This is a genomic window from Streptomyces sp. NPDC038135 (assembly GCF_055601245.1).
This window is the reverse complement of record NZ_JBVJXS010000008.1, coordinates 219,773-277,443: the sequence shown is the minus strand read 5'-3', so window position 1 is coordinate 277,443 and position 57,671 is coordinate 219,773. Positions and strand designations below refer to the sequence as shown.

Below are 57,671 nucleotides of genomic sequence, written 5' to 3'. Positions count from 1 at the left end.
GATCCAGGAGGGCCCGATGCAGGTACCGGCTGCGTTCCAGTACGAGAGGGCCACCAGCCTCGAGCAGGCGATCGAGCTGCTCGGCCGGTACGGCCCCGAAGCGCGCGTGGTGGCGGGCGGGCACAGCCTGCTGCCGATGATGAAACTGCGGCTGGCCCAGCCCGAAGCCCTGATCGACATCAACGGCCTCGACGAACTGGCGTCGATCCGGGTGGACGGCCACGACCTGGCCGTCGGGGCGATGGTCCGCCACGCCGACCTGCTCGCCTCGCCGGTCGTCGGCGAGCACTTCCCCATCCTGCGGGACGCCGAGCGGGTCATCGCCGATCCGCTCGTACGCAACCGCGGCACCGTGGGCGGCTCGCTGTGCCAGGCCGATCCCTCCGAGGACCTGTCCGCGGCGTTCTCGGCGCTGCGGGCGACCCTGGTCAGCCAGGGCCCCGGCGGCAGACGGACCGTCCCCGTGAGGGAGTTCTTCCTCGGGCCGTACGAGACGGCGCTGAACGAGGCGGAGCTCCTGGTGGAGATCCGCGTGCCCATCCGCTCGCACGCCAGCGCCTACCGCAAGGTCGAGCGCCGGGTCGGCGACTGGGCGGTCGTCGCCGCGGGAGCCGTGCTGGAGATCTCCGGCGGTCTGGTCACCGAGGCGGGGATCGGGCTGACCGCGGTGGGCGCCCCGCGCTTCGTGGCCGAGGAGGCCGAGGACTTCCTGCGCGGCGGACGGCCGGACGAGGAGCGCTTCGTGGAGGCGGGCCGGCTCGCGTCGCGGGAGTGCCGGCCGGCCGCCGACCAGCGCGGCCCGGTCGACTACAAGCGGCATCTGGCCGGAGAACTCACCACGCGGGCACTGCGCGCCGCCGCCGCACGCGCCCAGGGGCAGGAGGCGTGACATGCGGATCACCGTGACCGTGAACGGTGAGCAGCACAGCGGGGACGTGGAGCCCAGGCTGTTGCTCGTGCACTTCCTGCGCGACGAACTCGGGCTCACCGGCACCCACTGGGGCTGCGACACCTCCAACTGCGGCGTGTGCACGGTATGGCTGGACGGCACGCCGGTGAAGTCCTGCACCGTGCTCGCCGTGATGGCCGACGGCCACGAGGTGCGGACCGTCGAGGGACTGGCCCACGGCGCCGAACTCGACCCCGTGCAGCAGGGGTTCATCGCCTGCCACGGGCTGCAGTGCGGCTTCTGCACCCCGGGGATGATGATGACCGCCCGCTGGCTGCTCGACCACGACCCGGATCCCTCCGAGGAGGACATCCGCGAGGCCGTCTCCGGACAGCTGTGCCGCTGCACCGGCTACGAGAACATCGTGCGCTCCATCCGCTGGGCCGCCGAGCACGGCGGCGCACGCGGGACCGCCGACGCGGACGCCGAACCGGCGCCCGGCCGCGAGGAGGTGCGGGCATGACGACCACCGAGGAACGGCCGGTCGGCTTCGGACGGATGCCCCGCAAGGAGGACGCCCGCTTCGTCCGCGGCCACGGGACCTACGTCGACGACGTGAAGCTGCCCGGGATGCTGCACGGCGCGATCCTGCGCAGCCCGCTCGCGCACGCCCGGATCGTCTCCGTCGACGCCAGCGCCGCGGAGGCGCACCCGAAGGTCAGGGCCGTGATCACCGGGGAGACCCTGGCCGGTCTCGGACTGGCCTGGATGCCCACGCTGTCGTACGACACGCAGGCGGTGCTCGCCACCGACAAGGTGCGCTTCCAGGGCCAGGAGGTCGCCTTCGTCGTCGCCGAGGACCGCTACGCCGCCCGGGACGCCCTCGAACTGATCGACGTGGAGTACGAACCGCTCCCGGCCGTCGTCGACGCCCGCCGCGCGCTCGACCCGGACGCGCCGGTGATCCGCGACGACAAGGAGGGCCGGACCGACAACCACATCTTCGACTGGTCGGCGGGCGACAAGGAGCGCACCGACGAGGTGTTCGCGGCCGCCGACGTCGTGGTGGAGCAGGACATGCTCTACCCGCGGGTGCATCCGGCGCCGCTGGAGACCTGCGGCACCGTCGCGGACATGGACGCCATCACCGGGAAGCTGACGGTGTGGTCCACCACCCAGGCGCCGCACGCCCACCGGACGATCTACGCGATGGTGGCCGGCATCCCGGAGCACAAGATCCGGATCATCGCCCCGGACATCGGAGGCGGCTTCGGCAACAAGGTCGGCATCTACCCCGGCTACGTGTGCGCGGTCGTCGGCTCGATCGTCACCGGCAAACCGGTGAAGTGGACGGAGGACCGCTCGGAGAACCTGATGAGCACCTCCTTCGCCCGCGACTACCACATGCACGGCGAGATCGCGGCGACGAAGGACGGAAAGATCCTGGGCCTGCGCGTCCATGTCATCGCCGACCACGGCGCGTTCAACGCCACCGCCCAGCCGACGCAGTTCCCGGCCGGCTTCTTCGGCGTCTTCACCGGCTCGTACGACCTGGCCGCCGCGCACTGCACGGTCACCGGCGTCTACACCGACAAGGCCCCCGGCGGCGTCGCCTACGCCTGCTCGTTCCGCGTCACCGAGGCCGTGTACCTGGTCGAGCGGATGGTCGACCTGCTCGCCGACCGCCTCCGCACCGACCCGGCCGAGCTGCGGATGCGCAACCTGCTGCGGCCCGGCCAGTTCCCGTACCGGACGCGGACGGGCTGGGAGTACGACTCCGGCGACTACCCGAGGGCCCTGCGCCTGGCGATGGACATCGCGCACTACGAGGACCTGCGCCGGGAGCAGGCCGAGAGGCGCGAGCGCGGCGAACTGATGGGCGTCGGGGTCAGCTTCTTCACCGAGGCCGTCGGCGCCGGGCCGCGCAAGCACATGGACATCCTGGGACTGGGCATGGCCGACGGCGCCGAGCTGCGGGTCCACCCGACCGGCAAGGCCGTCCTGCGGATCTCCGTGCAGAGCCAGGGACAGGGACACGAGACGACGTTCGCGCAGATCGTCGCCGAGGAACTGGGCATCCCGCCCGAGGACGTCGAGGTGGTGCACGGCGACACCGACCAGACCCCGTTCGGGCTGGGCACCTACGGATCGCGCTCGACGCCGGTGTCCGGGGCCGCGGCCGCGATGGTCGCCCGCAAGGTGCGCGAACGCGCGAGGATCGTCGCCTCCGCGATGCTCGAGGTGAGCCCGGACGACCTCGAATGGGAGAAGGGCCGCTGGTTCGTCACCGGCGACCCCGACCAGGGACGGACCATGGCGGAGATCGCGCTCGCCGCCCACTCCAGCCTGGAGCTGCCCGAGGGCGTCGAGGGCCACCTGGACGCGAGCTGCGTCTACAACCCGCCGAACCTCACCTTCCCCTTCGGCGCGTACATCTGCGTCGCCGACGTCGACGCCGGCACCGGCCAGGTGAAGGTCCGCCGGTTCATCGCCGTGGACGACTGCGGCAACCGCATCAACCCCACGATCGTCGAGGGCCAGGTGCACGGCGGGCTCGCCGACGGCGTCGGCATGGCGCTCATGCAGGTGATCGCCTTCGACGAGGACGGCAACTGCCTCGGCGGGTCGTTCATGGACTACCTCCTGCCCACCTCGGTCGAATGCCCCTCGTGGGAGCTGGGCGAGACCGTCACCCCCTCCCCGCACCACCCCATCGGCGCCAAGGGCGTCGGCGAGTCCGCCACGGTCGGCTCCCCCGCCGCCGTGGTCAACGCCGTGGTCGACGCGCTGAAACCGCTCGGCGTACGCCACGTCGACATGCCGCTGACCCCCGCCGCGGTGTGGCGGGCCGCCCAGGGCCGGCCGCTGCGCACCGACCTGGCGATCACCTGAGACGCCCGCGATGTCGAACGCCGAGATCCTGACCCGGGCGGACGGACTCCGGCACGGCCGGACGCCGTTCGTCCTGGCCACGGTCGTCCACGTGGAACGGCCCACCAGCGCCAAGCCCGGGGACAGCGCACTGGTGCTGCCCGACGGTACCGTCGAGGGCTTCGTGGGCGGAAGCTGCGCCGAGACGACGGTGCAGCTCCAGGGCCTGCGGGTGCTGCGGACCGGCGAGTCGCTGCTGCTGCGGATCACACCCGCGGGCGACGAGCGGACCGCGGGCGCCGAGGAGCCGGGCGAGGGCCTGGTCACGGTGGCCAACCCGTGCCTGTCGGGCGGGACGCTCGACATCTTCCTGGAGGCCAACCTCCCCCCGGCGCTCGCGTACGTCTACGGACACGCCCCCATCGCCCGCGCCCTGCTCGACGTCGGCCGGGCGCTCGGCCTGGACGCCCGCCCGGCCTCGCCCGGGGAGCCGCTGCCACCCGATCTGCACGTCGCCGTCATCGCCACCCACGGCCGCGACGAGGAGACCGTGCTCACCGAGGCCGCCCGCGCCGGGGTCCCGTACATCGGTCTCGTGGCCAGTCCCAAGCGCGGCGCCGCGGTGCTCGCCGCGCTGGACCTCGGCGAGGAGGAGCGCACCCGCGTCCACACCCCGGCCGGCCTGGACATCGGCGCGCGCACCCCGGCGGAGATCGCGCTGTCGGTGTACGCCGAGATCATCGCCCTGCGGCCGCAGGCGGCGCGAACCGAACGCCCCGGAGCGGACGCCGCCGCGCCCCGGGCCGCGCCCGAGCAGGTGGACCCCGTCTGCGGCATGACCGTGGCGGTCACGGCCGACACCCTCTCACTCGACCGGGCCGGCGACCGGGTGTACTTCTGCGGGCCGGGGTGCCGGCACGCCTTCGCCGACGACCCCTCCCGCTACGCGCATGCCTGACCTCGACGCCCTCGCCCCCGATGTGCCCGCCCTGCGCTCGCGTCTCGACGCGGCCGGATACCTGGCCGACGACGCCCTGGTCACCGCGCTGCTGCTGGCCGTACGGATGCGGCAGCCGATCCTGCTGGAGGGCGAGCCCGGCGTCGGCAAGACCGAGGCGGCCCGCGCGCTCGCCCGCGTCCTCGACACCCCGCTGATCCGGCTGCAGTGCTACGAGGGGCTGTCCTCGGCCGAGGCGCTCTACGAGTGGAACTACCCCCGGCAGCTCCTGGCGATCCGGCTGGCCGAGTCGCGCGGGGAACCCCTGCGAGACGCCGACCTGTTCACCGAGGACTACCTGCTGCCACGGCCGCTGCTCGCCGCGATCCGCCACCCCGGACCGCGGCCCGCGGTACTGCTCATCGACGAAGTGGACCGCGCCGACGACGAGTTCGAGGCGTTCCTGCTCGAACTGCTCGCGGACGCCGCGGTCACCGTCCCCGAACTCGGCACCCGGACGGCCCTGGTGCCGCCGGTGACCGTCCTGACCTCCAACCGCACCCGGGACCTGCATGACGCGCTCAAACGCCGCTGCCTCTACCACTGGATCGAGCACCCGGACACCGCGCGCGTCGCCGCGATCATCCGCAGACGGGTGCCGGAGTCGGCCGAGTGGCTGGCCGCGCGCGTGGCCCACGGGGTGGCGAGCCTGCGGGCCCGGCCGGAGCTCACCAAGCCGCCCGGCGTCGCCGAGGCGATCGACTGGGCGGGCGCGCTGCACGCGCTGGGACTGTCCGTGCTCGACGCCGACGCCGCCGACCGCACCCTGGGGGCGGTGCTCAAGTACGCCGAGGACCTGCGGGCCGTGCGCCGGGCGGGACTGGCGGACCTGGTCGACGCGGAGCCGGGCCCCGATGCCTGAACTGCCGGAACTGGCCGCCGCGTTCACCGCCGCGCTGCGCGAGGCGGGGATCGCGGTGGGCCCCGACCGCACTCGCGGCTTCGCCCGGGCGCTCACCCTGCTGGCGCCGGCGACGACGCGCGAGCTACGGCACTGCGCGCTCGCCACCCTGGTGTCGGGACCCGAGCAGATCGAACCGTTCGACGCGGTCTTCCGGGCGGTCTTCGGCGGCGGCACGGCCGGCCCCGAAGCGCGCCGCGGGCAGGCCGGAGACCCGGCCCGGCCGCTCCCGGGCGCCGATCCCCGCCGCGTGTCCGGCGTCGGCCGCGTGCCGGGCATCCCGAGAGCCTTCGCGGACGGGCGGGGCCGGGACACCGGGGCGCCGGCGCGCGAGGCCGCCGTCCCCGTCGCCGCGAGTCCGCTCGACCGGCTCGCGAGCCGCGACTTCGCGGACCTGTCCGCGGCGGAACTGGCGCTGCTCGCCGAGGTGATGCGCACCCTACGGCTCCACACCCCGGAGCGGCCGTCCCGACGGCACCGCACCGCGCACCACGGCACGCGCGTCGACGTGCGCCGCACCCTCTCCGACAGCCGGCGCACCGGCGGACAACCACTGCGGCTGCGCCGCTTCGTGCCCCGCACCCGCCCGCGCGACCTCGTCGTGCTCTGCGACATCTCCGGCTCGATGGAGCCCTACGCCCGCGCGATGCTCCAGCTCCTCTTCTGCGCCGCCCGCGCCGGCCACGCCGAGGTCTTCACCTTCGCCACCCGGCTCACCCGCCTCACGCCCGTCCTGCGCCGGACCGGGCCGCACGACGCCCTGGCGCGGGCCGGACGGACGGCCCCGGACTGGTCCGGGGGCACCCGGATAGGGGAGTGCCTGGCGGAGTTCAACGAGCGGTTCGGTCGGCGCGGTACGGCGCGCGGCGCCGTGGTCGCCATCGTCTCCGACGGCTGGGACACCGGCAGGCCCGCCGACCTCGCCACCCACATGGCCCGCCTGTCCGGCGTCGCCTACCGCGTGATCTGGGTCAACCCCCGCACCGCGAGCCCGCGTTACCGCCCGCTGGTGGCGGGCATGGCCGCCGCACTGCCCTACTGCGACGCGGTCGTCAGCGCCCACAGCCTCGACGCCCTGGACGACTTCACCGCCGCGCTCTCCGCCCCGCGCCGCCGCCGCTGACCCCGCCGGCCCGGCGACAAGGCCCTTTCCGGCAGGGGGACTTCGTTGTCGAAGTCCGGCGGCGCGTACCCGCTACCGGGTTCCGCGCACCCCGCAACGGTAGGAACCCACAGGTCCGGCCGCCGCGAGGTGGGGCGCGTCTCCATTACGGGCTCCCCCGGGCCGGACGTAACGTCCCCGCAACCCCCAGGCCACGCACCGTACTCGAACCAGGAGCGCGGCCGCCCCCGGCCTCCCCACCCGTCGCGATCACCCAGGTGGCACGATGAACCCCACTTCCCCCCATCCGCTGCCGCGCCGCTCGTGGCCGCGCCCCGCCTCCGCGGCGGCGCTGGTCCTGTCCCTGATCGCCGTGGTCCTCGGGCTCGCCCCGGCCCCGGCGCAGGCCGCGAGCCTGCAGCAGGTCACGGGCTTCGGCTCGAACCCCGGCAATCTGCAGATGTTCCAGTACGCCCCCGACAACCTGCCGTCCGGCGCGCCGCTGGTCGTGGCCCTGCACGGCTGCACCCAGAGCGCGAGCGACTACTACAGCCACTCCGGCTGGCCCAAGTACGCGGACCTGTACGGCTTCGCGGTCGTCTTCCCGCAGACCACCAGTTCCAACAACGCCAACTCCTGCTTCAACTGGTTCCAGTCCTCCGACTACACCCGGGGCCAGGGCGAGGCGCTGTCGATCAGGCAGATGGTGGACAACGCCAGGGCCCACTACGGCAGCGACCCCGGCCGGGTCTACGTCACCGGGCTGTCGGCCGGCGGCGCGATGACCTCGGTGATGCTCGCCGACTATCCCGACGTGTTCGCGGGCGGCTCGATCGACTCGGGCCTCCCGGCGGGCTGCGCGACCGACCTGTCCAGCGCGCTGACCTGCCAGAACAGCTCGGTCAGCAAAACCCCTAAGCAGTGGGGCGACGCCGTCCGCGGCGCGTCGGGCGGCTGGAGCGGGCCCTGGCCGCGCGTCGCGATCTGGCAGGGCACCGCCGACACCACCGTGAACCCGGCCAACGCCACCGAGGAACGCGACCAGTGGACCGACGTCTGGGGCATCAGCCGGACCCCGTCCTCCACCACCACCCTGACCGGCGGCACCACCCAGGCCGTGTACGACGACCCGAGCGGCAAGCCGGCCGTGGAGACCTTCTCCGTGTCCGGAATGGCGCACGGCCTCGCGGTCGACCCGGGCACCGGCGCCGACCAGTGCGGCAGCACCGGGACCTACTACCTCGACTACATCTGCTCGTCGTACTGGACCGCGAAGTTCTGGGGCCTGGACGGCGCGGGCGGAGGAGGAACCGGCGGCCTCCCGGCGCCCGCCGGGCTCACCGTCACCGGCACCACCGACACGACCGCGTCGCTGACCTGGTCCGCGGTGAGCGGCGCGGCGTCGTACACCGTGTACCGCGACGGCGCCAAGGCCGGTTCGGCCACCGGCACGTCGTACACCGACACGGGGCTGGGCTCCGGCACGAAGTACACCTACACCGTCGCCGCCACGGACTCCGGCGGCGCGGCCGGCGCGCGTTCGTCGGCGGTCACGGCCACGACCACCGGGTACCAGCCGCAGTGCTTCCGGGACAACAACTACAACCAGGTCGCGGCGGGCCGCGCCCACCAGAGCCTCGGCTACGTCTACGCCAACGGCTCCAACCAGAACATGGGCCTCTACAACGTCGCCCTCACCCACACCCTGAAGGAGACCTCGGCCGGCTACTACGTGATCGCCGACTCGGGCTGCCCGTCCTGACGCACGGACCGCACGGGCCGGCGTCCCGCGGCGGTGGCTTCCCCTCCGGGTGGAGTCACCGCCGCACGCCTGACCCGGTCGGCACGCAGCGACGCCGTGCGCCGTGTTAGTGTCATGCGTTTGCGTGGTCGTCGCGGTGGGCGATTCTGCCTGTTCGGTTCCGCTCGTGCGGGAGCTGTTCCGTCCTGCCGGGCCTTCCTCGGCACGTTCCCCTGCGGAAGGCTCTTCATGAAGCACCCCGACGACTCCGTCCCGGCTCCCGGCGGCCCCGCCCAGCCCGAGCCCGCGACCGCGCCGCCCCCGGCCGTCTCCTTCGCCGGTCTGCGACTGCCGGTGGAGGTGCTGCGGACGCTGAGCGAATCCGGGGTGCGCGAACCCTTCCCGATCCAGGCCGCCACCCTGCCCGACGCCCTGCAGGGGCGCGACGTCCTGGGACGCGGGCGCACCGGATCGGGCAAGACGCTCGCCTTCGGCCTGCCGCTGCTGACCCGCACGGCCGGGCGGCGCGCCGAACCGAAGCAGCCACTCGCCCTGATCCTCGTGCCGACCCGGGAGCTGGCCCAGCAGGTCACCCAGGCACTGGCGCCCTACGCCGAGGCGCTGCGGCTGCGGATGGCGGCGGTCGTCGGCGGCATGTCGATCGGCCGGCAGATCGCCGAGCTGCGCCAGGGGGCCGAGGTGGTCGTCGCCACCCCCGGACGCCTGCACGACCTGATCGAGCGCAACGCCTGCCGCCTGGGACGGGTGCGGATCACCGTGCTCGACGAGGCCGACCAGATGTGCGACCTCGGATTCCTGCCGCAGGTCGTCGAGCTCCTCGGCCAGGTGCGCCCCGACGGCCAGCGCATGCTGTTCTCCGCCACCCTGGACCGCGACGTCGACCAACTCGTCCGCGGCTACCTCCACGACCCCGTCGTCCACTCGGTCGACCCGTCCGCGGGCACCGTCACGACGATGGCGCACCACCTGCTGGTCGTCCACGGACCCGACCGCTACGCCGTCACCACGGAGATCGCCGCCCGTGACGGCCGCGTACTGCTGTTCCTCGACACCAAGCACGCCGTCGACCAGCTCACCCGGCACCTGCGGGCCAGCGGCGTGCCCGCCGGGGCCCTGCACAGCGGCAAGTCCCAGCCGCAGCGCACCCGGACCCTGGCCCAGTTCAAGAACGGCCAGATCACCGCTCTGGTGGCGACCAACGTCGCGGCGCGCGGCCTGCACGTCGACGACCTCGATCTCGTGGTCAACGTCGACCCGCCCACCGATCCGAAGGACTACGTGCACCGGGCGGGCCGCACCGCCCGCGCCGGTGAGTCCGGCAGCGTGGTCACGCTCGTGCCGGCGGCCCTGCGCCGCGAGACGAGCCGCGTGATGGCCGAGGCCGGCATCGAGGCGGCCGTCACCAAGGTGCGCTCGGGCGAGGCCGAGCTGAGCCGGATCACCGGAGCCAGGGCGCCCTCGGGGGTCCCGCTCGACGGCGGGCCCGCCGCCCCCCGGCCCAAGAACACCAACGCTCCCTTCCGCGGCCTCGGCACCAGCAAGGGCGGCTCCCGAGGCGGCGACGGCGGGTCCAGGAAGGCGGGCGAGGCCCGCAAGCTCGCCGAGGCCCGCAAGGCCGCCCGCGTACGCCGCGGCGGCTGAGGGACGCCCGGCGGTGGGCGGGCCGGTGCCGCCGGCGCCCCGTACCGCGCCCCGGCATGACAAGCTGTGCTCGTCCGTCCCCGAACCCAGGAGGTCACCATGACCGCAGAGCCCGTATCGACGGAAGGTTCGGAGCCGGACGCGCCGGAGCCGTCCCCGCTGGCGCCCGACGGCGACGGGAACTACGACCTCAAGCGCAAGTTCCGCGAAGCCCTGGCACGCAAGCGCGGTGCGCAGGCGGACGCCGCCGACGGCGCCGGCAACCGCAACGCGTCGAAGGTGCGAGCGGCGCACGGCCCGGCCGCGAGCCAGCGGTCGTTCCGGCGCAAGAGCGGCGGCTGAGCCGGACCGTCCACCGGTCCCGCCCGCTCGAAGACACGTGTGACACCCGTACGTACAAGGGGTGTTAGCCTGCCCGCTGCACGATCGCACGCACACGGGGGAGGCACGGTGGGCTCGGACGGCTACCAGGTCAGGGCGGGCATGACCGGGCAGGCCCGGCAACTCGACGACGCCGGAACGGACATGGACGCCGTCAGCGCCGCCGTCAGGTCCCGTACGACGTACTCGTACGGCGAGGCCGGCGGCGGCGACGCCGCGTCGGCGCTCAACGCGTTCGTCAAGGCCTGGGAGGCGGAGGCCAGGACCCTGGCCTCCGCGCTGCACGAACTCGGCGGCAAGGTGGAGTTGGCCCAGAGGACCTACCACGGCACCGACGGCCTGGTGAGGAAGCACGCGGACAGCGTCCCCGCGGGCGGCGCGAGCGGCCTCACCGGCACATCGGCGCGGGGCGGGCGCCGCTCGGCCCTTTCGGGCTACTGAGGGCGGGGCCGGTGTCGTTCTTCTCCTCCCCCCTCGACTCCCCTTCCCTCCGGCTCTCCTGGCTCGCCGGGCTGTCCGAGAAGATGCTCGGCGCCGGCAGCAAGAACGACCTCCTCGATCTGATCGACGACGCCCTCTCGGTGCCCCGGCCGGGCGGCGACCAGGCCGTGCTGGAGGGCCTGGCAGATCTCTACCGCGGCCAGGTCGGCCACGTCGGCGGCGTCTTCGACCAGGTCGACCGGGTGGGCCGCAAGGGCCTTCCGCAGGTGTGGGTCGGCGACACGAGCGTCCTGGCCTCCAAGGCGGTGAACGCCGCCGGGCGGTCCGCTACCCGGATGGGCGAGGCGTTCCAGGGCTGCGCGACGGTGCTGCTGACGCTGGCCGACGCGATCGGCGCCGCCCAGCGCAAGGACGAACAGGGCCGCGGACAGCTGCTGGAGCAGAAGAAGACGCTCGGCGGCCGGGACGGCTTCTTCGACGACCTGCACGAGAACGACGAGGAGGAGTGGGACCGCAAGAACGCCGCCCACTTCGGGTCCTCGGCGGTCGGCCTGATGCACGACGCCGTCTCCGAGGCGCAGGAGGCCACCCGTGTCGCGGCCCGCGACCTGAACAAGTGGGCCTCCGAGGCACGGGCCGGGAAGATGGAGACCAGCGAACTCACCGCCGTCGACAAGCTGATGCTCGCCGACACCGGGGTCGCGGGCGCCGACGCCGAGCTGAACGAGATCCTCACGGCCGGCGACCTGGCGCGCGCGTCGGCGCGCATGGACCTGCTGAGCCTCGACGACGAGACGGCCATGGAGCGGATGCTGGCGAAGTCGGACAGCCCGCAGGAGCGGGCCTACCTGATGAAGGCCCTGGCCGCCGGCCACAGCGTCGCCGAGATCCAGGAGTTCCAGAACAAGATCCACGGCAAGGACCCCGACTGGCTGCGCCGGCACCTCACCCCCGTGGTCACCGCCGCGGACAGCATGGACGACGAGGGCCTGGCGCCGGACGGCTCGAACAACAACAAGGACTACGTCACCTTCGACGGCCAGCGGTGGATCCAGGGCGGCGACGGCTCCGAGGGCACCTGCGTGGCCTCGTCCACCGTCACGTCCCGCGCCATGGTCGACCCCGTCTACGCGCTCGGTCTCACCGGCGGCCCCGACGGGCAGCAGGACGACCCCGACGCCTTCAGGCAGCGCCTGGTGGCCGAACAGCACCGGCTGCACACCGAAGGCGACGGCGGCGAGAACTGGGGCGGCATGGGCCCCGAGGGGCAGGAGCGGATCAACGACACCGCCGTCGGCAGCGCCACCGGCAGCGACTACGAGCGCCAGGACCTGAACAGCCCCGCCGACCGCAGGGCGGTCCTCACCGAGGTCGAGAACTCGGTGGCGCAGGGGCGCCCGGTCCCGGTCGACGTCTCGGGCAAGGAGGGCGCCCACGCCATGACCATCATCGCCCAGGAGGGGGACATGCTCCAGGTGTACAACCCCTGGGGCTCGACCACCTGGGTCAGCGAGGACGACTTCATCAACGGCCACATGGGCAAGGCTTCCAACAGTGATCTCCCCAACACGTACAGCGTCTATCTTCCGCGGTAGCCGGGGCCGCGCCGCGATCGCGGCGGCCGCGCTCCTCGCTCTCGCCACGGGATGCGGCTCGGGCGCCGGCGACCCTGACGACGGGCCCACGGGCACGACGAGCCACCCGGTGAAGGACACCAGCATCACCGCCGAGCCGGGCGAGCGCTTCACGCTGACCGTCGGCCAGAACGCCTCCACCCGCGAGTACTGGTACCTGGTCGGGCCCGAGCCCGACAGCTCGGTGCTGGTCGGCCGCGGCCGCCACTACGCGTCGGACTTCGGCGACGAGCCGGTGGACGGCGCCGGGGGCCGGCTCACCTTCACCTTCGAGGCGAAGGGCAAGGGCACCACCCGATTCACGCTGCTGCACTGCACGTTCTCCACCTGCCAGGGCAACACCGCCACCCAGCCCCCCGCCACCACCGGACCCTCCGCCACCCCGGCCACGGGGACGGCCACCCCGTCCCAGGCCCCCGAGCGCATCACCTACACCGTCACCGTCGGCTGAGCGGCGGGGGACCAGGCAGATGAGACGAGACACCCGAGGCCAAGCCATGAGCGACGACGCCCCGCACCCGCCGGACCGCACGGACGACGAGCTGGCCCGACTCGACATCACCGTCCTGCTGCGTTACGGCCTCACCGCCGGAGCCGGCGCCCGGCGCACCGCCCTGTTCGGGGACGGCGCCGCGGCCGCGGCCGTCGTCCTCGACCGCCTGGGCACCGAGCCGCGCTCGGTCGCCTTCCTCGCCGACACCGTGCGCGCCGGCGGACTCGCCCGCGCGGTGGAGCTGCCCGAGCCCCTGCCCCGCCGGGCGGCGGCCGACCTCGTGCGGGAATGGCTGCGGGCCGGCGCCGAGCTCATGGGCGGGATCGCCGCCGACGACACCGCGGCCACCTGGCTGCGCGCCGTCGCGACCGTCATCGAACTGAGGCAGCTGACCCGGGCGCGCGGCGGGAGCGCGTGAACCGGCCTCAGGGACGGGCGAACCCGGTAGCCGTTCACGCCGGGGAGCATGATGTCGAGGACGATCAGGTCGTACTCCTGCTCGCGGGCCAAGTGGAGCCCGCCGACGTCATTCTCGGCGCCTGCAACCCGCCGCTCGCCCATCGGGCTCTGGAGGCGGACCGCAGCATCGGCCTGCTGCTGCCGTGCAAGGTGGTCGTCCGCGCCGAGGGCGACCGCACGGCCCTACAGGCCCTCGACCCGCAGACGATGGTCGCCATGAGCGGACTCGACGCGCTCCGCCCGGTCGCCGACGAGGCCACCCGCCGCCTCGACGCCGCACTCGCCTCGCTCACGGAAGTGTGACGTCGGCCTGCTCGACGCACCGAAGACGACGGTGCAGAAGGGGCACAAATGCCCGCCGACCGGGCGTGGTGCACGGTGCGTTCCCTCCGCCCGGCGGACCATGGGTCCTGTCCTGTCCTGCCGGCTCGGCCGACTCCAACGGTGAGCGCGGGGTGCTCCGCCCGCGCGACCCTTCCACGAGGAGAGTGCCCCATGGCGTTCGATCCGGTGGAGCGGCACGGGCCCCCGCTGGACCGCCGGCTGCGCGATCGGCGTCTGCCGGCCGTGCACGAGACCGCGGAGGAGAAGGTCGTCGACCCCTCTGCCCGCCGCGCGCTGTCGGGCGGCGAGAGGGCGGCTGAGGACCGGCTCGCCGATGACCGCCCGGCACCGCGACCGGGCAAGGGGCACTGGAACCGCTGTTTGTCCGTCACCGGTGGGGGGACCCTCCGCCCATGAGCAAGAAGCCAGGTGGTCGCCGTATGGGCCAGAACCGGATGCTGCGGCTGCTGGACGCCCTGGAGCGTGACTCCAGGGCGGACGCGGTGATCGACGCGCTGACCAGGGGGGTACGGGCCCTGCCGCTCGGCCGCGCCAGGGACGCACTGCACGGCAGGTGGCTCGGCCATCCCGTGCACCCCTTGATGGTGCAGGTACCGATCGGGAGCTGGATGTCCGCAGCGGTACTCGACCTGCGCCCCGGCCGCTCCCGGGAGGCCGGCCTCCTCGTGGGCGTCGGACTGGCGGCGGCCGGACCCGCCGCGCTGGCGGGCGCCGTCGACTGGGCCGAGCTGCACAGTGAGCAGAGGCGGGTCGGGCTCGCGCACGCCGTGGCCAACGCGGCGGCCGTGGCCCTGTACGGCGCCTCGCTCGTGTGCCGTGTCACCGGGCGGGCCGGAGCGGGCCGGGCGACGGGTTTCCTCGGGCTGACCGCGGTCGGTCTGGGAGGGATGCTGGGAGGTCACATGGCCTACCGGCAGGCTTCCGGCGCCAACCACGCCGAGGAGGTACCGCACGTCGTCGGTGAGGGCTGGCATCGGATCGGTTCCGTCGACGAGTTCCCCACGGGCCGGCCCGCGCGGCGGACCGTGGACGACGTGCCGGTGCTCGTGGTGCGCGAACCGGACGGGAGCTTCCACGCGTTGGCCGAGCGGTGCAGTCATCTGGCGGGGCCGCTGTCCGAAGGCAGCGTCGCCGACGGGTGTGTCCGGTGCCCCTGGCACGGGAGTGTCTTCCGGCTCTCGGACGGCTGGAACGTCCGGGGACCCGCCACCGCCCCCCAGCCCGCCTTCGACACCCGCGTCGTCGACGGGTACGTGGAGGTCAGCCTGCGCCGACAGGGCCCGACGACGCCCGAGCCGGCCGGCCACGAGGCGGCCGAGGCGGCGACGGGGACGGAAAGAGGCGGGGATCATGGGCACAGCGCCTGACGGCCGTTTCGGGGAACGTCTGAGGCGACGGCTGCGACGCACCGAGCGCACGTATGCGGCGGGGCAGGAGCGCCCGCTGCGTGGTTACACAGCGGCCATGGCGGCCTTCGGCGCGTACACCGCCGCCTGGACGACAGTGGTGAGGATTCGCGGGCGCCCGCTGCCGGACCGGCCCGTGCCCTGGGACGTGGCGCTGACCGCCGTGGCGACCTTCCGGCTCAGCCGGCTGCTGAGCAAGGCGTCGGTGACGAGTCCGCTGAGGGCCCCCTTCACCACGTTCCACGGCTCGCAGGGGCCGGCGGAGCTGCATGAGGAGGCACGGAACGAGGATGGCAAGGACACGATCGGCGAGCTGGTCACCTGTCCGTTCTGCATGAGTGTATGGGTTGTCTCGTCCCTCACCGCCGGACAGCTGCTCTGGCCGCGCGCCACCCGCACCGCCATGGGTGCGCTCGCCGCCTTGGCCGGCGCGGACGCGCTGCAGCTGACGTACAGCGCCCTGGTGGACAGGACCACCGGTGAGTGACCTCTCCCTACACGCGCTCCGGGGCGGAGTCGCCGCGCGGCGGCCACCGCCGGATCGGTACGACGGTCAGGGTGTGAGAGCGAGCACGCCCAGGGCGTAGCCGTGTTCGTCGATCACGGGAGACACATCCAGCGTCCGGATCCGCATGGCGGCCTCCGCCTCGCCGACGATCGACGTGGACGAGGTGAACGGGCCGCGGTCGAGCGGGATGTGCCGGAGCGGCTTCGCGGGTCGCGCGGGAGAGCGGTGAGTCTCGGCACGCCGATGTACAGTGAAGGCCGCCCTTGACCTGCACACAGCAGGCAGGGAGCCGTCTTCCGGGAGTCCAACATGCTGCGCACCATGTTCAAGTCCAAGATCCACCGCGCCACCGTCACCCAGGCCGACCTGCACTACGTGGGATCCGTGACCATCGACGCGGATCTGCTCGACGCCGCCGATCTGCTGCCCGGTGAGCTCGTGCACATCGTGGACATCACCAACGGCGCCCGCCTGGAGACCTACGTCATCGAGGGGGAGCGCGGGTCCGGGGTCGTCGGGATCAACGGGGCGGCCGCCCACCTCGTGCACCCCGGGGACCTGGTGATCATCATCAGCTACGCTCAGGTGACCGACGCCGAGGCGCGGGAACTGAAGCCGCGGGTGGTGCACGTGGACGGCGACAACCGGATCGTCGAACTCGGCGCCGACCCGTCCGCGCCGGTGCCCGGCTCGGACCAGCAGCGCAGCCCGCAGGCCGTCCCGGCCTGACCGGGGACGACGACCAGGAGCGTGCGTACCCATGAGTGACATCGAGATCCGCGACGACCGCGCCGAGGGCCGGCTCGAGGCCGTCGGTGACGGCGAAGTCGTCGGTCACATCGAGTACTTCGTCCTCGAGTCGCCGGCGCGCGCCCTGGTCCCCGTGCACACCATCGTCGAACCGGCCCACGAGGGCAAGGGCATCGCGGGCTCGCTGGCCCGCGAGCTGTACGCCGTCGCCGAGCGGGAGGGCGTCCCCGTCGCCCCGCTGTGCCCGTACGTCGTGAAGTGGGCCGAGCGCCACCCCGAGACCGCCCCGCCGGCCGACCCGGAACTGCTCGCGGCCGCGAAGGACTGGCTGCGGGCCCACCCCGGGCGCTTCTGAGCCCGGCGTGCTCGCGCTTCTGCACACCTCACCCGTGCACGTCCCGGTCTTCGACGCCCTGCGGGACGCCCACCACCCGGGCCTGGGGCTGCGGCACTTCGTCGACGAGGGGCTGCTGGAGCGGGCCCGGCGGGACGGACCCGAGGCGGTGGGCGACGACGTGAACCGCGCCCTCGGCCGCGCCGTGGAGGCCGGGGCGCGGGCGGTGCTGTGCACCTGTTCCACCATCGGCGCCGTCGCGGAGGCCCGGTCGGCCGCGGCCGGTGTCCCGGTGCTGCGGGTCGACCGGCCCATGGCGGCCGCCGCCGTGGCCGCGGGACCGCGCGTCACCGTCCTCGCCGCCCTGCGCAGCACCCTCGGCCCCACCGCGGAGCTCGTCGAGGAGGAGGCCCGCCGGGCCGGCGCCCCCGTCTCCGTCCGCACCGTGCTGGTCGACGGCGCCTGGGACAGTTTCACGGCAGGAGCCACCGAGGCGTACCTGCGGCGGATCGCGGCCGCCGCCGACGCGGCCACCGGCACCGACGTGATCGTCCTCGCCCAGGCCTCCATGGCCCCGGCCCAGGATCTGACCTCGACACCGGTCCCGGTGCTGTCCAGCCCCAGGCCGGGCCTGTCCGCCGCCGCGGCGGCGGCACGGGGCGGCTGAGCACGGGGCTCCGCCGGGGCTGTGGTCGTCGCCGGCTGCGCTGCGGGTCCACTGAGGGCGCGGATTCCGCCGGACTGCGGCTGTGGGAGCCGTGGTGCGGGAACGCTGGGCCCGATCCACCGCCTCCACCCGGGCGTAGCCCGTGCCGCCGTCGGGTGAGTGGCCGAGCGGCGCTCGGGTAGGCGGGGGAGTAGTCCAGAGGCGACGACGTACAGCGACCGCCGGAGGCCAGCCATGACGAGCCCGCACCCCGACCCCGTACCGCCCGGCCCGACCCCGGGGCCGGGTCCCACCCCGCCGGATCCCTACCCGAGTCCGGTGCCGCCCCCCGCGCCCGGGCCCGAACCGACACCGCCGGGTCCCGGACCCGAGCCCACGCCGCCGCCGGCGCCCCCGGCCCCCGGCCCGCCGGAGCCCTCGCCGTCCCCGATCCCGCCGGGCCCGGAGCCCACGCCCGACCCGGAGCCCGGCCCGCCCCTCACCAGCTGAACCTGAAGACGCGAGGAGGGGGACGGCGGTGCCGCCGTCCCCCTCCTCGCGACGGGCGTGAACGCTACGCCCCGACCTCCGACCGGTCCCCGCCCCACAGCGTGTGGAACGAGCCGTCCCGGTCGACCCGCCGGTAGGTGTGCGCCCCGAAGAAGTCCCGCTGCCCCTGCGTCAGGGCCGCCGGCAGGCGCTCGGCGCGCAGCGCGTCGTAGTAGGCCAGCGCCGCCGCGAAGCCGGGCGTCGGCACGCCCTGCCGGGTGGCCGCGATGATCACCTCGCGCCAGTCGTCCTGCGCCGCGGCGATCTCCTGCGCGAAGGTCTCGTCCGACAGCAGGCTCGGCAGGTCGGGGCGGGCGTCGTACGCGGCGCGGATGCGGTCCAGGAAGGCCGCGCGGATGATGCAGCCGCCGCGCCAGATCGCCGAGACCGCGCCGAGGTCGATGTCCCAGTCGTACTCCTCGCTGCCCGCCGCGATCTCGTGGAAGCCCTGCGTGTACGACACGATTTTGGACGCGTACAGCGCCTGCTCCACCCGGTCCGCGAAGGCGGCGGCCTCCGCCTCGCCGAGTGGCGAGGGCTTCGGCCCGGCCAGGCCCTGGGACGCCTCGCGCAGCGCCGCGTGACCGGACAGGGACCGGGCGAACACCGCCTCGGCGATGCCCGACACCGGCACGCCGAGATCGAGGGCGATCTGCACGGTCCAGCGGCCGGTGCCCTTCTGCTCGGCCTGGTCCACGACCACGTCCACGAACGGCTTGCCGGTGGCCTCGTCCACGTGGGACAGCACCTCGGCCGTGATCTCGATCAGGTAGGAGTCCAGCCGCCCGGTGTTCCAGGTGCGGAAGATCTCCGCGATCTGCGCGGGGGAGTACCCGGCGACGTCGCGCAGGAGCTGGTAGGCCTCGCCGATGAGCTGCATGTCGGCGTACTCGATGCCGTTGTGCACCATCTTCACGAAGTGGCCGGCGCCGTCGGGGCCGACGTGCGTGACACAGGGCGACCCGTCCTTCGCCTTCGCGGAGATCTTCTCCAGCATCGGGCCGAGGGAGTCGTAGGACTCCCTCGGGCCGCCCGGCATGATGCTCGGCCCGTTCAGCGCGCCCTCCTCGCCGCCCGAGACGCCCATGCCCACGAAGTGGATGCCCTGCTCGCGCAGCGCCTTCTCGCGGCGGCGGGTGTCCGCGAAGTGCGCGTTGCCACCGTCGATGATCATGTCACCGGGTTCCAGCAGCGGCGCGAACTCCTCGATCACCGCGTCCGTCGGCTCGCCGGCCTTGACCATCACGACCAGCCGGCGCGGGCGCTCCAGAGCCGCCACGAACTCCTTCGCGGTCTCGGCCGCGACGAAGTCGCCCTCGTCCCCGAACTGCTCCACCAGCGCGTGCGTCCGCGACGCCGTACGGTTGTGCACGGCGACCGTGTAGCCGTTGCGCGCGAAGTTCCGGGCGAGATTGCGGCCCATGACCGCGAGCCCGGTGACGCCGATCTGCGCTGAAGTGCTCATACCGCCTGCTCCCTAGCTGCCTCGTGACTACGGCTCCGTCGTGCGGACCCTCGCCCATCCTGACGTGCCGCTACGGCGAGCGCACATCCGACCCGCCACGCTTGTTTACGCGCGGAACGCCGCGGTCGGCTCACCATGGCCGGCGATGTCGTCCAAGGAGGGTCCGTTCCCGGCCACTTGAGGCGGACAGGAGGCCGATTTCCCGTCTTGTCATGGCCTGTTCGCGGCGCTTACTTTTGCCGCTCCTGACGCATGCCGAGGGGATTTCGGACATGGCCGTACGCGGCCGGCATCGCCGGTACCAGCCGAACAGGATCAACCGCGCCTCGCTCACCGTCACGGCGGGCGGCGCCGGACTCGCGATCCCGCTGGTCGCCGCGGGTACCGCGGACGCGGCCGACGCGGCCACCTGGAACAAGGTCGCCGCCTGCGAGTCCAGCGGGAACTGGCACGTCAACACCGGCAACGGCTACTACGGCGGGCTGCAGTTCACCCAGTCCACCTGGGAGGCCTACGGCGGGGCCCGGTACGCGCCGCGCGCCGACCTCGCCACCCGGGACCAGCAGATCGCCGTCGCCGAACACGTCCTCGACGGCCAGGGGCCCGGCGCCTGGCCGGCGTGCTCGGTGCGGGCCGGGCTGCGCGAGGGCGGAGCGGCCCCTGGGGTGCACACGGACGGCGCCGCGAGCCGCCCGGCGAAGTCCGGGCCGGCCCGGGACACGCGGGACGTCCGGGACGTGAAGCCGCAGACGACGCCGCAGTCCCGCGCGGGCCGGGCCGAGATGTACACGGTGGTGCGCGGCGACACTCTGTCCGGCATCGCGGACGAGCAGCACGTCCGGGGCGGCTGGCGGCAGCTCTACGAGGGCAACCGCGCCGTCATCGGCTCCGACCCCGACCTGATCCTGCCGGGCCAGCGGCTCGGCCTGCGGGGCGCCGCCTCACCGGCGTCCGGTACACGGCCGCACACCGGCACCGCACCCACGTCGGAGTCCAGGTCGAAGCCGCGGCCGCCGGAGAAGTCCGAGGAGAAGTCCTCGAAGAAGAAGGAGCCTTCGAGGAAGAGACCCGCGGAGAAGAAGCCCGGCGGGCGGCATGAGCATCCGGCCGGCTCCCGGCACACGGAGCACAAGACCTCCCGGCACCACGCTCCGGCCGGCGGGCACGCGCTCGTCGCCCCGGTGCACGCCGGCGTCGGCACCGGCTACCACGTGGCCGGGTCGCACTGGTCCAAGGGCTATCACACCGGCGTCGACTTCCTGGTGCCGACCGGCACCAGCGTCGAGGCGGCGGGGGCCGGGCAGGTGGTCTCCGCGGGCTGGGGCGGCTCCTACGGCTACCAGGTGGTCATCCGGCACGCCGGCGGGCACTACACCCAGTACGCCCATCTGTCGGCGATCTCCGTGCGGGCCGGGCAGAGCGTCGCCACCGGGCAGCGCATCGGCCGGTCGGGGTCCACCGGGAACGTCACGGGCCCGCATCTGCACTTCGAGGTGCGGACCGGGCCCGGCTTCGGCTCCGACATCGACCCGATCGCCTTTCTCCGGGCCGGCGGGGTCAGGATCTGACCCGCGGGCGGTAGGCGTTCAGGACCGGCAGCGGGGCGTAGATGCTCGCGCACAGCGGGACGTACGGCGTGTCGTCGAAGGCGGGGCCCTCGGGCGCCCGTACGTCCGCGAACGCCGCCGGCGTCAAGTCGCCCTGCGCCGGGACCGCGTGAGCGTGGTCCACGAGAGCCGGGTCCTCCGGTGCCGGAGCCGGCTGCCGCGCAGGCTCCTCGTCCGGGCCCGTTCCCGCCGGCCCGGCGCCGGCCGCGGCCGGGGTGTGCTCCAGCCGCTCGGTGGTGAGCAGGATCAGACCGCCCGCGGCCACCACCGCGCAGCCGAGCGCCAGCACGGTGCCGGCGCCGCCGTGGCGGAACGTCTCACCGAACATCAGGATGCCGACCGCGGCGGCCAGTACCGGATTCACCACGGTCGCCGTGGCCAGCGGGGCGGCGAGCCCGCCGCCCCGGTAGGAGGCCTGGGAGAGCACGACGCCGGCGGTCGCGAACGCCCCGATCACTGCCAGGGACGGCAGATCGCCGAGGACGATCCCGTCGCTCCAGTCGACCGCGACGGTCTTGGTGAACACCGACGACATGCCGAACGCCGTCCCGGAGGCGGCCGCGAGCACCACGCTGCGCACGGCGGGGTGCCGGTGCACGGCCAGGCCCGCGCACGCCAGCGCAGCGACCGCCCCGCCGGTGACCAGGGCGACGGCCACCCGCTGGGCGGAGGCGAGGGACTGCGCGTCGGCCGAACCGACCAGGGACAGCAGGCCCGCGAGGCCCACCGTCGCCATGACCGCGCCGCGCCAGGCGGCCGCCCCGGCCCTGCGGCCGACGAACAGCGCCGCCATGGGCAGGGCGAAGACGATGGTCAGGGCGCCCAGCGGCTGCACCAGACTGAGCGGGCCGCAGGCCAGCGCCACGACGTGCAGCAGGCCCCCGAGGCCGTTCAGCGCGAGCGCCGCCCACCAGCCGGCCCGGCGCAGCGGCACGTACGAGCCGTCGGGGCACGAGACCGCGACCTGCTCCTGCACGATGGCCCCGCCCGCGTAGGCGACGGCGGAGACGAACGACAGCAGCACGGACAGCGCGAGGGCGCTCATCTGCGGCTCCTTCGCGCGGGGCGGGCCCCCTGGGCCCGGCGCGGCGTACGGTCGGCGGTCATGGCGAACACTCTGCCCGCCCGGGCCCGTCCCCGTCGTCGTACCTGAGCACGCAATGGGTCCTACTGCCGATGGAGTACACCACCGCTCCGATCATCCCCAGGACGGGTGTGAACGGGGACCGGACCCGGGCTCCGCGACGGCGCGGGGGGCTGGTAGTAGTGCTGTCCGTGGACCTCGACGCCGATCTCGCCGCCCTCCGCCCGCTGGGCGGCTTCTTCGTCCTGCGCACCCACGCGGACTCGACGGAACCGGTGCCGGCAGGCCTCGCGACCCTCGCGGAGACGTACGCGGCGCGGGCTCCCGGGGCTCGGCGCGACGCGCTGACGCTCCGGGTCGAGACCGTCGCCGCCCGGCTGCGCGCCCCTGAGCCGCGGGTCTCCGCCTCCATCGGCCAGCAGGGCCTCGCCGCCCGGCTGTGGTCCGTGGCCCTGGCCTGTACCGCGCTGTACGGCAGGCTGCCCGGCCTGGACCCGCGGCACCTGCGCTGGGACCCCGTCGCCACCGCCCCCGACGACCTGTGGCTGACCGAGGTGCGCCCGCTGCCCGGGGACGCCGCCGCGCTCGCGGACACCGTGCTGCACGGCCATCTGGAACCCCTAGGGGAGGCCCTGAGGGCCCGTTACGGGATCGCGGCCGGGCTGCTGCGCGGCAACGCCGGCTCGGCGCTGGCCGGCGCGGCCCGGGAACTGGACCGCTGGGCCCGCGCCCACGGCCGCGCCGACGTGGCGGAGCGGGCCCGCGCCCTCACCGGCGAGCTCTTCGCCCACCCGCTGCTGCGCGGCACCGGCACCCGGACGGCGACGGCCTTCCGCCGCCGCAGCTGCTGCCTGTACTACCGGGTGCCCGGCGGCGGGGTCTGCGGCGACTGCTGCTTCAGCCTGCCGCCGCGCTCTTCCCCGCACGCCGTATCTGGGTGACCATGAAGGGCAACGTACGGACGAGGCCAGGGGGTTGACGGGTGCGAGTGGGACTGCTGACCCGGGAGTACCCCCCGGACGTGTACGGCGGCGCGGGCGTCCATGTGGAGTTCCTGGCCCGCGAGCTGTCCGCGCTGGTCGACCTCGAGGTGCACTGCTGGGGCGAGGGCCGGGGCGTGGGCGTCGTACGGCACCGCCCCTGGTCCGCGCTCGACGGCGCCAACGACGCGCTGCGCACCTTCTCCGTGGACCTCTCCATCGCCGCCGCCCTGGAGGGCCGCGAACTCGTCCACTCCCACACCTGGTACGCCAATCTCGCCGGGCACCTCGCCAAGCTCCAGTACGGCGTCCCGCACGTGGTCACCGCCCACTCGCTGGAGCCCCTGCGTCCCTGGAAGGCCGAGCAACTGGGCGGCGGTTACGCCCTGTCGAGCTGGACGGAGCGCACCGCGCTGGAGGCCGCCGACGGGGTGATCGCCGTCTCCGGAGCCATGCGCGAGGACATCCTCGCCTCCTACCCGGCGCTCGACCCGGCCCGGGTGCACATCGTGCACAACGGCATCGACACCGCCCTGTACCGCCCGGACCACGGCATCGACGCCCTGCTCCGGCACGGCGTCGACCCCACCCGCCCGTACGTCCTGTTCGTCGGCCGGATCACCCGCCAGAAGGGCGTGCCCCATCTGCTGCGCGCGGTACGGGACATCGACCCCGGCACCCAGGTGGTGCTGTGCGCGGGCGCGCCCGACACCCCGGAGATCGACCGCGAGTTCCGCGACCTGTACGAGGAGCTGAGCCGGGTCCGGGCGGGCGTGCTCTGGATCCCGCAGATGCTGCCGCGCCCCGAGGTCATCCAGCTCCTCACCCGGGCCGCCGTGTTCGTCTGCCCCTCGGTGTACGAACCGCTCGGCATCGTCAACCTGGAGGCCATGGCCTGCGGAACGCCGGTGGTGGCCTCCCGGGTCGGCGGCATCCCGGAGGTCGTGGACGACGGCCGCACCGGCCTGCTGGTCGACGTGGACGACGACTTCGAGGCGAACCTCGCCCGGGCGCTGGACACCGTGCTCGGCGACCCGGAGGCCGCGGGGCGCATGGGCGAGGCCGGACGGCTGCGCGCGGTGGGCGAGTTCGGCTGGGACGCGGTGGCCCGGCGGACCGCCGGACTCTACGAGGAGATCCTCAAGCAGGCTTAGTCCGGCCCGCTCGGGGCATCCATGGTGGAACCAGGGGTGAGGGGAGCCGTCATGCGTCGTGGTGGGCCTTCGGTACTAGGTATCGTGCTGGCGGGCGGGGAGGGCAAACGGCTGATGCCGCTCACCGCCGACCGCGCCAAACCGGCGGTCACCTTCGGCGGGACCTACCGGCTCGTCGACTTCGTCCTGTCCAACCTCGTCAACGCCGACGTGCTGCGCATCTGCGTGCTGACGCAGTACAAGTCGCACTCGCTGGACCGGCACATCACCACCACCTGGCGGATGTCCAGCCTGCTCGGCAACTACGTCACGCCGGTCCCCGCCCAGCAGCGGCTCGGCCCGCGCTGGTACCTGGGCAGCGCCGACGCGATCCTGCAGTCGCTGAACCTCGTGTACGACGAACAGCCCGAGTACGTCGCCGTGTTCGGCGCCGACCACGTCTACCGGATGGACCCGCGGCAGATGCTCCGCCAGCACATCGAGGGCGGCGCGGGCGTGACGGTGGCCGGCATCCGGGTGCCGCGCTCCGAGTCCTCCTCCTTCGGGGTGATCAGACCGGGCTCGGACGGCCGCACGGTGGAGCGCTTCCTGGAGAAGCCGGCCGATCCTCCCGGCCTCGCGGACGACCCCGAGTGCGTGTTCGCCTCCATGGGCAACTACGTCTTCACCACCAAGGCCCTCATCGAGGCGCTGCAACGGGACGCCGAGGACAGCCAGTCCGTGCACGACATGGGCGGCTCGATCCTGCCCCAGCTCACCGCCCGCGGCGAGGCGCAGCTCTACGACTTCAGCGAGAACCACGTACCCGGTGAGACCACCCGGGACCAGGGCTACTGGCGGGACGTCGGAACCCTCGACGCCTACTACGAGGCGCACATGGACCTCATAGCCGAGCGCCCCGCCTTCAACCTGTACAACCGGCAGTGGCCCATCTACACCCACTCGGGCCAGCTCTCCCCGGCGCGCTTCAACGCGGGCGGCATCGCGAGCGAGTCCATCATCAGCGCCGGCTGCCTGATCCGCGGCCAGGTCACCCGCTCCGTGCTGTCGCCGGGGGTGCGCGTCGACCCGGGAGCGGTCGTCCAGGGCTCGGTGCTGCACGACAACGTGCGCATCGGCCGGGGCGCGGTGGTGCGCGGCGCCGTCCTCGACAAGAACGTCGAGGTCCCGCCCGGCGCGACGATCGGGGTCAATCCCGAGCGGGACGCCGAGCTGTACACCGTCTCCAAGGGCGGCGTGATCGCCCTGGGCAAGGGGCAGCGGGTGGACTGACCGACACCCCGTCAGAACAGGTGTTCGCGCGACGCGTTCAGCGTCACCCTCCCGGAATGCCCGGGTTCGCCTCGTTCGCCCGCCACGATGCAGGCAACGATGTCGAACCATCGGAGGTCATCCGACATGAGAGGGACCCGGCGCACACGGCTGTGCCTGGCCGGGGTGATGGCAGCGTCCGCGCTGATCGCCACCCCCGCCGCACGCGCCGCCGAGCGGACCGACGGCCACCTCACCGACCTGGTCAACCCCTTCATCGGGACCCAGGACGAGGGCAACACCTTCCCCGGTGCGGCCGTGCCCTTCGGCATGGTGCAGCTCTCCCCGGACACCGGGCACAACACCGGCTACGACTACACGCAGAACCGCGTCCGCGGCTTCTCGCTGGTCCACCTGTCCGGCGTCGGCTGCCGGATCGGCGGCGACCTGCCCGTGCTGCCCACCACCGGCGCCGTCACGCAGACGGACTACGCCAAGTACGCCGCGGGGTTCCGGCACGCCGACGAGGAGGCGAGCCCCGGCTACTACCGCGTCGGCCTCGACTCCGGCATCCGCGCCGAACTCACCGCGACCGCGCGCACCGGCGTGCAGCGCTACACCTTCCCCGCCACCGGCCGGGCCAACGTCCTGCTGAACGCCGCGCAGGCGCTGCACCGGCCGGGCGGCAGCAAGGTCGAGATCCTCGACGACCGCACTGTGCGCACGGAGATCACCGGCCACGGGTTCTGCCGGGACACCGGCCCCTACACCGTCCACACCATCACCCGCTTCAGCCGTCCGTTCACCGCGCACGGCACCTGGGACGGGCCGAAGGTCACCGACGGCGCGCGCACCGGCGGCGGCGGCGCCTACGTCACCTTCGACACGGCGCGCGACCGCACCGTCGAGGCGACCACCGCCCTGTCCTACGTCGACGCCGCCGGAGCCGCGGCCAACCTGCGGGCCGAGGGCGGCCGGTCCTTCGACACCGTGCGGCGGCTGGCCCGCGAGGAGTGGGAGCGGCGGCTCGGCACCGTCCGCGTGCGGGGCGGCGCCCCCACCCTGCGCCGCACCTTCTACTCCTCGCTGTACCGCTCGTTCCTCGCGCCGAACGTCGGCGGCGACGCCGACGGCCGCTACCTCGGCTGGGACCGCCGCGTCCACCGTGCGCGGGGCTTCACCTACTACCAGAACTGGTCCCTGTGGGACACCTACCGCACCCAGGCCCAGCTCCTCGCCCTGCTCGCGCCCCGCGAGGCCCGGGACATGGCCCGGTCGGTGGTGCAGGTCGACGAGGACGGCGGCTGGCTGCCCAAGTGGGGCTACGGGCCGGTCGAGACGAACGTCATGAGCGGCGACCCGGTCACCCCGTTCCTGACCACCGCGTACCAGATGGGCCTGCTCAAGGGTTTCGAGGAGCGGGCCTACCGGGCGCTCAGGAAGAACGCCGACGGCGTGCCGCCGGCCGGCTACCCGGGCATCGGCCGGGAGGCCAACGCCGAGTACATCGCCCAGGGGTTCGCGCCCTACGTCTGGAACCGCCCGCTCGCCAAGATGGGCGACTCCGACTACCACCACGGCGCCTCCGTCACCCTGGAGTACGCCCTCGCCGACGCCGTGCTCGCCCAGATGGCCCGCGGCCTCGGACACCGCGCTGACGCCGACCGCTACGCCGCCCGCGCCCGGAACTACCGGACCGTCTTCGACCCGGCAACCGGCTTCTTCCGCCCCCGCGACGCCTCCGGCGCCTTCACCGGCACGTCCGACCCGGCCCGCGCCCCCGGCTTCCACGAGGGCACGGCCTGGCAGTACCAGTGGCTGGTCCCGCACGACCTGCCCGGCGTGGTCCGACTGATCGGCGGCGAGCGGGCGGCCAACGACCGCCTGGACGCCTTCTTCGCCTACGACCGGCTGCTGGCCGACCCCGGCCGCACCGCCCGCGAGGTGTGGGTGCACGGCGACGCGTACGCGTACTACAACGCCGACAAGTACAACCCGATGAACGAGCCCGACCTCATCGCCCCCTACACGTACCTGTCCACCGGCCAGCCGTGGAAGACCACGGACGTGGTGCACGCGGCGCTGACCCTGTTCACCGACGGGCCCACCGGCATGACCGGCAACGACGACCTCGGCACCATGTCCGCCTGGAACGTGCTGTCCTCCATCGGGCTCTTCCCGATCCAGCCCGGTTACGACACCTGGGGCCTGTCCACCCCGGTGTTCGACCGGGTCGACCTCGCCCTGGACCGCCGCTACTGGCCCGGCGGCCGGCTCACCGTCACCGCCCCCGGCACCTCGGCCGCCGCGCGCTACATCCAGGGCGTCCGCACGGACGGGGCGCCGCACGCGCGGACGTATCTGCGCACGGCCGCGCTGCGCTCCCTGCGCACGCTCGCGTTCACGGTCGGCCCGCGCCCGTCGGAGTGGGGTACGGCGTCCTCGGCCGCTCCCCCCGTCCTGCGATGACCTCCGCCGACCTCGGACGTCTCGGGAGTCCCGCCCTTCTCACAGGGGCAGGACTTAATACGCCGTTAACTGTCCGTAGCACGATCGTACTTGACCGTAATCGCCTCTCGGGGATTGACTTCTGGTTCACCCCCGTCGTCGACGTGCGAGGCAAGCCTTGACCTCCGACCTGCTCGCTCCCCTCGACCTCGCCTTCTGGAACATCGAGTCCGAACGGCACCCGATGCACCTGGGCGCGCTCGGCGTGTTCGGCGCGCACTCGCCCACCGCGGGCGCGCACGCCGCCGACCTGCTGGCCGCCCGCGCCGCCGCCGTGCCGGGCCTGCGCATGCGCATCCGGGACACCTGGCAGCCGCTCGCGTTCGGCGGCGCCACCCGCGAACCCGTCCCGGACTTCGACCCGCTGGACCACGTACGCCTGCACGCGCCGACCGCCGACTTCCACGCGGTCGCGGGCCGGCTGATGGAACGGCCGCTGGAGCGCGACCGCCCGCCGTGGGAGGCGCACGTACTGCCCGGCGAGGACGGCGTCTCCTTCGCCGTGCTGTTCAAGTTCCACCACGCCCTCGCCGACGGGCTGCGCGCGCTGAAGCTGGCCGCCGGCGTGCTCGACCCGGTCGACCTGCCCGAGCGCGCCCCGCGCCCCGTCGAGCCGCCGCGCGGCCCGCTCTCCTACGTCCTGTCCGACGTGCGCCGGCTGCCCGGCATGATGCCCGGCCTGGTCCGGGACGCGCTGTCCGACGTGGGCCGGGCCCTGGACATCGGCGCCTCGCTCGCCCGGTCCACCCTCGGCATGCGCCCCTCGTCCGCGCTGACGTCCGAGCCCAGCGGCACCCGCCGCACGGCCGGGGTGGTCCTCGACATCGACGACGTGCACCGGGTCCGCAAGAGCGCCGGCGGCACCGTCAACGACGTGCTCATCGCCGTCGTCGCCGGAGCGCTGCGCCGCTGGCTGGACGCGCGCGGCGAGGACACCGGGAACGTGGCGCCGCGCGCCCTCATCCCGGTCTCCCGGCGCCGTCCGCGCACCGCGCACCCACAGGGCAACCGGCTCTCCGGGTACCTGATACGGCTTCCGGTGGACGACCCCGATCCGCTGCGCCGGCTCGACGCCGTCCGCACGGCGATGGTCCGCAACAAGGACGCGGGGCCGAACCGGGGCGCCGGCGCGGTCGCGCTGCTCGCCGACCACGTACCGGCCCTCGGCCACCGGCTCGCCGGACCGCTGGTCGGCCAGGCCGCGCGGCTCTGGTTCGACATCCTGGTCACGAGCGTGCCGCTGCCGGGGCTCGGGCTGCGGCTGGGCGGTCACGAGCTGACGGAGGTGTATCCGCTGGCCCCGCTCGCGCCGGGGCAGTCGCTGGCGGTCGCGATCTCCACGTACCGGGGTCATGTGCACTACGGCCTGGTCGCGGACGCCCGGGCCGTGCCCGACCTGGACGTGTTCGCCCGCGCGGTGTCGGAGGAGGTGCGGGACCTGCTCACCGTCTGCGACGCCTGAGGACCGGCCCTGCGGCACCGCCCCGGCCCGCCTGCCCGGCGGACCGGGGCGGAGCCGTGCCCGGGCCGGCCGCCGACCGGGCGGGCGACGGACGTCGCCGCAGCTCAGCGCGGTGGGGCGGCGGGCGGGGGCCGGGTCCGGGGGAGCGGTTTGGCCGAAGGGTGCACCGCTACGTAAAATTCCCCGTTCGAAAGCGGGCGCGAGTCGGAGCGCTGCGCGGGTGATCAGGGAAGCGGCAGCGCGATGACGGTGACAGAGGACGGTTCCGTGCCCATGGAGGCAGCCATGGCCGTCCCCACGGACGCAACCGTGGAAGAGGTGGTCCACGGACCCGGTATCGACCCCGAGCGGCTCGCCGTCTGCCTGAGCGTGCTCGATGAGCTCGACCGGCTCGACGTCGACCACCCCGACGCGATCGCGGTGCGCCGCGCCACCTCGCACATCTACCGTACGGTCAAGCAGCGCCGCCGCCAGGAGCGCCGCGCCGCCAAGACCGCGCACGACCGTGCCGTCACCGAGGCCACCGCCACGGGGTCCGCCGAGCGCATCGACGACGAGACAGAGGGCATCCTGCCCTCGTCCAAGACCGGCGAGGGCCGGATCGCCGGCATCCTCCAGCGCCCCCGCTCCTGCTACGTCTGCAAGCAGCGGTACGTCGAGGTCGACTACTTCTACCACCAGCTCTGCCAGAAGTGCGCCGACGAGAACCGGGCCAAGCGGGACGCCCGCGCCGACCTCACCGGCAAGCGCGCCCTGCTCACCGGCGGCCGTGCCAAGATCGGCATGTACATCGCGCTCCGGCTGCTGCGGGACGGTGCGCACACGACCGTCACCACCCGCTTCCCCAAGGACGCCATCCGCCGCTTCAAGGCGATGGAGGACTCGGCGGACTGGCTGCACCGGCTGGAGGTCGTCGGCATCGACCTGCGCGACCCGGCGCAGGCAGTGGCCCTGGCCGAGCAGGTCGCCGAGGCCGGCCCGCTCGACATCCTGATCAACAACGCCACGCAGACCGTGCGCCGGCTGCCCTCCGCGTACGCCGCCCTGGTGGACGGCGAGAGCGCGCCGCTGCCCGCCGGTGAACTGCCCTCCCACCACGTCATCGGAGCCTTCAACTCCGGCGCCGTCGACGGGATAGCCGCGCTGCCCGTCGGCACCAGCGGCCTGGACGCGCAGAAGGTCGCGGACCTCGCCCTCGTCGCGGGCAACGCCAGCGTCGCCCGGCACCTCGACGGCACGGCCATCGACGCGGGCGGCCTCGTCCCGGACGTGGTCGACTCCAACACCTGGGTGCAGACCATCGAGCAGATCTCCCCGGTGGAGCTGCTCGAGACCCAGCTCTGCAACTACACGGCGCCGTTCATCCTCATCAGCAAGCTGCGCCCGGCCATGGCGGAGGCCGCGCGACGGGCCGGCCGCGGGCGTGCCTACGTGGTGAACGTCTCCGCGATGGAGGGCGTCTTCAGCCGCGGCTACAAGGGCGCCGGACACCCGAACACCAACGCCGCGAAGGCGGCCATGAACATGGTGACGCGGACCAGCGCCCAGGAGATGTTCGACACGGACGGCATCCTCATGACCGCCGTCGACACCGGCTGGATCACCGACGAGCGTCCGCACTTCGAGAAGCTGCGGCTGGCCGAGGAGGGCTTCCACGCGCCCCTCGACCTGGTCGACGGCGCGGCCCGTGTATACGACCCGATCGTGCGCGGCGAGGCGGGCGAGGACCTGTACGGCGTCTTCATGAAGGACTACGCGCCCGGGAAGTGGTGAGTCCGCACCCCCGGTGACCGAAGAAGCCCACTCGGATTCGAAGGCGTGTTCGCCTGATGAGCCGAGTGGGTGATTCGTTTGGGTCGACGAGTGATGCGCTTTGTGGCAGATAGCCGCATATTGAGAGGCATTGGGGGGTCGGACGACTCCCGATAGTTACACCTTGTTTGCACTCCCTATCGAGCGGCTGTCCGCTCATTTGGTTAATCTGGAGGACGCGGACAGCAGTACCGGGTCCCACCCACACCCATCGTCCGTACCGGCGCCACCGCGTCCGACTGGCCTTCCATCCAGACCCGAGCGGGCACGAGTGCCGGAGCGCAGCTGTGCGGTATGCCCCGAGGGTGAGCCCGACACATAAGGAGTGCGCGGTGACACCGGAGAAGACGAATCTCGACGAACGCCCCACGGAACGCGGCGAGCGCGCCGGCCGGCGGCACGGAGAACTCGGCAGCCTCGACGTGTGGGCCCGGTCCGCGCCCATCCGCCTCGCCGGGTACGAGGAGGACCTCGCCGAACCCCACATCCTGCCCAGCGTGGACTGACCGCCGGGCCGATCAGGTCGTCACGGGTACGGGCGTGACAGGCACACGCCCATACCGATCCGAGGAGCCGGCCGTCGGCCGGCTCCTCGCGCGACCGCCTCAGGCCCCGTCCGCCGGGTCCGGCAGCGGCGCCGTCCGGGACCACGGGCGCAGTGTCTCCAGCTCCTGCGCCAGCGCCAGCAGATCCGCCTCCCGGCCCGGCAGCGCCACGAGCTGCACGGCGCAGGGCGCGCCCGAGGGCAGGACGCCGAAGGGGACCGACATCGCCGGCCAGCCGGTCAGGTTCCACGGCGGGGTGAAGGGCGAGTAGGCGGTGTTCGCCAGGATGTTGCGCAGCCAGCCGCGCTCGTGCCAGGGGGCCGCCTCGGGGGAGCGGCGGGCGAGGGCCGGGGTCAGCAGTACGTCGTGCTCGGTGAGGAACGGGGTGAGCCGGGCGCGCAGGCGTTCCCGCTGGTCCCCGGAGCGGACCGACCGGACGAAGCGGCGGCCCACCGCCGCGTGCACCCGGGTCCGCCGGGCCAGCAGCGCCGGGTCCAGACCCTCCGCGTCCACCGCCGTGCCCGCCGTCCAGTGCCGCAGCGAGGTCACGCCGAGGGAGAGCGGATACGGCGGCTCCGCGCGCCGGAGCCGGTGCCCGGCCCCCGCCAGCGCCCCGGCCGCCTCCCGGACCGCGGTCGTGTACGGCCTGCTGACGCTCACCCCGGCGAGCGGGCTGCGCAGCGCGACGGCGACGCGGAGCGGCTTGCGCTCCGCGCGTCCCGGGAACCCGGTGTCCGCGAGCACCGAGAGCATCAGCCGCAGATCCCCGACCGTGGTGGCCAGCGGCCCGTTCTCCGACATGCCGAACCAGTCGCCGTTGCCGATCCCGGCCGGCACCACCCCGTGCCCCGGCTTCAGCGTGACCAGCCCGCAGTTGGCCGCCGGGATGCGCAGCGAGCCCATGCCGTCGTTGCCGAGCGCCAGCGGCACCAGGCCCGCGGCCACCGCCGCCGCGCTGCCACCGGAGGAGCCGCCCGCCGTACGGGAGAGGTCCCAGGGGTTGCGGGCGGTGCCGTGGACGCCCTCCGTGGTGCCGAAGACGCACAGCTCGGGCACGTTCGTCAGGCCCACGACCACGGCGCCGGCCGCCCGCAGCCGGGCCACCGTCACATGGTCCTCGGCGGCCGGTTCGTCCGGCGTGGCGGCGGAGCCGTTGCGGTGCGACTCGCCGCGCACCGCCAGGTTGTCCTTGACCGCCACCGGCACCCCCGCGAGCGGCAGTCCGGCCAGGTCGGCCCGCGCCGCCACCTCGTCCGCCTCCGCGAGCGCCGCCTCGGCCCGCACGGTGCGGAAGGCCCCGATCCGGCCGTCGAGGCGCTCGATCCGGGCGAGGTGCTCCGCCACCACCTGCCGTGGCGTGACGTCCTTCTCGCGTACGGCCGCGGCGATGTCGGCGGCGGTCCGGCCGGCCCAGCTGGTCACGGGCACTCCCTGGCTACTCGTCGGTATGAATCAAGCGCGCAGGGAGAACTGTGCACGTTCGGGCGCGGCGCGTCGAGAGGGAGGAACCGGTCGCCGGTCGCGGCCGGCGGCACGCTCCACCGACGTGTCGTGGGAGCCACCGCTCCGGCCCGTGCCGGGAGCGCGCAGCTCCCGGCGCCTCAGGCCGGGGCAGCCGCCCCCGTACTGCCGCGGCCGGTGAGCCGGGGCACCGGCACCCCCACCGACCGTGCCGGCTCGCCGTCCAGCAGCGCCATCAGCTCCCGCGCCGCGGTCCGGCCGAACTCGGCGCTGTCGCGGGACAGGGCGGACAGCCGCGGTGTCACCATGCGGCACAGGGCCGAGTCCTCCCACGACACCACCGACACGTCCCGCGGGACGCGGAAGCCCAGCTCGGCCGCCGCGGCCAGACCCGCCACCGCCATCACGTCGTTGTCGTAGATCAGCGCGGTCGGGGGCGGTGACCCGCCGAGGACCCGGCGGGTCACCGCCGCGCCCTCCGCGTCGGAGTAGTCGGTGGTCAGCGAGCGGACCCCGGTGAGGCCGCGGCGCTCCGCCTCCGCGCGCAGGGTCGCGATCCGGCGCCGGGTGTGCGCCAGGCCGGGCAGCCCCGCGATGTGCACGATCCGGCGGTGCCCCAGCGCCGCCAGCTCCTCCACCACCGACGCCATCGCGCCCGCGTCGTCCGCCCAGACCGTGGACAGGCCGGGGTGCCGCACGTCGGGAGCGCCGCCGATGACCACGGCGGGCAGGCCGAGTTCGTCCAGGAGATCCGGACGCGGGTCCTCGGCGCGCGGGTCGACCACCAGGACGCCGTCCACCCGGTGCTCCGCCCACCAGCGCCGGTACACCGCGCACTCGTCGGCCGTGTCCGCGGCCACCTGGAAGAGCAGACCCAGGTGGCGCTCGGCCAGCACCTCCTGGATGCCGGAGACGAGATGCAGGAAGAAGGAGTCGACGCCGAGCGTGTCCGCGGGCCGGGCCAGCACGAAACCGACCGTGGCCGCCCCCTCGCCGGACAGGGCGCGGGCCGCGGTGCTGGGACGCCAGGCCAGTTGCTCGGCCACCCGGCGGACCCGGGCGCGGGTGGCCTCCGAGACCCCGGGGCGGCCGTTGAGGGCGAACGAGACGGCGCTCTCGGAGACTCCGGCGCGGCGCGCGATGTCCTTCATCGTCGGCCGGCGCGCGGGTGATCGCCTCTCCGGCAACACTGTGCCCCTTCCCGTGCGGGCCCGGAACCGGCCAACTGCTAATGCGCTTGAGTCCACTTACCCTAAAGCGCATTAGCGATCGGCGGCAATAGAGCGTAAGCGCCGCGATGAACAGGGGATTTGAGCCACTAATGACTTTAGCGAGGTCGAATCCATTGACGCGTCCCACTGACGCTGTGCACAGTCTGGCCCGGCACCTTCTGCCACATCCCCCCTGCAAAGGAGCCCAGCCGCCGTGCGCATCTCCCGCAGCACCTTCGCCGCCGCCGCCGTCGCCCTCCTCCTGCCGCTGAGCGCGTGCGGCCCGGGCGGGGACGGAGGCGGCTCGACCGACGCCTCGGGCAAGGTGGAGGGCGACATCACCTTCCAGACCTGGAACCTGCGCGCCAACTTCAAGCCGTACTTCGAGGGCCTGATCGCGGACTTCGAGAAGCAGCACCCCGGCGCCCACGTGAAGTGGATCGACCAGCCCGCCGAGGGCTACGCCGACAAGATCAGCGCCGACGCCGCCGGCGGCACCCTGCCCGACGTCGTCAACGTCTCCCCGGACCTGGTCGCCCCGCTCGCCAAGGCCGGTCTCGCCCTCGACCTCGACAAGTCGGCGGGCAGGTACAGGTCCGAGTACCTGCCCGGGGCCTGGGCCGGCCACCGGGTGCCGGGCCTCGGCGGAACGTACGCCTTCCCCTGGTACCTGAACACCGGACCGCTCTTCTACAACAAGGCCCTGTTCCGGAAGGCCGGACTCGACCCCAGCGCACCGCCGAAGACGTACGGCGACCTCTTCAGCGACGCCCGGCGGATCGCCGACAGGACCGGCGGCAAGGTCGCCACACTCGCCAACGTGCCCACGATCGAGGACTTCGGCCGGTACGGCGTGCCGCTGATGAACAAGGAGGGGACCGGCTTCGCCTTCGACGACGCCAAGGGGGTCGAACTCCTCACCGAGTACAAGCGGCTCTACGACGCCAAGGCACTCGACCCGCAGGCGCTCACCGCCACCCCGGAGTCCTCGGGCCGCAAGTTCCTCACCCAGGCCGTCGCCATGAACCCCGGCAGCGCCCTCGACCTCGGCAACTTCAAGAAGCAGGCGCCCGGCCTCTACCGGAACATCGGGATCACCGACCAGATCACCAGCACCGGGCACGCCAACATGTACGTGATGGGCGTGATGGTCAACTCCCGTACGAAGCACACCCCGGCCGCGGTCGCCTTCGCGCACTTCGTCACCGACGCGCGCAACCAGATGTCCTTCGCCAAGAAGGTCGCCATCTTCCCCAGCACCGCCGGCTCCCTCGACGACCCGTACTTCACCGAGCAGGACGGCACCGACGAGACCCGGGTGCGGGTCGCGGCCGCCAAGTCGCTGAAGACCGCCGTCAACTACACCCCGGTGCTGTTCAGCGAGCAGATGAAGACCGCGCTGCGCAACGAGGTCGCCAAGGCGCTCCAGGGCAAGGAGAGCCCCGCCGCGGCCCTCGACAACGCTGTCAGGGCCTGCGACCGGCTCCTGAAGCAGCAGGGCTGAGCAGCATGGCCACCCCCACCCCCACGTCCCGGATACGGCGGCAACTTCCCAGCAGTCCTTGGCTGTTCGCCGCCCCCGGGCTGCTGGTCGCCGGCGCGTTCGTGCTCTACCCGTTCGTGTCGACCGTCGTGAACTCCTTCACCGACCGCCGCACCCTGATCCCGGGGCGCTTCGTGGGTCTCGCCAACTTCCGCGAACTCCTCCACGACGACATGTTCTGGACCGGGCTGCGCAACAGCTTCCTGTACATCGCCGGCGTCGTGCCCGCGCTGGTGGTCCTGCCGCTGCTGCTCGCGCTGCTGGTGCGGCGCGACATCCCCGGCATCACCTTCTTCCGGTCCGCCTTCTACACGCCGGTGGTCGCCTCCATCGTGGTCGTCGGCCTGATCTGGGTGTGGCTGCTGGACGAGCGCGGCCTCGTCAACTCCCTGCTGGAGGCGGTCGGCGTCGGGCGCGTCGGCTTCCTCAGCGACCAGTGGCTGCTCCTGCTCAGCGCCATGGCGGTGACGGTGTGGAAGGGCCTCGGCTACTACATGATCATTTATCTGGCGGCGCTCGCGAACGTCCCGCGCGAACTGCACGAGGCCGCCGCCGTGGACGGCGCGGGACCGGTCCGTCGCTTCCTCAGCGTCACGGTGCCGGCCGTGCGGTCCACCATGGTGCTGGTCGCCGCGCTCTCCTCGGTCGCCGCGTTCAAGGTGTTCTCCGAGGTGTACCTGATGGCCGGACCCAGCGGCGGCCCGGCGGGCGAGGACACCACCCTCGTCATGCTCGTCCAGCGCACCGGCACCGGACTGACCGGCCGGGTCGGCTACGCCTCCGCCCTCTCCGTCGTGGTGTTCGCCGTCACCGTCGCACTGATGCTCCTCGTGCTGCGCGCCGACCGGAAGGAGGAGACATGAGCGTCCTGGAGAAGACGGCGCACGCGGACCTGCCGGCCGCGCCGCCCGCCGCCCGCGCGCCCCGGATCACCGACGAGCACGGCCGCCGGATCCGGCCCGCCGAACTGGTCCTGCGCTACGCGCTGCTGCTCGCCGTCCTCGCCCTCACCACCGGGCCCTTCCTGTGGCAGCTCTCCACGTCCCTCAAGGGCCCCACCGAGGACATCTTCGGCTCACCGCCCGAGTTCCTGCCCGCGCATCCCACCCTGCACAACTACGCGCGGGTCGCGGACACCATCCCCGTCTGGGACTACGCCCTCAACTCGCTGAAGGTGGCCGCCGCGAGCGTCGTGACCAACTGCGCCGGTTCGGCCCTCGCCGGCTACGCCCTGGCCCGCCTGCGCTACCGCGGCCGCAGGGCGGCGACCCTGGTCTTCGTGCTGGCCATGCTGGTGCCCGTGGAGGGCATCATCATCGCCCAGTTCACCACCATGCGGGAACTCGGCCTGAACAACACGCTCATCGGCGTCGTCCTGCCCGGTTCGGTCGCGGCGCTGAACGTCCTGCTGATGCGCAACGCCTTCCGCAACCTGCCGTACGAGATCGAGGAGGCCGCCTACGTCGACGGCGCCGACGTCTGGCAGCGGTTCTGGCGTATCGCGCTGCCGGCGGTGAAGGGCACCCTCGCCGTCGTCGCGATCTTCGCCTTCATGGGCGCCTGGGACGACTTCCTGTGGCCGCTCGTCGTGCTCAGCGACCCCGACAGGTTCACCCTGACCATCGGCCTCAACTACCTGCACGGCACCTTCGCGAACGACGAACGGCTGGTCGCCGCGGGCACCGTCATCGCCGTGGCCCCGCTCATCGCCCTCTTCGCCTGCCTCCAGCGGTACTTCTTCCGCGGGGTCGGCGAGGGCGCCGTCAAGGGCTGACCGCACCGCCGCGGGGCCCGCCGGCCCCCGTACTCACCGCAAGGACACCGTATGCCCCCTGCCGTGCGCCTCGGCGTCAACTACACCCCGAGCGAAGGCTGGTTCCACCACTGGCTCGACTTCGACCTGGACGCCGTGCGCGCCGACCTGGACGCGATCGCGGCCCTCGGCCTCGACCACATCCGCGTCTTCCCGCTCTGGCCCTACTTCCAGCCCAACCGCACCCTGATCCGCCCCCGCGCCGTGGCGCAGCTGGTGGCACTCGCCGACGCGGCCGCCGAGCGCGGCCTGGACGTCAACGTGGACGGCCTCCAGGGCCACCTGAGCAGCTTCGACTTCCTGCCCGCCTGGACCCGCACCTGGCACCGGCGCAACCTCTTCACCGACCCGGACGTGGTCGGCGGCCAGGCCGAGTACCTGCGCACCCTCGCCGCCGCCCTGGCCGGCCGGCCCAACTTCATCGGCATGACCGTCGGCAACGAGGTCAACCAGTTCGCCGCCGGACCCCACCCCGACCCCGACCGGATCACGGCGGAGGAGGCCGAGCGGTGGCTCGGCACGCTGCTCGCCGCCTGCGCCGAGGGCGCGCCCGGCCGGCTCCACCTGCACGCCTCGTACGACGCCGCCTGGTACCAGGACGACCAGCCCTTCACACCAGGGCACTCGGCCCGGCTCGGCGCCGTCACCGCCGTCCACTCCTGGGTGTTCAACGGCACCGCGCAGCGCCACGGCCGCACCTCCGTGCCCGCCGAGCACCACGCCGCCTACCTGGTCGAGCTGAGCAAGGCCTGGGCCGAGGAGCCGCACCGGCCGGTCTGGCTGCAGGAGGTCGGGGCGCCGGCGCCCCTGGTGCCCGCCGAGCACGCCGCCGCCTTCGCCGAGGCCACCGTGGCCGGCGCGCTGGACTGCCCGGACCTGTGGGGCATCACCTGGTGGTGCTCCTACGACGTCTCCCGCGACCTCGCCGACTTCCCCGAACTCGAATACGGGCTGGGCCTGTTCACCAACGACCGCAAGCCCAAGGACATCGCCCGCGTGCTGGCCGACGCCGCCCGCGCGCCCCGCACCGAACCGGCGGCGCGCACCACGGCCCTCGTCGTCCCCGCCGACCCCGGCCGCCGCTCCCGGTGCGCCCCCGGCGGCCCCGTCTTCGACGCCTTCTTCCGGCTCGTCGCCGACGGAGCCCGCCCCACCACCGTCCTCGACGCCCGCGCCGACGACAAGGAACACCTCGCCGCCCGCGGCATCACCGAAGTCGTCACTCCCGACCAGGTACTCCCCACCCCACCAGGAGGCCCTCGCTCGTGAAGCCCACCAGACGCACCGTCCTGATCGCCGGCGCCGCCGCGGCCCTGCTCCCGGCCGCCCCCGCCCCGGCCGCCCCGGGAACCAGGGCCGCCACCGCGCCGTACGCCTCCTACTGGTACCCGGACTCCCTGCCCGACGGGAGCCCGGACAGCGGCGTCATCTGGCGCAGCCTGAAGTCCTGGCGCGCCGACGGCGACCCCGACCTCGCCTTCAACGCGGCGTCCGTGCCGCTCGCCGCCCGCTTCACGCCCACCCCGGCCAACACCACCGCCCGCTCGGGCCAGGCCCGCGTCCAGGCCCTGGTCTCCTTCGGGCCCACCGCCGCCAACCCCTCGCAGGGGTCGCCCACCGCCGACTACTACGCCCTCACCCACTGGGCCTATCTCGACGAACTGGTGTTCTGGGGCGGCTCGGCGGGCGAGGGGCTGATCCTGGCTCCGAACGCGCCGGTCGTGGACGCCGCCCACCGGCACGGCGTGCCCGTCCTCGGCAACGTCTTCCTGCCGCCCACCGCCTACGGCGGGCAGCTCCGCTGGACCCGCGACCTGGTCCAGAAGGACGCCTCGGGACGCCATCCGCTCGCCGCGCAACTCGTCGCCGTGGCGGCCGCGTACGGCTTCGACGGCTGGTTCCTGAACGCCGAGACGGGCGGCGGGAACACCGCCCTCGGCACCGCGATGCTGGACTTCGTGACCGAGCTGAAGGCGCTCGCGGCGGCCAAGGGGCAGCGGGTGACCTGGTACGACGCGATGACCGTGGACGGCACGGTGAGCTGGCAGGGCGCCCTGAACGACCGGAACCAGGCCTTCTTCCAGAGCGCCGACGACATGTTCGTCGACTTCCGGTGGAGCGCCGGCCCGCTGGCCGCCTCGGCCACCCGGGCCCGTCAACTGGAGCGTGATCCCTACGAGTTGTGGGCCGGCGTCGACGTCGAGTCGAACGGGTCCGGCTCGCCGGTGGACTGGGACGCGATCGTGCCGACGACGAAGGCGCACATCACCTCGATCGGCTTCTACCGGCCCGAGTGGACCCGCAACCACCTGCCCGCCGACCGGCGGACCCCCGAGGACTTCCACGCGGCGGACGACCGGTTCTGGACCGGGCGGTCACCGGACCCCGCGCGGCCCGACGGCACAGACCCCTGGCGGGCGCCCGCCGTGTCGGTGGCGGACCGGTCGACGGTGACCTCCGTGCCGTTCGCCAGCGTGTTCAACACCGGGCACGGGCTGCGCTGGTACGACGGGGGCGCCGTCACCTCGGACGCGCCCTGGAACCACCTCGGACTGCAGGACCGGCTGCCGTCGCGGCGGTGGGTGGTGCGGACGCGGGGACGGCGCCCGGACGTCTCCCTCGACTTCGGCGACGCCTGGCGGGGCGGCAGCAGCGTGCTGGTGGCGGGCGGCCTCGACGAACCGGCGGTCCTCGACCTGTACGCGACCCGGCTGCCGATCACCGCCGGCACGGTTGTCGAACTGACGCACCGGGCCGACGCTGGAGAGGTGAACGTCGAGCTGGCCGTCGCCACCGCGGAGCCGGACGGCGCCGGTGCGCCACCGCCGTACACCTACCTGCCCCTCGGTCCCGCGCACCGGCCCGACCCGGCCGGTCCCGCCCACCCGGCCGACGCGGCCGGCGCCTGGCGGACCTCGACCGTGCCCCTCACCGGGCTCTCCGGCACGGCGCACGCCCTCGGGGTGCGCCTGAGCGCGCCCGGCGGCGGCCCCGTGCGCTGGCGGCTCGGCCGCGTCGCGGTGCGCCGCACCGCCTCGGTTCCCGCCGCGCCCACCGGCCTGCGGATCACCGCCGCCACCGGCGGCGACCTGCGCCTCGCCTGGAACGCCGCGCCCCGCCGGGTCCCGGTCCGCCACTACGAACTGCACCGTCTGCTGCCCGACGGCACCCGCCGCTTCCTCGGCGGCACCTGCCAGCGCGCGTTCTTCGTCACCGGCCTGCGACCCGAGCGGGGAGAGCGCGCCGCACGACTCGAACTGCGGGCGGTGGGGGAGCTGTACGGCGCCTCGGCCCCCGTCACCGTCACCCACTCCTGGTAGCCCGCCCGTGTCCCGCACCCGGAACCCAGCAGGGAGCACCCCGCATGCATGACGACCGCAGCCTGGTCGAAGCCCGTCTCCGGCGCGTCCTCGACGAGCGCCTCCGTCCCGCCGTGTACCCCGAGTCGGTGCCGCTGCGGGTGGCCGTCTGGCACGCGCCCGGCGAGCCCGTGCCGGTCGCGGAGGGGCTGGCGGCCGAGCCCGAGCCGATCGAGGTGGGCGCCCGGTGGGGCGCGCCCTGGGGCACGAGCTGGTTCCGGGTGACCGGGACCGTCCCCGAGGCCTGGGCGGGCCGGGCCGTGGAGGCCCTGCTCGACCTCGGCTTCGACGAGAACATGCCCGGCTTCCAGTGCGAGGGCCTGGTCTACCGGCCCGACGGCACGCCGGTGAAGGGCCTCAACCCCCGCAACCAGTGGGTGCGGATCGGCGCCCCCGCCGAGGGCGGGGAGGAGGTGCGCCTGCACATCGAGGCCGCCTCCAACCCGGTCATCCTCGACTACCGCCCCTTCCGGCCCACCCGGCTCGGCGACAAGGACACCGCCGGGCACGAGCCGCAGTACACGCTCGCCCGCATGGACCTCGCCGTGTTCGACGAGACCGTGTGGCGGCTGGTGCTGGACCTGGAGGTGCTGGGCGAGCTGATGGCCGAGCTGCCGGCGGACTCCGCCCGGCGGCACGACATCCTGCGCGCCGTCGACGGGGCCCTGGACCTCGTCGACCTCCAGGACGTGAACGGCACCGCGGAGCGCGCGCGGGCCCGGCTCGCCGGCGTGCTGGCCGCCCCGGCGGTGCCCTCCGCGCACCGGATCAGCGCCGTCGGGCACGCGCACATCGACTCGGCGTGGCTGTGGCCGCTGCGGGAGACCGTGCGCAAGGTGGCCCGTACGACCGCCAACATGACCGCGCTGATCGAGGACGAGCCGGACTTCGTCTTCGCCATGTCCCAGGCGCAGCAGTGGGCGTGGGTGAAGGAGCACCGGCCCGAGGTGTGGGCGCGGGTGCGCAAGGCCGTGGCGGAGGGCAGGTTCGTGCCGGCCGGCGGAATGTGGGTCGAATCGGACACCAACATGCCCGGATCGGAGGCGATGGCGAGGCAGTTCGTGCACGGCAAGCGGTTCTTCCTCGACGAGTTCGGCATCGAGAACGAGGAGGCCTGGCTGCCCGACACCTTCGGCTTCGCCGCCGGGCTCCCGCAGATCATCCGGGCGGCCGGGTCCAAGTGGCTGCTGACCCAGAAGATCTCCTGGTCGCGGACGAACACGTTCCCGCACCACACCTTCCACTGGGAGGGCATCGACGGCACCCGGATCTTCACCCACTTCCCGCCCGTCGACACCTACAACTGCTCGATGCGGGGGGGCGAGATCGCCCACGCGGCCCGGAACTTCAAGGAGAAGGGCAGGGCCCGGCACTCCCTGGCGCCCACCGGCTGGGGCGACGGAGGCGGCGGCACCACCCGCGAGATGGTCGCCAAGGCGGCCCGGCTGCGCGACTTGGAGGGCTCCGCGACCGTCGTCTGGGAGACGCCCCGGGCGTTCTTCGAGAAGGCCGAGGCCGAGTATCCCGAAGCGCCGGTCTGGGTCGGCGAGCTCTACCTCGAACTGCACCGCGCCACCCTCACCAGCCAGGCCATGACCAAGCAGGGCAACCGCCGCAGCGAGCACCTGCTGCGCGAGGCCGAACTGTGGGCGGCGACGGCGGCGGTCCGCACCGGGTTCCGCTACCCGTACGAGGAACTGGACCGGATCTGGAAGACCGTCCTGCTGCACCAGTTCCACGACATCCTCCCCGGCTCCTCCATCGCCTGGGTGCACCGCGAGGCCCGGGCGACGTACCGGCGGGTCGCCGCCGAGCTGACCGGCGTCATCGAGGCCGCGCAGCGCGCGCTGGCGGGCGAGGGCACCACGGCGCTGGTGTTCAACGCCGCCCCGCACGCCCGCGCCGGCGTCCCGGCCGCGGGGGCGGGGGCGGCGGCCGCACGGACGGAGGGCGCGACCACACTCGCGCCGCGCCCGGACGGCGGCCATGTGCTGGACAACGGCCTGCTGCGGATCGGGATCGACGCCCGCGGCCTGGTCGTCTCGGCGTACGACATCGCCGCCGACCGCGAGACCGTAGCCCCCGGCCGCGCGGCGAACCTGCTCCAGCTGCACCCCGACTTCCCGAACATGTGGGACGCCTGGGACGTCGACGAGTTCTACCGGAACACGGTCACGGACCTCACGGACGCCGACTCGGTGACGGCGGACGAGGACGGCGCCTCGGTGCGGATCGTACGGTCCTTCGGGGCCTCCCGGGTCACCCAGGTGCTGTCGCTGGCGCCGGGGGAGCGGCGGCTGCTGATCGACACCGAGGTCGACTGGCACGAGACGGAGAAGTTCCTGAAGCTGGCCTTCCCGCTCGACCTGCACGCCGAACGGTACGCGTCCGAGACCCAGTTCGGGCACGTCCACCGGCCCACCCACACCAACACCTCGTGGGAGGCCGCCAAGTTCGAGGCCTGCAACCACCGCTTCGTCCACCTGGAGGAACCCGGATGGGGCGTGGCGCTGGTGAACGACTCGACGTACGGCCACGACGTGACCCGCACGGTTCGCACCGACGGCGACCGCGGTACGACGACCACGGTCCGCGCCTCCCTCCTGCGGGCCCCGCGCTTTCCCGACCCCGAGACCGACCAGGGCGTCCACCGCTTCCGGCACGCCCTGGTCCCCGGCGCCGGGATCGCGGACGCGGTCCGCGAGGGCTGGCGGATCAACCTGCCGGAGCGGCGCGTCGACGGCGCCCACGAGGTCGCCCCGCTGGTCACGGTGGACGACGACGCGGTCGTCGTCACGGCCGTGAAACTGGCCGACGACGGCAGCGGCGATGTCGTGGTCCGCTTCCACGAGGCCCACGGAGGCCGCGCCCGGGCCACCCTGACGGCCGGTTTCGAGGTCACCGGCGTCACGGCGACGGACCTCCTGGAACGGCCGTCCGGGACTCCCGCCCCGGACCGGGACGGCGACCGGATCACCGTGCGGCTGCGGCCGTTCGAGCTGATGACGCTGCGGCTGAGCAGGCGCTGACCCCGTACCTGGCGCACCGCGGCTCGCCGGGCGGCGGTCACGGCCTCCGGGCCGCCCCGGCGAGCCGTGTCGGCGGCAGGTACTCCCGGACGAACGTCCGCTCCCAGCAGGCCCCGGTCGCCCGCAGTTCCCGCCAGGTGGTGTAGCGGTAGCGGAAGAGGCGGGCCCGGACGAACCGGGGCGGGTCGTCCCGGGGGAAGGGGGAGCGGCGCAGCAGCCGCAGGGTGTCGCGGTCGTTCTCCAGCAGCCGTTCCACCAGCCGGCCGAACCAGTCGCCGGCGTAGCCCGGGGACAGCGCGGCGAACCACATCAGCCAGTCGAGGCGCAGGTGGTAGGGCGCGAAGAGGCGCGGCCAGTGCCGCGGATCGCCGGGCTTGCCCCGGAACTCGTACTCCAGCCACTCGGAGTCCGCCCGCGGCGCGTCGTCCAGCGTGCCCTCGATGACCACCTCGTACCGGACCCGGCTGACGCTGCCGAACGCTCCGTAGGTGTTCACCAGGTGCAGCGGGTCGAAGGACCGGTTCATGACCTGGCGCCGGGAGACCATGTTCACCACCGGGTGGTAGCTGAGGAACAGCAGCAGCGCGGCGACGGCCAGGACCACGACCTCGTACCAGAGCGGGGCCGGGGGCACGGCCGGCGCCGTGGCCGGCAGCCGCAGCGCGGACAGCGCCAGCACGATGGTGATCCAGTTCAGCCAGGAGAAGTTCCCGGACAGCACCAGCCAGAGCTGGGTGACGATCATCAGCGCGGCGGCGGCCGAGGCGACCGGCTGCGGGGTGAAGAGCAGGAAGGGCACCGCGAGCTGGGTGAGGTGGTTGGCGGCCACCTCCACCCGGTGCAGCGGTTTCGGCAGATGGTGGAAGAACCAGCTCAGCGGGCCCGGCATCGGCTGGGTCTCGTGGTGGTAGTCGAGACAGGTCAGCTTGCGCCAGCACGCGTCGCCCCGGAGCTTGATGAGCCCGGCCCCGAACTCGACCCGGAACAGGATCCAGCGCAGCAGGAACAGCACGACCACGGGCGGCGCGACCTCGTCGTTGCCGAGGAAGGCCGCGAGGAAGCCGGTCTCCAGCAGCAGCGACTCCCAGCCGAAGGAGTACCAGGTCTGGCCCACGTTGACGACCGACAGGTACAGCGCCCAGGGCACCAGCCACAGCAGGATGCCGCCCCACAGCGGCAGGGCGGAGTCCACCCCGGCGAGCAGCGCCGCCGACACCGCGCAGCCCGCCCAGGCGACGGCCGCGAAGAAGCGGTCCGAGTAGTGCAGATGGAACAGGCTGGGCGCCCGCCGGAACGGCACCCGCGCGGTGAAGCGGGGGATCGGCAGCATGCCGCGCTCACCCAGCAGGGCCCGGAACTGCAGGGCGGCCACCAGGAACGCGACCAGGTACACGCCGGCCAGGGCCCGCTGCAGGACCAGCCTGCTCAGCCAGTAGTCGGGTGCGGTGAACCAGTCCACAACTGCGCTCCTGCCAGGGTCGTGGCCACCGCGACGAGGGTGCCCAGTGGCGCGGGAGGGGCCCGTCACACCGTGTACCGCACGCCATCGCCTGCGTAACACGGGCGGGCGGGGCGGACCGGCCGACTCCCACTCGAAGAATCGGGCGAATGCTGGCAAGGTGGGCGCATGGCTGATCGGGGAGCGAGCGCCCTGTCTCTCCCGGAGGACTGGCCCGCCCACCCGGACCCGATCCTGGCGCTCAACAACATGGGCAGCTTCGACTGGGACCTGGACACCGGTCTGTTCAGCATGGACGCCCAGGCGCACGAGATCTTCGACCTGCGCCCCGACGAGTACGACGGCCGCCCCGAGACCCTCTCCTCGCGGGTGCCCCCCGCCGAGGCGCACCGCCTGGACGCACTGGTGGCCCTGGCCATCAAGGACGGCCGGGAGAACTACGGCGCGTACTTCCGCCTCCGCCGCGGCGACGGCAGCATGCGGTGGACCCACACCCAGGGCTACATACGGCGGGACGAGACCGGCCGCCCGCGCCGGATCATCGGGATCGTCCGGGACGCCACCGAGGAACTCAGCGAACGCGCGAACCGCCAGGACGCGGCCGCCCTGGACGCGGCGCGGCGCGAGCAGACCAACGTCGTCCAGATCGCCACCGCCGCCCTCGCCCACGCCCGCACCGTGCAGGACGTCATCGACGTCGTCACCGACACCCACGGGCTGACCCTGCTCGGCTCCCGGAGCCTGGTCCTCGGGCTGGTCGAGGCGGGCCGCATCCGGCTGGTCGCCGAGGGCCCCGCGGGCAGCTTCGTACCCGGCACCCGGATCACCCGCATAGACGAGCAGTACCCGATGAGCGAGGCGGTGCGGACGCTCAGCCCGTGCTTCATCGAGTCACCGGAGGAGTTCGCCGAGCGCTTCCCGCTGCTGTGGCCGCGCATCACCGGACTGCGGATCACCTCCGCCGCCTATCTGCCGCTGATCGCCCAGGCCCGCCCGATCGGCGCGATGGGCCTGCTCTACGACGACCGGCGCGGCTTCTCCCCCGAGGAGCGCAACGTACTCGTCGCCCTCGGCAGCAGCATCGCGCAGAGCCTGCAGCGGGCCATGCTCTACGAACAGGAGAAGGACCTCGCCCAGGGTCTGCAGCAGGCCATGCTGCCCCGCACCATCCCGAGCGTGCCCGGCGCCGACGTCGCCGTCCGCTACCGTGCCGCCGCCGTCGGCGGCACCCTCGGCCGGGACATCGGCGGCGACTGGTACGACCTGATCCCGCTGCCCGGGGGCAGCCGCTCCGGAGGAGGCCGGGTCGGCGCGGTCATCGGCGACGTCCAGGGCCACGACACCCACGCGGCCGCCGTGATGGGCCAGCTCCGGATCGTGCTGCGCGCCTACGCCGCCGAGGGCCACACCCCGGCCACCGTCATGGCCCGCGCCTCCGTCTTCCTGCGCGAACTCGACACCGACCGCTTCGCGACCTGCCTGTACGCCGAGGCCGACCTGTCCACCGGGGTCGTCCAGGTGGTCCGCGCCGGGCACATCGACCCCCTCGTCCGCCACGCCGACGGCAGCTGCCGCCGCGTCCCGGTCGAGGGCGGTCTGCCGCTCGGGCTGTCCGCCGAGTTCGGCCGGCTGGAGTACCCCGTCTCCACCCTCGAACTCGACCCCGGCGACACGCTCCTGCTGTGCACCGACGGCCTCGTCGAGCAGCCCGGCACCGATCTCGACGACGGTGTGCGCGCCCTGACGGACCTCATCGCCGAGTCCCCCGAGGACGTGCGCGCGCTGGCCAACCGGCTCATAGCGGCGGCCGAGGAGCGCGGCGGCGACGACGACGTGGCCCTGCTCCTGCTGCGCCGGCGCGCCCTGGAGGCCCCGCGGTCCGGCGGCCGGTTCCAGCAGCACGTGGCGCCCGGCGACCCCGAGGCGCTCACCCAGGCCCGGCACCTGATCCGCGCCGCCGTCCGCGGCTGGGGCGCGGGGGAGCGGGCCGACGAGATCGAACTCGTCGCCGACGAACTGATCACCAACGCCCTGATGCACACCGAGGGCGCCGCGATCGTCACCCTGCGGGTCCTGGAGGGCCGCGACCGGCGGCTGCGGGTCGAGGTCGAGGACTCCTCCAGCGCCCTGCCGCGGCGCCGCGACGCGGGGGAGGACGGCGTCTCCGGCCGCGGGCTGCTCCTCGTCGACCGGCTCACCGACGCGTGGGGTGTCGAGGCGCGCGGCGGCGGCAAGGCGGTGTGGAGCGAGTTCCAGGTGCCGGGACGGCCGGCCGCGTGACCGGCGGGGCGTTGCCGGCGCCGGATGGCACTCTGGAACCATGCCGGAACTGCCCGAGGTAGAAGCGCTGAAGGACTTCCTCACCGAGCACCTGGTCGGCCGACGGGTGGTCCGGGTGCTCCCGGTCGCCGTCAGCGTCCTGAAGACGTACGACCCCCCGGTCACCGCGATCGAGGGCAGCGAGGTCACCGCCGTGCGGCGGCACGGCAAGTTCCTCGACCTGGCGACGGGCGACGGGCCGCACCTGGTGACCCATCTGGCCCGCGCGGGCTGGCTGCAGTGGCGGGACCGGCTGCCCGACGGCCCGCCCCGGCCCGGCAGGGGCCCGCTGGCGCTGCGCGTGGCGCTGGAGACGGGCGAGGGCTTCGACCTCACCGAGGCCGGCACCCAGAAGCGGCTCGCGGTGTACGTGGTCCGCGACCCGGACGAGGTGCCGGGCATCGCCCGGCTCGGCCCCGACCCGCTCGCGGCGGACTTCGACGCGGAGCGCCTCGCCGCCCTGCTCAAGGGCGAGAGACGGCGGCTCAAGGGCGCGCTGCGCGACCAGTCCCTGATCGCGGGCGTCGGCAACGCCTACAGCGACGAGATCCTGCACGCCGCGAAGATGTCCCCGTTCAAGCTCGCCGGGTCCCTGACCCCGGAGGAGACCGGGCGGCTCCACGAGGCTCTGCGCGGCACCCTGACCGAGGCGGTCGAGCGTTCGCGCGGCCTCGCCGCCGGACGGCTGAAGGCGGAGAAGAAGAGCGGCCTGCGGGTGCACGGCCGCACCGGCGAACCCTGTCCGGTCTGCGGCGACACCATCCGGGAGGTGGCCTTCAGCGACTCCTCGCTCCAGTACTGCCCCACCTGCCAGACCGGCGGCAAGCCGCTGGCCGACCGGAGACTCTCCCGGCTGCTGAAATGAGGTGGCCCGCTGCCCGACGGCGTCCGCTCGCCGCGCGGACGGCCCGGGCGTGGCGCGGGGGCGGTCCGGGCGTGGCCGGGACGGCTCACTTGCGGGGCGTGAGCGACACCAGCGGGTGTCCGTCCGCGGTGCGCACGTCGTAGCGGGCGATCTGGTCCGGACGCATCGAGGAGCCGGCCATGGTCGTGGTCGTCCCGCTCTCGTGGGCGCCCACCGTCCAGCCGGAGACCGTCTGCTCCGAGCCGTCGCGGCCGACGACCACGAGCCGGCAGGAGTGCGGCCCCGAGCCGTCCTTCACGTCCAGCCGCATCCGGCTGCCCAGGTCCCCGTCCTCCGTGGTCACCTGCGCCCACACCCCGGTGCCCGGATCGGTCGCCGCGGTCACCCGGGCGGCCGGAGCCCCGTGCGCGGAGTGCAGTACGACCCCCGGCCCGGCCACGGCCAGCACGACCGAGGCCGCCAGACCGTACAGGAACCGCCGGCGCCGGGCGCGGTGCCGCAGCGCCAGTTCGCCCAGGAGCCGGTCCAGCAGCCGGGGGCCGGGCTGGGCCACGGGGTGCACGAAGCGCGGCGTGGCCCGGCGGTACAGCATCAACTGCCGTGCGGCGGGACCGAACTCGGTCACCTGTGCCGCGCACCGGGGGCACTCCATGAGGTGGTCCTCGAAGCGGAAGGCCTCCGCCTCGTCCAGCACGCCGAGCGCGTACGCGCCGACGTCGCGATGCCTTTCCAGGGACCTCATGCCGAATCCTCGTGCCGATGGGTGCGGGTGGGGTTACTCCGTGCTCCCATCCGTACGCACCCGACAACCGAATCACTCAAGGCGCACACCGAATCGTGACCAAGAGATTCGGAGCGGCCCGCCCCGCGGATTGGTGCGATTTCCAGAAAACCTCAGGAACTCGCCGGCGGGCAGGTCAGGGCGGTCCCCGGGTCCCGGGCGGGTCTCAGAACAGGTGGATGGCCAGATGTCCGAGGGGCAGTCCGAGCCGCCAGGCGGCGGTCCACACCTTGGGCCCGTCGTCCTCGCCGGACACCGCCGCGCCGCCCGGCACCGCGTCCAGGTCGGGAGCGAGCAGCTCGGTCTCCTCCAGCCAGCGCCAGGCCTCGGCGGCCAGCGCCAGGTCGGGCGAGGGCGCGGCGGCCGCGGACTCCTCGGCGGCCAGCTCGGCCATCCGCAGGCCCACCCACTCCTGCCACTGCTGGTCGTACGCCGTCAGCGACAGCCAGTTCTCCAGCTGCGAGATCACCCGGATGCCGGACAGCTCGCCGTCGGTGTCGGAGAGGAAGACGGTCAGCGCCAGGGCGTCCCGCCCGGCCCGGAACTCGAAGGACGTCGGCGGCATCAGATCGCCGGTGCGCAGCAGCTCGTCGGCGATGTACTCGGCGTACAACCAGGCCATCGGGACGGCCAGTTCACCGCCGACGCCGTCGCTGCCGTCGGTGCTCTCGTGACCTCTGTACGGCATCCCTTCCTGCCTTCCTCCGGTGCGTGCGCCTCGCCCGAAACCTCCGGGCCCGCCATGGGCCCGGCCCCCGTCCGGAAACACGGATGAGGACAGCTGATTGCCCCAACGGGGTTCTCAGCAAGGCGCTTTACCGAGGTTTGACCCGGCCGCCGGTTTCACCGCAGGTCGGCCGCGTAACCCGGAAGGACCCCGCGCAGGGCGCGCAGCGCGTAGTAGGCGCGGGACTTCACGGTACCGGGTGGAATGCCCAGGATCCGCGCGGCCTCCGCCACACTGGCCCCGCGGAAGTACACGAGTACCAGCACGTCACGGTGGGCCGGCGTGAGTGTCTTCACAGCCTCCCGGACGTCCAGCGCCGCGGCGGCCCGCTCGGCGTGGTCGGCGGTCACCCGCGCGTTCTCCGGCACCTCGTCGCCGACCTCCGGCGGCCGCGCCTGGCGGGCCCGCCGCGCGTCGATCGCCAGCCGGCGGGCGACGGTCAGCAGCCAGGGCCGTACCGAGTCGAAGTCGGCCGCGCGCAGGGCCTCCGGGTGTTGCCAGGCGCGTACCAGGGTCTCCTGCACCAGGTCCTCGGCGCGCTGCCGGTCGCCGTCGCTCAGCCTCAGCAGCAGCGCGAAGAGGGGGCCGCCGTGCTCGCGCTGGAGCGCGGCCAGCTCGTGCTCGGCGGTCGTCGTCCGGTGGGGAAGTGAGGTTGCGGCCGTCATGGCGGTATGGCAGCGCAGGGCGCCGCCGCGGGACAGGGGGCGCGCGCCGCTCTGCGACGGACGGTCCGATCGCGTCGGTGAGCGGTCGCCCGAGCGCCGCGCGCACCGGCGCGGGGGGCACCGGATGGCCTAATTCCGGCGCCCCGTCCGTTTGCGCCGGGAGCCGGATTCATACCCATATGCCGACAAAGCCTTGTCGGTGAGCAGGACCGCAGAGACGACGACGCAGGGGTGAACCGATGATCGCACGCAGGCATCAGGTGGCGCTGGCGCTGACCGCCCTGCTCGCCGCCGGGGCCGCCTGCCTGAACCAGGAGCGGCAGGAGCCCGTCGCGGCGGCGGGCCGCCCGGCGCCGCCGGTCGTCCGCCCGGTCACGCTCGTCGCCTCCGGCGGCGTGCTCCCGGACCGCTCCGTCGCCGAACGGGCGGCCTACGACGCCGGCGGCCACGGCCACGACTACCGCCCGATGCTCTCCGGCGTAGAACCCCTCGTGCACGGCGCCGATCTGGCGCTGTGCCACCTGGAGACCGTCACCGGCGACGGCGACGGCGGCGCCGCGGACACCGGTGCCATGTCCCCGGCGCAGCTCGCCGCCGGCCTCGCCGCGACCGGCTACGACGGCTGCGCCACCGCCTCCGAGCACGCCCTGGACGACGGCGCCGCCGGTGTCGGGCGCACCCTGGACGCCCTGGAGCGGGCCGGCCTGAAGCACACCGGGACCGCCCGCACCGAGGCGGAGTCCCGCTCGGTCACCCTGTACCGGGCGGGACTCGCCAGGATCGCGCACCTGTCGTACACCTACGGCGCCGGCCGCCGTCCGCTCCCGTCCGGGCAGCCCTGGGCCGTCAACCCGCTCGACGCCGACCGGATCGTCTCCGACGCCCGCGCCGCCCGGGTGGCGGGCGCCGACCTGGTCGTCGTCTCCGTGCACTGGGGCACCGAGTGGCAGGACGCCCCCGACCGGACCCAGCTCGATCTTGCGAAGGCCCTGACGGCCTCGACGACCGACGGCCGCCGGGACATCGACCTGCTCCTCGGCACCCACGCCCACGTCCCGCAGGCCTACCAGAAGGTCAACGGCACCTGGGTCGTCTACGGCCTCGGCGACCAGGTCGCCGGGGAGATGTTCAACGACCGGGGCGTGCGGGACCCGCGCGGCAACGAGTCCACCACCGGCCGCTTCACCTTCGCCCCGCCCGCCGTCCCCGGCGACCGCTGGCGGGTCACCAAGGCCGAGTTCGTCCCGCAGATGTACGACGTCGACGCCGGCCGGGTGGTCGACCTCAACCGGGCCATCGCCGGCGGCGCCGAGCTGGAGGGGGTGCGCGACCGCGTCCGGGACGTGGTCCTCAGCCGCGGAGCCGCCGCGGACGGCCTGGTCATGGCGGACTGATCAGTCGGTGGGCCGGCGTCCGGCGAGCGCCGAACGCCGGTAGGAGTAGCCGAAGTAGATCACGCAGCCGATCAGGAACCAGACGGCGAACCGCACCCAGGTCTGCCACTGCAGGAACGTGATCAGCCAGATGGAGAAGAGCACTCCGAGCGCCGGCAGGAACGGCATCCACGGCGTGCGGAAGCCGCGCGGCAGGTCCGGCCGCCGGTAGCGCAGCACGATCACCGCCGTGCACACCACCACGAACGCCAGCAGGATGCCGATGTTGGTCAGCTCGGCCGCCTCGCCGATGGGGACGAACCCGGCGATGAGCGCCGACGCCGCTCCGACGATCCAGGTCACCCGGGTCGGCACGTGCCGGGTCGGGTGCGTCTTGGCGAACCACCGCGGCAGCAGCCCGTCCCGGGACATCGAGAACCACACGCGGGTCACGCCCAGCATGAACGTGAACATCACGGTGAGGATGCCGATGATCGCGCCCACCGCGATCACGTCGGCCAGCCCGCTCAGCCCGACCGACTTGAACGCCGTGGAGAACCCGCTCTCCGGGTCGATGTCCTTGTAGTTCTGCATGCCGGTCAGCACCAGGCAGGCCGCGACGTAGAGCACCATCGAGATCGCCAGCGAGTAGATGATCGCCTTCGGCATGTGCCGCTGCGCGTCCTTGGACTCCTCGGCGGCGGTCGACATGGCGTCGTAGCCGAACACCGCGAAGAACACCGTCGCCGCTCCCGTGAAGGCACCGCTGATGCCGAACGGGAAGAACGGATGGTAGTTCGCCGTGGTGATGTGGAACACGCCCACCCCGATCACCAGCAGCACCACCAGCACCTTCAGCGCCACGACGAAGGTCTCGAACCGGGCCGCGCTGCGGATTCCCAGGGTGAGCAGCCACGCGATCAGCAGACACAGCACGGCGGCGAACAGGTCCACCCGGTGCCCGCTGCCGGTCCCCGGCGCGCCCAGCATCCAGGAGGGCAGATCGGCGCCCATCTGCTCGACCAGGAAGCTGAAGTAGCCGGAGATGCCGATGGCGACCACCGCCACGATGGCCGTGTACTCCAGCAGCAGGTCCCAGCCGATGAACCAGCCGGCGAACTCGCCGAGCACCGCGTACCCGTAGGTGTACGCCGAACCCGCCTTGGGGATCATCCCCGCGAACTCGGCGTACGACAGGGCGGCGCAGGCGCTCGCGACACCGGCGATGAGGAACGACACCAGGACCGCGGGCCCGGCCGTCTCGTTGGCCACCGTTCCGGCCAGCGTGAAGATGCCGGCGCCGATGATGCCGCCCACTCCGATGGCGGTGAGCTGCCACAGGCCGAGCGACCGCTCGAGCCCGCCGCCCTCGCCGACCTCGGTCTCCTCGATGTGCTCGATGGGTTTGCGGCGGAGAATTCCTTCGCCCATTCGGAGCTTGGCCATACGTTCCACCTCTTCGCCGACGGCAAACGGCTGACGGCCGATCATGATGGCTCAGCGGCGCTCCTTACGGAAGACGCCACGCACGCGCGGTCCAGCCCGGTGCGGGCCGGGCTCCGATTCGCGGCGCCGACCCGCCCGCCCGCGGCCTCGACGGCCCCGAGCGCGCCGCCCGGAGCGCACCCCGGACGACCGCGCCCGCCCGCACCCGGCCGGCCGGTCCGTCACCGGCCGCCCCGACCGCCTTCCGGGGCCCGGCGACGCTCACCGGCCGCCCCGGGGCCGCCGGCGTGGCGGGGACCCGCTACGGGACGACCGTGACCGGCCAGCGTCCGGCCTTCACCAGCCGCACCGCCACCGAGCCGATGATGCGGTGCCCGGCCTGCTCCGAGGCGCCCACCACCACCGCGTCGGCCTTGAGTTCGTCGGCGGCCTTCACCAGGCCGTTGTAGGGGTCGCCGCGGAAGGTGTGGAACTCCCACCGGATGTCGAATATCCCCCGGACCCGCTCGGCCGCCTCCCGGATGTAGGCGACCAGGTCCTCGGCGATCTCGTCGGTCGTCTCCGCGACGGGCGCCCCGAGCGCGGCCCCGGCCGCGAGCACCGGCTGCACGTACACGACGGCCAGCAGCGCGCGCTGCCGGCGGGCCAGACCGCCCGCGTACGCGGCGGCGCGCAGCGAGGAGTCGGAGCCGTCCACCCCGACCACGATGACCTTCGGCCCGTCGGTACCCCGCTCGAACTGGTGCGCGTGCTGTTCGTGCTGTTCCGTCACGGCCCGAGGCTATCGGAAGCACCCCCTCCGGCCGAAGCACGGGCTCAGGGGGCCGGCCGGCGCCCCGCGGCCCGCGCTCCGGACGCTCGCTCGACGGGCGGCCCGACCGGGGTCTTCCTACAGTCGGAACCATGACTGCCACCGCCGGGCCGGCCGCACGGAGGGCTGCCGGGGAGCCGGGCCGCCCGCCCGCCGGCCGGCACCTCGGGCGGGTGCCCGAGGTCTTCGCGGCCTTCTTCGCCGCGCTCGGCCTGCTGTGCGCCCTGCTCGCGTTCGTCGCCCCGCTGCGCCGCGTCCTGCGCCCGGTCGTGCGGACTCTCGACCTGCTCCTGGTCCCGATCAGCGCCAACCTCGCCTACGCCGTCTTCCTGTTCCTGCTGGCCGGCGCCACCGCCGCCCGCAAGAAGGTCGCCTGGTGGCTGGTCGTCGTCTATCTGGGCCTGCTGGTGCTCAGCGACGCCCTCGGTCTGGCCCTCGGCCTGTACCGCCAGTCGCTGCCGTCCCTGGTGCTGTGCGCCCTGCTGCTGCTCGTGCTGGTGGCGGCCCGGGGGGAGTTCTGCGCCGCCTCCCGCCGCGGCGCCGTGTGGCGGGCGCTGGGCGTGCTGCTGGGCGGCCTCGCGGTGGCGATCCTGCTCGGCTGGGGCCTGGTCTCGCTGTTCCCCGGCACCCTTCCGCAGGGCCAGCACCTGGCCTGGGCCGCGGACCGGGTGTGCGGCGGGCTGGTCTCCAACAGCGCCTACGACGGCCGCCCGCCGCGCCGCGTCACCTTCGTGCTCGGTCTGCTCGGCGCGCTCGCCCTGCTGAACGCGGCGGCCACGCTGTTCCGTTCGCAGCGCCTGGAGGCGGCCCTGCACGGCGACGAGGAGGACCGTCTCCGGGCGCTGCTGAAGGCCTACGGCGACCGGGACTCGCTCGGCTACTTCGCCACCCGCCGCGACAAGGCCGTCGTCTTCTCCGCCAGCGGCAAGGCCGCCGTCACCTACCGCGTCGAGGTGGGCGTGTGCCTGGCCAGCGGCGACCCGGTCGGCGACCCCGAGGCCTGGCCGCACGCCATCGCCGCCTGGCTGGACGTGGCCCGCCGGCACGCCTGGGCGCCCGCCGTGATGGGCGCCTCCGAGGACGGCGCCCGCGCCTACGCCCGGGCCGGGCTCGGCGCCCTCCAGCTCGGCGACGAGGCGATCCTGCACGTCCCCGGGTTCGACCTGGACGGCCGGGACATGCGCGTCACCCGGCAGGCCGTGCACCGCGTCCGCCGCACCGGCGCCACCTGCCGGGTCCGCCGCCACGCCCAGCTCACCGAGCGGGAGACCGAGGAGATCGTCGCGAAGGCCGACGCCTGGCGGGACACCGAGACCGAGCGCGGCTTCTCCATGGCCCTGGACCGGCTCGGCGACGCCGCCGACGGCGACTGCCTGCTGGTGGAGGCCCTCGGCGACGACGGCCGGCTCCTGGCGCTGCTCTCCTTCGTGCCCTGGGGCCGCGACGGCGTCTCCCTGGACCTGATGCGCCGTGACCGCGCGGCGCCCAACGGAGTGATGGAGTTCATGGTCACCGAACTCTGCGCGGCCGCCCCCAAACTGGGAGTGCACCGCATCTCCCTCAACTTCGCCGTCTTCCGGTCCGTTTTCGAGGAGGGCGCCCGCATCGGCGCCGGACCGGTCCTGCGGCTCTGGCGCCGGCTGCTGCTGTTCTTCTCCCGGTGGTGGCAACTGGAGGCGCTGTACCGCTCCAACGCCAAGTACCACCCGCAGTGGTACCCCCGCTTCATCTGCTACGGCGACGCCGCCTCCCTCGCCCGCATCGGCCTCGCCTCCGGCATCGCCGAAGGATTCGTCTCCGTGCCGTCCTTGCGCAAACTCCGCCGAAAGGGGCACTCGATGCCGGGACGGCGGCCCGCCACCACCGAGGGGCCGCCGTCCACCACGGCGCTCGGCCTCGCCGGAGGGGACGAGACCGCAGCCGCCGCCCCGGACGCGGGCCTGCCCGACCAGGTCCGCGTCCGGCACCGGACCCTCGACCGGCTGCGCGCCACCGGCACCGACCCGTACCCGGTCGGCACGCCCCGGCCCACGCACGCTCTCGCCGACGTCCCGCAGGGGCAGGACGTGACGGTCGCCGGCCGCGTCATGCTGGTCCGCGACTTCGGCGGCATCCTCTTCGCGGTGCTGCGCGACTGGTCCGGGGACCACCAACTCGCCCTCACCCGCGACCGCTGCGGGCCCGCCCTCGGCCGCTTCCGGGCCGACACCGACATCGGCGACCACATCACCGCCACCGGGCACGCGGAACGCAGCGACAAGGGCGAGCCCACCGTCTTCGTGCGCTCCTGGCAGCTCACCGGGAAGTGTCTGCACCCGCTGCCCGACAAACGCCACGGCCTCACCGACCCCGAGGCCAGGGTCCGCCGACGGCACCTCGACCTGCTCACCAGCCCCGACTCCCGCCGGGTGGTGCGCGCCCGCTCCGCCGCCGTACAGGGCTTGCGCCAGGGCCTGCTGGACCGCGGCTACCTCGAGGTCGAGACGCCGATGCTGCAGCAGATCCACGGCGGCGCCAACGCCCGCCCCTTCACCACCCACATCAACGCCTACGACCTCGACCTGTACCTGCGCATCGCCCCCGAGCTGTACCTGAAGCGGCTGTGCGTGGGCGGTCTGGAGAAGGTCTTCGAACTGGGCCGCACCTTCCGCAACGAGGGCGTCTCCTACAAGCACAACCCCGAGTTCACGATGCTGGAGGCCTATCAGGCGCACGCCGACTACGACGTGATGCTCGACCTGACCCGGGAACTGGTCCAGGGCGCCGCGACCGCCGCCTTCGGCGCCCCGGTCGCGCACCGGGACGGCCGGGAGTACGACATCTCCGGGGACT

47 protein-coding genes and 2 pseudogenes (1 of these 49 cut by a window edge) are annotated in these 57,671 nt (G+C 73.6%); 38 read left to right on the top strand and 11 right to left on the bottom strand.

Annotated elements, in window-relative coordinates; all coding sequences use genetic code 11:
* Positions 1-16: 16 nt before the first annotated feature.
* The 13 genes from ACZ7JA_RS24075 to ACZ7JA_RS24015 all read left to right on the top strand — a co-directional run bounded on the left by ACZ7JA_RS24075 (position 17) and on the right by ACZ7JA_RS24015 (position 13,530).
* Positions 17-889, top strand: a complete 873-nt coding sequence (locus tag ACZ7JA_RS24075) for an FAD binding domain-containing protein (RefSeq protein WP_351668037.1) — start codon at positions 17-19, stop codon at positions 887-889.
* A gap of 1 nt (position 890) precedes the next feature.
* Positions 891-1,412: a (2Fe-2S)-binding protein gene (locus ACZ7JA_RS24070; RefSeq protein ID WP_351668035.1), complete on the top strand. Its 522-nt coding sequence runs from the start codon at positions 891-893 to the stop codon at positions 1,410-1,412.
* Positions 1,409-3,781, top strand: a complete 2,373-nt coding sequence (locus ACZ7JA_RS24065) for an aerobic carbon-monoxide dehydrogenase large subunit (protein WP_470810314.1) — start codon at positions 1,409-1,411, stop codon at positions 3,779-3,781. The genes ACZ7JA_RS24070 and ACZ7JA_RS24065 overlap by 4 nt, the downstream gene beginning before the upstream one ends.
* 10 nt (positions 3,782-3,791) lie before the next feature.
* The gene (locus ACZ7JA_RS24060) at positions 3,792-4,718 is read left to right on the top strand and encodes an XdhC family protein (protein WP_389452284.1); all 927 of its coding nucleotides are present in this window, start codon (positions 3,792-3,794) and stop codon (positions 4,716-4,718) included.
* The gene (locus ACZ7JA_RS24055) at positions 4,711-5,619 is read left to right on the top strand and encodes an AAA family ATPase (RefSeq protein WP_470810311.1); all 909 of its coding nucleotides are present in this window, start codon (positions 4,711-4,713) and stop codon (positions 5,617-5,619) included. The genes ACZ7JA_RS24060 and ACZ7JA_RS24055 overlap by 8 nt, the downstream gene beginning before the upstream one ends.
* Positions 5,612-6,781, top strand: coding sequence for a vWA domain-containing protein (locus ACZ7JA_RS24050; RefSeq protein ID WP_470810308.1), 1,170 nt, complete (start codon positions 5,612-5,614; stop codon positions 6,779-6,781). Before ACZ7JA_RS24055 ends, ACZ7JA_RS24050 begins: the two co-directional genes overlap by 8 nt.
* Before the next feature lie 265 nt (positions 6,782-7,046).
* On the top strand, positions 7,047-8,522 hold the full coding sequence (locus ACZ7JA_RS24045; protein WP_470810305.1) for an extracellular catalytic domain type 1 short-chain-length polyhydroxyalkanoate depolymerase: 1,476 nt from the start codon (positions 7,047-7,049) through the stop codon (positions 8,520-8,522).
* A 228-nt stretch (positions 8,523-8,750) separates the two neighbouring features.
* On the top strand, positions 8,751-10,163 hold the full coding sequence (locus tag ACZ7JA_RS24040) for a DEAD/DEAH box helicase (protein WP_470810303.1): 1,413 nt from the start codon (positions 8,751-8,753) through the stop codon (positions 10,161-10,163).
* A 99-nt stretch (positions 10,164-10,262) separates the two neighbouring features.
* Complete coding sequence (locus tag ACZ7JA_RS24035; RefSeq protein ID WP_351668021.1) at positions 10,263-10,505, top strand: DUF5302 domain-containing protein; 243 nt, start codon at positions 10,263-10,265, stop codon at positions 10,503-10,505.
* Positions 10,506-10,613: 108 nt separating this feature from the next.
* Positions 10,614-10,985 carry a hypothetical protein gene (locus ACZ7JA_RS24030; RefSeq protein WP_470810301.1) on the top strand — a complete coding sequence of 124 codons (372 nt, stop codon included), beginning with the start codon at positions 10,614-10,616 and terminating at the stop codon, positions 10,983-10,985.
* Positions 10,986-10,996: 11 nt separating this feature from the next.
* On the top strand, positions 10,997-12,580 hold the full coding sequence (locus ACZ7JA_RS24025) for a peptidoglycan-binding protein (protein ID WP_470810299.1): 1,584 nt from the start codon (positions 10,997-10,999) through the stop codon (positions 12,578-12,580).
* A gap of 109 nt (positions 12,581-12,689) precedes the next feature.
* Entirely contained in the window at positions 12,690-13,070 is a 381-nt protein-coding gene (locus ACZ7JA_RS24020; RefSeq protein WP_470810297.1) for a protease inhibitor I42 family protein, read from the top strand.
* Positions 13,071-13,116: 46 nt separating this feature from the next.
* Positions 13,117-13,530 carry a hypothetical protein gene (locus ACZ7JA_RS24015; protein WP_470810295.1) on the top strand — a complete coding sequence of 138 codons (414 nt, stop codon included), beginning with the start codon at positions 13,117-13,119 and terminating at the stop codon, positions 13,528-13,530.
* 17 nt (positions 13,531-13,547) lie between these two features.
* Here ACZ7JA_RS24015 and ACZ7JA_RS24010 read toward each other — a convergent pair.
* Positions 13,548-13,673, bottom strand: a pseudogene (locus tag ACZ7JA_RS24010) (hypothetical protein); the annotation flags it as partial.
* Between ACZ7JA_RS24010 and ACZ7JA_RS24005 the strand changes: the two are divergent.
* The 7 genes and pseudogenes from ACZ7JA_RS24005 to ACZ7JA_RS23975 form a co-directional block, all read left to right on the top strand.
* Positions 13,638-13,874 (top strand): annotated as a pseudogene (locus ACZ7JA_RS24005) (DUF302 domain-containing protein); the annotation flags it as partial. The pseudogenes ACZ7JA_RS24010 and ACZ7JA_RS24005 sit on opposite strands and share 36 nt — an antisense overlap.
* Positions 13,875-14,066: 192 nt before the next feature.
* Entirely contained in the window at positions 14,067-14,312 is a 246-nt protein-coding gene (locus tag ACZ7JA_RS24000; RefSeq protein ID WP_470810293.1) for a hypothetical protein, read from the top strand.
* Positions 14,309-15,283 carry a Rieske (2Fe-2S) protein gene (locus ACZ7JA_RS23995; RefSeq protein ID WP_470810291.1) on the top strand — a complete coding sequence of 325 codons (975 nt, stop codon included), beginning with the start codon at positions 14,309-14,311 and terminating at the stop codon, positions 15,281-15,283. Before ACZ7JA_RS24000 ends, ACZ7JA_RS23995 begins: the two co-directional genes overlap by 4 nt.
* On the top strand, positions 15,267-15,809 hold the full coding sequence (locus ACZ7JA_RS23990) for a DUF1360 domain-containing protein (protein WP_470810289.1): 543 nt from the start codon (positions 15,267-15,269) through the stop codon (positions 15,807-15,809). Before ACZ7JA_RS23995 ends, ACZ7JA_RS23990 begins: the two co-directional genes overlap by 17 nt.
* A gap of 330 nt (positions 15,810-16,139) precedes the next feature.
* A complete protein-coding gene (gene panD / locus ACZ7JA_RS23985; RefSeq protein ID WP_351668007.1) occupies positions 16,140-16,559 on the top strand; it encodes an aspartate 1-decarboxylase in 420 nt (139 codons plus the stop codon).
* Positions 16,560-16,590: 31 nt separating this feature from the next.
* A complete protein-coding gene (locus tag ACZ7JA_RS23980) occupies positions 16,591-16,935 on the top strand; it encodes a GNAT family N-acetyltransferase (RefSeq protein WP_351668005.1) in 345 nt (114 codons plus the stop codon).
* 7 nt (positions 16,936-16,942) lie between these two features.
* Complete coding sequence (locus ACZ7JA_RS23975; RefSeq protein ID WP_470810286.1) at positions 16,943-17,581, top strand: aspartate/glutamate racemase family protein; 639 nt, start codon at positions 16,943-16,945, stop codon at positions 17,579-17,581.
* Between the two features lie 553 nt (positions 17,582-18,134).
* On the opposite strand, the gene gndA is transcribed toward ACZ7JA_RS23975, so the two are convergent.
* Positions 18,135-19,574: an NADP-dependent phosphogluconate dehydrogenase gene (gndA, locus tag ACZ7JA_RS23970; RefSeq protein ID WP_470810284.1), complete on the bottom strand. Its 1,440-nt coding sequence runs from the start codon at positions 19,572-19,574 to the stop codon at positions 18,135-18,137.
* Between the two features lie 272 nt (positions 19,575-19,846).
* Between gndA and ACZ7JA_RS23965 the strand changes: the two genes are divergently transcribed.
* The gene (locus tag ACZ7JA_RS23965; RefSeq protein ID WP_351667999.1) at positions 19,847-21,142 is read left to right on the top strand and encodes a transglycosylase family protein; all 1,296 of its coding nucleotides are present in this window, start codon (positions 19,847-19,849) and stop codon (positions 21,140-21,142) included.
* On the opposite strand, the gene ACZ7JA_RS23960 is transcribed toward ACZ7JA_RS23965, so the two are convergent.
* A complete protein-coding gene (locus ACZ7JA_RS23960; protein WP_470810281.1) occupies positions 21,132-22,226 on the bottom strand; it encodes a DMT family transporter in 1,095 nt (364 codons plus the stop codon). The two genes, ACZ7JA_RS23965 and ACZ7JA_RS23960, sit on opposite strands and share 11 nt — an antisense overlap.
* 230 nt (positions 22,227-22,456) lie before the next feature.
* Here ACZ7JA_RS23960 and ACZ7JA_RS23955 point away from each other — a divergent pair, with 230 nt between their 5' ends.
* The 7 genes from ACZ7JA_RS23955 to ACZ7JA_RS23925 all read left to right on the top strand — a co-directional run bounded on the left by ACZ7JA_RS23955 (position 22,457) and on the right by ACZ7JA_RS23925 (position 31,938).
* On the top strand, positions 22,457-23,206 hold the full coding sequence (locus ACZ7JA_RS23955; RefSeq protein WP_470810546.1) for a (2Fe-2S)-binding protein: 750 nt from the start codon (positions 22,457-22,459) through the stop codon (positions 23,204-23,206).
* Between the two features lie 41 nt (positions 23,207-23,247).
* A complete protein-coding gene (gene glgA, locus ACZ7JA_RS23950; RefSeq protein ID WP_470810279.1) occupies positions 23,248-24,399 on the top strand; it encodes a glycogen synthase in 1,152 nt (383 codons plus the stop codon).
* Positions 24,400-24,450: 51 nt separating this feature from the next.
* Entirely contained in the window at positions 24,451-25,671 is a 1,221-nt protein-coding gene (gene glgC, locus ACZ7JA_RS23945) for a glucose-1-phosphate adenylyltransferase (protein ID WP_351667991.1), read from the top strand.
* A gap of 126 nt (positions 25,672-25,797) precedes the next feature.
* Positions 25,798-28,119 carry a GH92 family glycosyl hydrolase gene (locus tag ACZ7JA_RS23940; protein ID WP_351667989.1) on the top strand — a complete coding sequence of 774 codons (2,322 nt, stop codon included), beginning with the start codon at positions 25,798-25,800 and terminating at the stop codon, positions 28,117-28,119.
* A 157-nt stretch (positions 28,120-28,276) separates the two neighbouring features.
* Entirely contained in the window at positions 28,277-29,620 is a 1,344-nt protein-coding gene (locus ACZ7JA_RS23935; protein WP_351667987.1) for a wax ester/triacylglycerol synthase family O-acyltransferase, read from the top strand.
* A gap of 243 nt (positions 29,621-29,863) precedes the next feature.
* Positions 29,864-31,393, top strand: coding sequence for an SDR family NAD(P)-dependent oxidoreductase (locus tag ACZ7JA_RS23930; RefSeq protein ID WP_389301496.1), 1,530 nt, complete (start codon positions 29,864-29,866; stop codon positions 31,391-31,393).
* 371 nt (positions 31,394-31,764) lie between these two features.
* Positions 31,765-31,938, top strand: a complete 174-nt coding sequence (locus ACZ7JA_RS23925) for a hypothetical protein (protein WP_351667983.1) — start codon at positions 31,765-31,767, stop codon at positions 31,936-31,938.
* Positions 31,939-32,037: 99 nt separating this feature from the next.
* Here ACZ7JA_RS23925 and ACZ7JA_RS23920 read toward each other — a convergent pair whose 3' ends face one another.
* The gene (locus ACZ7JA_RS23920; protein WP_351667981.1) at positions 32,038-33,399 is read right to left on the bottom strand and encodes an amidase; all 1,362 of its coding nucleotides are present in this window, start codon (positions 33,397-33,399) and stop codon (positions 32,038-32,040) included.
* 179 nt (positions 33,400-33,578) lie between these two features.
* Complete coding sequence (locus tag ACZ7JA_RS23915; RefSeq protein WP_389452332.1) at positions 33,579-34,589, bottom strand: LacI family DNA-binding transcriptional regulator; 1,011 nt, start codon at positions 34,587-34,589, stop codon at positions 33,579-33,581.
* Positions 34,590-34,863: 274 nt separating this feature from the next.
* Here ACZ7JA_RS23915 and ACZ7JA_RS23910 point away from each other — a divergent pair, with 274 nt between their 5' ends.
* Genes ACZ7JA_RS23910 through ACZ7JA_RS23885 form a run of 6 tightly spaced genes read left to right on the top strand, consistent with a single transcriptional unit; the run spans position 34,864 to position 44,393 of the window.
* Complete coding sequence (locus ACZ7JA_RS23910; RefSeq protein WP_351667977.1) at positions 34,864-36,153, top strand: ABC transporter substrate-binding protein; 1,290 nt, start codon at positions 34,864-34,866, stop codon at positions 36,151-36,153.
* A 5-nt stretch (positions 36,154-36,158) separates the two neighbouring features.
* Positions 36,159-37,055 carry a carbohydrate ABC transporter permease gene (locus ACZ7JA_RS23905; RefSeq protein ID WP_351667975.1) on the top strand — a complete coding sequence of 299 codons (897 nt, stop codon included), beginning with the start codon at positions 36,159-36,161 and terminating at the stop codon, positions 37,053-37,055.
* Positions 37,052-37,966: a carbohydrate ABC transporter permease gene (locus tag ACZ7JA_RS23900; RefSeq protein WP_470810272.1), complete on the top strand. Its 915-nt coding sequence runs from the start codon at positions 37,052-37,054 to the stop codon at positions 37,964-37,966. Before ACZ7JA_RS23905 ends, ACZ7JA_RS23900 begins: the two co-directional genes overlap by 4 nt.
* A gap of 51 nt (positions 37,967-38,017) precedes the next feature.
* Positions 38,018-39,274 carry a glycoside hydrolase 5 family protein gene (locus ACZ7JA_RS23895; protein ID WP_389301507.1) on the top strand — a complete coding sequence of 419 codons (1,257 nt, stop codon included), beginning with the start codon at positions 38,018-38,020 and terminating at the stop codon, positions 39,272-39,274.
* Complete coding sequence (locus ACZ7JA_RS23890; RefSeq protein ID WP_450746721.1) at positions 39,271-41,325, top strand: endo-beta-N-acetylglucosaminidase; 2,055 nt, start codon at positions 39,271-39,273, stop codon at positions 41,323-41,325. Before ACZ7JA_RS23895 ends, ACZ7JA_RS23890 begins: the two co-directional genes overlap by 4 nt.
* A 44-nt stretch (positions 41,326-41,369) precedes the next feature.
* Positions 41,370-44,393, top strand: a complete 3,024-nt coding sequence (locus ACZ7JA_RS23885) for an alpha-mannosidase (RefSeq protein ID WP_470810269.1) — start codon at positions 41,370-41,372, stop codon at positions 44,391-44,393.
* A gap of 37 nt (positions 44,394-44,430) precedes the next feature.
* Here the strand turns inward: ACZ7JA_RS23885 and ACZ7JA_RS23880 are convergent, their stop codons facing one another.
* Positions 44,431-45,852: a lipase maturation factor family protein gene (locus ACZ7JA_RS23880; protein ID WP_389452346.1), complete on the bottom strand. Its 1,422-nt coding sequence runs from the start codon at positions 45,850-45,852 to the stop codon at positions 44,431-44,433.
* A 168-nt stretch (positions 45,853-46,020) separates the two neighbouring features.
* On the opposite strand from ACZ7JA_RS23880, the gene ACZ7JA_RS23875 reads away from it, so the two are divergent.
* Together ACZ7JA_RS23875 and ACZ7JA_RS23870 are read left to right on the top strand one after the other, a co-directional pair.
* Positions 46,021-48,132, top strand: a complete 2,112-nt coding sequence (locus tag ACZ7JA_RS23875; RefSeq protein WP_351667963.1) for a SpoIIE family protein phosphatase — start codon at positions 46,021-46,023, stop codon at positions 48,130-48,132.
* Positions 48,133-48,172: 40 nt separating this feature from the next.
* Positions 48,173-49,036 carry an Fpg/Nei family DNA glycosylase gene (locus ACZ7JA_RS23870; RefSeq protein ID WP_470810266.1) on the top strand — a complete coding sequence of 288 codons (864 nt, stop codon included), beginning with the start codon at positions 48,173-48,175 and terminating at the stop codon, positions 49,034-49,036.
* Positions 49,037-49,121: 85 nt separating this feature from the next.
* Here the strand turns inward: ACZ7JA_RS23870 and ACZ7JA_RS23865 are convergent, their stop codons facing one another.
* The 3 genes from ACZ7JA_RS23865 to ACZ7JA_RS23855 all read right to left on the bottom strand — a co-directional run bounded on the left by ACZ7JA_RS23865 (position 49,122) and on the right by ACZ7JA_RS23855 (position 51,209).
* Complete coding sequence (locus ACZ7JA_RS23865) at positions 49,122-49,778, bottom strand: zf-HC2 domain-containing protein (protein WP_351667959.1); 657 nt, start codon at positions 49,776-49,778, stop codon at positions 49,122-49,124.
* 205 nt (positions 49,779-49,983) lie between these two features.
* Positions 49,984-50,505: a hypothetical protein gene (locus tag ACZ7JA_RS23860; RefSeq protein ID WP_351667957.1), complete on the bottom strand. Its 522-nt coding sequence runs from the start codon at positions 50,503-50,505 to the stop codon at positions 49,984-49,986.
* Between the two features lie 155 nt (positions 50,506-50,660).
* Positions 50,661-51,209, bottom strand: coding sequence for a sigma-70 family RNA polymerase sigma factor (locus ACZ7JA_RS23855; RefSeq protein WP_351667956.1), 549 nt, complete (start codon positions 51,207-51,209; stop codon positions 50,661-50,663).
* 239 nt (positions 51,210-51,448) lie between these two features.
* On the opposite strand from ACZ7JA_RS23855, the gene ACZ7JA_RS23850 reads away from it, so the two are divergent.
* The gene (locus tag ACZ7JA_RS23850; protein ID WP_470810263.1) at positions 51,449-52,603 is read left to right on the top strand and encodes a CapA family protein; all 1,155 of its coding nucleotides are present in this window, start codon (positions 51,449-51,451) and stop codon (positions 52,601-52,603) included.
* Here ACZ7JA_RS23850 and ACZ7JA_RS23845 read toward each other — a convergent pair whose 3' ends face one another.
* Positions 52,604-54,028, bottom strand: coding sequence for an amino acid permease (locus ACZ7JA_RS23845; protein WP_389301528.1), 1,425 nt, complete (start codon positions 54,026-54,028; stop codon positions 52,604-52,606).
* Positions 54,029-54,329: 301 nt separating this feature from the next.
* The gene (locus ACZ7JA_RS23840) at positions 54,330-54,800 is read right to left on the bottom strand and encodes a universal stress protein (RefSeq protein ID WP_199212949.1); all 471 of its coding nucleotides are present in this window, start codon (positions 54,798-54,800) and stop codon (positions 54,330-54,332) included.
* 131 nt (positions 54,801-54,931) lie between these two features.
* Between ACZ7JA_RS23840 and lysX the strand changes: the two genes are divergently transcribed.
* Positions 54,932-57,671 carry the 5' portion of a bifunctional lysylphosphatidylglycerol synthetase/lysine--tRNA ligase LysX gene (lysX, locus tag ACZ7JA_RS23835; protein WP_470810260.1) on the top strand. The gene runs 551 nt beyond the window's last position, so the window shows 2,740 of its 3,291 coding nt (coding positions 1-2,740); it begins with the start codon at positions 54,932-54,934; the stop codon falls past the right edge of the window.

Excerpts from the sequence above, each read along its gene's own strand:
- ACZ7JA_RS24065 (WP_470810314.1), top strand. The coding sequence starts at position 1,409 with ATGACGACCACCGAGGAACGGCCGGTCGGCTTCGGACGGATGCCCCGC.
- glgC (WP_351667991.1), top strand. The coding sequence starts at position 24,451 with ATGCGTCGTGGTGGGCCTTCGGTACTAGGTATCGTGCTGGCGGGCGGG.
- ACZ7JA_RS24040 (WP_470810303.1), top strand. The coding sequence starts at position 8,751 with ATGAAGCACCCCGACGACTCCGTCCCGGCTCCCGGCGGCCCCGCCCAG.
- ACZ7JA_RS23930 (WP_389301496.1), top strand. The coding sequence starts at position 29,864 with ATGACGGTGACAGAGGACGGTTCCGTGCCCATGGAGGCAGCCATGGCC.
- ACZ7JA_RS23905 (WP_351667975.1), top strand. The coding sequence starts at position 36,159 with ATGGCCACCCCCACCCCCACGTCCCGGATACGGCGGCAACTTCCCAGC.
- ACZ7JA_RS23915 (WP_389452332.1), bottom strand. The coding sequence starts at position 34,589 with ATGAAGGACATCGCGCGCCGCGCCGGAGTCTCCGAGAGCGCCGTCTCG.
- ACZ7JA_RS23995 (WP_470810291.1), top strand. The coding sequence starts at position 14,309 with ATGAGCAAGAAGCCAGGTGGTCGCCGTATGGGCCAGAACCGGATGCTG.
- gndA (WP_470810284.1), bottom strand. The coding sequence starts at position 19,574 with ATGAGCACTTCAGCGCAGATCGGCGTCACCGGGCTCGCGGTCATGGGC.
- ACZ7JA_RS23850 (WP_470810263.1), top strand. The coding sequence starts at position 51,449 with ATGATCGCACGCAGGCATCAGGTGGCGCTGGCGCTGACCGCCCTGCTC.
- panD (WP_351668007.1), top strand. The coding sequence starts at position 16,140 with ATGCTGCGCACCATGTTCAAGTCCAAGATCCACCGCGCCACCGTCACC.
- ACZ7JA_RS23960 (WP_470810281.1), bottom strand. The coding sequence starts at position 22,226 with ATGAGCGCCCTCGCGCTGTCCGTGCTGCTGTCGTTCGTCTCCGCCGTC.
- ACZ7JA_RS23965 (WP_351667999.1), top strand. The coding sequence starts at position 19,847 with ATGGCCGTACGCGGCCGGCATCGCCGGTACCAGCCGAACAGGATCAAC.
- ACZ7JA_RS23940 (WP_351667989.1), top strand. The coding sequence starts at position 25,798 with ATGAGAGGGACCCGGCGCACACGGCTGTGCCTGGCCGGGGTGATGGCA.
- ACZ7JA_RS23860 (WP_351667957.1), bottom strand. The coding sequence starts at position 50,505 with ATGCCGTACAGAGGTCACGAGAGCACCGACGGCAGCGACGGCGTCGGC.
- ACZ7JA_RS24015 (WP_470810295.1), top strand. The coding sequence starts at position 13,117 with ATGAGCGACGACGCCCCGCACCCGCCGGACCGCACGGACGACGAGCTG.
- ACZ7JA_RS24055 (WP_470810311.1), top strand. The coding sequence starts at position 4,711 with ATGCCTGACCTCGACGCCCTCGCCCCCGATGTGCCCGCCCTGCGCTCG.
- ACZ7JA_RS23885 (WP_470810269.1), top strand. The coding sequence starts at position 41,370 with ATGCATGACGACCGCAGCCTGGTCGAAGCCCGTCTCCGGCGCGTCCTC.
- ACZ7JA_RS24045 (WP_470810305.1), top strand. The coding sequence starts at position 7,047 with ATGAACCCCACTTCCCCCCATCCGCTGCCGCGCCGCTCGTGGCCGCGC.
- ACZ7JA_RS23990 (WP_470810289.1), top strand. The coding sequence starts at position 15,267 with ATGGGCACAGCGCCTGACGGCCGTTTCGGGGAACGTCTGAGGCGACGG.
- ACZ7JA_RS24035 (WP_351668021.1), top strand. The coding sequence starts at position 10,263 with ATGACCGCAGAGCCCGTATCGACGGAAGGTTCGGAGCCGGACGCGCCG.
- ACZ7JA_RS23895 (WP_389301507.1), top strand. The coding sequence starts at position 38,018 with ATGCCCCCTGCCGTGCGCCTCGGCGTCAACTACACCCCGAGCGAAGGC.
- ACZ7JA_RS24075 (WP_351668037.1), top strand. The coding sequence starts at position 17 with ATGCAGGTACCGGCTGCGTTCCAGTACGAGAGGGCCACCAGCCTCGAG.
- ACZ7JA_RS24060 (WP_389452284.1), top strand. The coding sequence starts at position 3,792 with ATGTCGAACGCCGAGATCCTGACCCGGGCGGACGGACTCCGGCACGGC.
- ACZ7JA_RS23865 (WP_351667959.1), bottom strand. The coding sequence starts at position 49,778 with ATGAGGTCCCTGGAAAGGCATCGCGACGTCGGCGCGTACGCGCTCGGC.
- ACZ7JA_RS23845 (WP_389301528.1), bottom strand. The coding sequence starts at position 54,028 with ATGGCCAAGCTCCGAATGGGCGAAGGAATTCTCCGCCGCAAACCCATC.
- ACZ7JA_RS23855 (WP_351667956.1), bottom strand. The coding sequence starts at position 51,209 with ATGACGGCCGCAACCTCACTTCCCCACCGGACGACGACCGCCGAGCAC.
- ACZ7JA_RS24000 (WP_470810293.1), top strand. The coding sequence starts at position 14,067 with ATGGCGTTCGATCCGGTGGAGCGGCACGGGCCCCCGCTGGACCGCCGG.
- ACZ7JA_RS24050 (WP_470810308.1), top strand. The coding sequence starts at position 5,612 with ATGCCTGAACTGCCGGAACTGGCCGCCGCGTTCACCGCCGCGCTGCGC.
- ACZ7JA_RS23980 (WP_351668005.1), top strand. The coding sequence starts at position 16,591 with ATGAGTGACATCGAGATCCGCGACGACCGCGCCGAGGGCCGGCTCGAG.
- ACZ7JA_RS23900 (WP_470810272.1), top strand. The coding sequence starts at position 37,052 with ATGAGCGTCCTGGAGAAGACGGCGCACGCGGACCTGCCGGCCGCGCCG.
- ACZ7JA_RS23870 (WP_470810266.1), top strand. The coding sequence starts at position 48,173 with ATGCCGGAACTGCCCGAGGTAGAAGCGCTGAAGGACTTCCTCACCGAG.
- ACZ7JA_RS24070 (WP_351668035.1), top strand. The coding sequence starts at position 891 with ATGCGGATCACCGTGACCGTGAACGGTGAGCAGCACAGCGGGGACGTG.
- ACZ7JA_RS23875 (WP_351667963.1), top strand. The coding sequence starts at position 46,021 with ATGGCTGATCGGGGAGCGAGCGCCCTGTCTCTCCCGGAGGACTGGCCC.